General features: G+C 64.8%; 52 protein-coding genes and 1 tRNA gene (1 of these 53 running past the window's edge). 19 read left to right on the top strand and 34 right to left on the bottom strand.

Annotated features, from left to right (window positions below; all coding sequences use genetic code 11):
- Positions 1-309, bottom strand: the start of a protein-coding gene (locus tag E4K65_RS28560; RefSeq protein WP_135176967.1) for a sugar ABC transporter substrate-binding protein. The gene continues 711 nt to the left of window position 1, outside the view; 309 of the gene's 1,020 nt are visible here — the first part of the coding sequence; it begins with the start codon at positions 307-309; its stop codon lies beyond the left edge, outside the window.
- A gap of 220 nt (positions 310-529) precedes the next feature.
- Here E4K65_RS28560 and E4K65_RS28555 point away from each other — a divergent pair, with 220 nt between their 5' ends.
- The 4 genes from E4K65_RS28555 (at position 530) to edd (ending at position 6,251) form a co-directional block, all read left to right on the top strand.
- Positions 530-1,765, top strand: coding sequence for an ROK family transcriptional regulator (locus E4K65_RS28555; RefSeq protein ID WP_135176966.1), 1,236 nt, complete (start codon positions 530-532; stop codon positions 1,763-1,765).
- Between the two features lie 181 nt (positions 1,766-1,946).
- The gene (locus E4K65_RS28550) at positions 1,947-2,843 is read left to right on the top strand and encodes a carbohydrate kinase family protein (RefSeq protein ID WP_235885766.1); all 897 of its coding nucleotides are present in this window, start codon (positions 1,947-1,949) and stop codon (positions 2,841-2,843) included.
- A 50-nt stretch (positions 2,844-2,893) separates the two neighbouring features.
- The gene (gene zwf / locus E4K65_RS28545; protein WP_135177058.1) at positions 2,894-4,372 is read left to right on the top strand and encodes a glucose-6-phosphate dehydrogenase; all 1,479 of its coding nucleotides are present in this window, start codon (positions 2,894-2,896) and stop codon (positions 4,370-4,372) included.
- 49 nt (positions 4,373-4,421) lie between these two features.
- A complete protein-coding gene (edd, locus tag E4K65_RS28540; protein WP_135176964.1) occupies positions 4,422-6,251 on the top strand; it encodes a phosphogluconate dehydratase in 1,830 nt (609 codons plus the stop codon).
- Between the two features lie 144 nt (positions 6,252-6,395).
- On the opposite strand, the gene E4K65_RS28535 is transcribed toward edd, so the two are convergent.
- The 4 genes from E4K65_RS28535 to E4K65_RS28520 form a co-directional block, all read right to left on the bottom strand.
- The gene (locus tag E4K65_RS28535; RefSeq protein WP_135176963.1) at positions 6,396-7,250 is read right to left on the bottom strand and encodes a carbohydrate ABC transporter permease; all 855 of its coding nucleotides are present in this window, start codon (positions 7,248-7,250) and stop codon (positions 6,396-6,398) included.
- The gene (locus E4K65_RS28530; RefSeq protein ID WP_027547705.1) at positions 7,247-8,134 is read right to left on the bottom strand and encodes a carbohydrate ABC transporter permease; all 888 of its coding nucleotides are present in this window, start codon (positions 8,132-8,134) and stop codon (positions 7,247-7,249) included. Before E4K65_RS28530 ends, E4K65_RS28535 begins: the two co-directional genes overlap by 4 nt.
- A 63-nt stretch (positions 8,135-8,197) precedes the next feature.
- Positions 8,198-9,541 carry an extracellular solute-binding protein gene (locus tag E4K65_RS28525; protein ID WP_135176962.1) on the bottom strand — a complete coding sequence of 448 codons (1,344 nt, stop codon included), beginning with the start codon at positions 9,539-9,541 and terminating at the stop codon, positions 8,198-8,200.
- Between the two features lie 112 nt (positions 9,542-9,653).
- Positions 9,654-10,691, bottom strand: coding sequence for a LacI family DNA-binding transcriptional regulator (locus E4K65_RS28520; protein ID WP_135176961.1), 1,038 nt, complete (start codon positions 10,689-10,691; stop codon positions 9,654-9,656).
- A gap of 132 nt (positions 10,692-10,823) precedes the next feature.
- Between E4K65_RS28520 and E4K65_RS28515 the strand changes: the two genes are divergently transcribed.
- Genes E4K65_RS28515 through E4K65_RS28500 form a run of 4 tightly spaced genes read left to right on the top strand, consistent with a single transcriptional unit; the run spans position 10,824 to position 14,807 of the window.
- Positions 10,824-11,606, top strand: a complete 783-nt coding sequence (locus E4K65_RS28515; RefSeq protein ID WP_235885757.1) for a glucosamine-6-phosphate deaminase — start codon at positions 10,824-10,826, stop codon at positions 11,604-11,606.
- Entirely contained in the window at positions 11,603-12,757 is a 1,155-nt protein-coding gene (locus E4K65_RS28510) for an N-acetylglucosamine-6-phosphate deacetylase (RefSeq protein WP_135176960.1), read from the top strand. Before E4K65_RS28515 ends, E4K65_RS28510 begins: the two co-directional genes overlap by 4 nt.
- Positions 12,758-12,760: 3 nt before the next feature.
- Positions 12,761-13,810 (top strand): Gfo/Idh/MocA family protein, encoded by a 1,050-nt coding sequence (locus tag E4K65_RS28505; protein WP_135176959.1) that lies wholly within the window; start codon positions 12,761-12,763, stop codon positions 13,808-13,810.
- Positions 13,797-14,807 (top strand): Gfo/Idh/MocA family protein, encoded by a 1,011-nt coding sequence (locus tag E4K65_RS28500; RefSeq protein ID WP_135176958.1) that lies wholly within the window; start codon positions 13,797-13,799, stop codon positions 14,805-14,807. Before E4K65_RS28505 ends, E4K65_RS28500 begins: the two co-directional genes overlap by 14 nt.
- Here E4K65_RS28500 and E4K65_RS28495 read toward each other — a convergent pair.
- The 6 genes from E4K65_RS28495 to E4K65_RS28465 all read right to left on the bottom strand — a co-directional run bounded on the left by E4K65_RS28495 (position 14,762) and on the right by E4K65_RS28465 (position 19,900).
- A complete protein-coding gene (locus tag E4K65_RS28495) occupies positions 14,762-15,004 on the bottom strand; it encodes a hypothetical protein (protein ID WP_135176957.1) in 243 nt (80 codons plus the stop codon). The two genes, E4K65_RS28500 and E4K65_RS28495, sit on opposite strands and share 46 nt — an antisense overlap.
- Positions 15,005-15,096: 92 nt before the next feature.
- Positions 15,097-15,172 (bottom strand) — tRNA-Lys (locus E4K65_RS28490).
- A gap of 168 nt (positions 15,173-15,340) precedes the next feature.
- Positions 15,341-15,937 (bottom strand): Spy/CpxP family protein refolding chaperone, encoded by a 597-nt coding sequence (locus E4K65_RS28485; RefSeq protein WP_135176956.1) that lies wholly within the window; start codon positions 15,935-15,937, stop codon positions 15,341-15,343.
- Positions 15,938-16,131: 194 nt separating this feature from the next.
- Positions 16,132-17,133, bottom strand: coding sequence for a TRAP transporter substrate-binding protein (locus tag E4K65_RS28480; protein WP_135176955.1), 1,002 nt, complete (start codon positions 17,131-17,133; stop codon positions 16,132-16,134).
- Positions 17,134-17,355: 222 nt separating this feature from the next.
- Entirely contained in the window at positions 17,356-18,918 is a 1,563-nt protein-coding gene (locus E4K65_RS28475) for a 2-isopropylmalate synthase (RefSeq protein ID WP_135176954.1), read from the bottom strand.
- A 718-nt stretch (positions 18,919-19,636) separates the two neighbouring features.
- Positions 19,637-19,900 carry a hypothetical protein gene (locus E4K65_RS28465; protein WP_135177056.1) on the bottom strand — a complete coding sequence of 88 codons (264 nt, stop codon included), beginning with the start codon at positions 19,898-19,900 and terminating at the stop codon, positions 19,637-19,639.
- A gap of 277 nt (positions 19,901-20,177) precedes the next feature.
- On the opposite strand from E4K65_RS28465, the gene E4K65_RS28460 reads away from it, so the two are divergent.
- The 3 genes from E4K65_RS28460 (at position 20,178) to E4K65_RS28450 (ending at position 24,226) form a co-directional block, all read left to right on the top strand.
- Entirely contained in the window at positions 20,178-21,410 is a 1,233-nt protein-coding gene (locus E4K65_RS28460; RefSeq protein WP_135176953.1) for an SMP-30/gluconolactonase/LRE family protein, read from the top strand.
- Positions 21,411-21,542: 132 nt separating this feature from the next.
- Complete coding sequence (locus tag E4K65_RS28455) at positions 21,543-22,664, top strand: D-alanine--D-alanine ligase family protein (RefSeq protein ID WP_135176952.1); 1,122 nt, start codon at positions 21,543-21,545, stop codon at positions 22,662-22,664.
- Between the two features lie 251 nt (positions 22,665-22,915).
- Positions 22,916-24,226: an ABC transporter substrate-binding protein gene (locus E4K65_RS28450; RefSeq protein WP_135176951.1), complete on the top strand. Its 1,311-nt coding sequence runs from the start codon at positions 22,916-22,918 to the stop codon at positions 24,224-24,226.
- A 189-nt stretch (positions 24,227-24,415) separates the two neighbouring features.
- On the opposite strand, the gene E4K65_RS28445 is transcribed toward E4K65_RS28450, so the two are convergent.
- The 9 genes from E4K65_RS28445 to E4K65_RS28405 form a co-directional block, all read right to left on the bottom strand.
- A complete protein-coding gene (locus E4K65_RS28445; protein WP_135176950.1) occupies positions 24,416-25,585 on the bottom strand; it encodes a Gfo/Idh/MocA family protein in 1,170 nt (389 codons plus the stop codon).
- 48 nt (positions 25,586-25,633) lie between these two features.
- Positions 25,634-25,930, bottom strand: coding sequence for a septal ring lytic transglycosylase RlpA family protein (locus E4K65_RS28440; protein ID WP_027547860.1), 297 nt, complete (start codon positions 25,928-25,930; stop codon positions 25,634-25,636).
- 104 nt (positions 25,931-26,034) lie between these two features.
- Positions 26,035-26,880 carry a CmcJ/NvfI family oxidoreductase gene (locus E4K65_RS28435; RefSeq protein ID WP_135176949.1) on the bottom strand — a complete coding sequence of 282 codons (846 nt, stop codon included), beginning with the start codon at positions 26,878-26,880 and terminating at the stop codon, positions 26,035-26,037.
- 352 nt (positions 26,881-27,232) lie between these two features.
- Positions 27,233-28,171: an ABC transporter substrate-binding protein gene (locus E4K65_RS28430; protein ID WP_135176948.1), complete on the bottom strand. Its 939-nt coding sequence runs from the start codon at positions 28,169-28,171 to the stop codon at positions 27,233-27,235.
- Positions 28,168-29,268, bottom strand: coding sequence for an LLM class flavin-dependent oxidoreductase (locus E4K65_RS28425; protein ID WP_135176947.1), 1,101 nt, complete (start codon positions 29,266-29,268; stop codon positions 28,168-28,170). The genes E4K65_RS28430 and E4K65_RS28425 overlap by 4 nt, the downstream gene beginning before the upstream one ends.
- Before the next feature lie 30 nt (positions 29,269-29,298).
- The gene (locus tag E4K65_RS28420; protein WP_135176946.1) at positions 29,299-30,471 is read right to left on the bottom strand and encodes an acyl-CoA dehydrogenase family protein; all 1,173 of its coding nucleotides are present in this window, start codon (positions 30,469-30,471) and stop codon (positions 29,299-29,301) included.
- On the bottom strand, positions 30,465-31,253 hold the full coding sequence (locus E4K65_RS28415) for an ABC transporter ATP-binding protein (RefSeq protein WP_135176945.1): 789 nt from the start codon (positions 31,251-31,253) through the stop codon (positions 30,465-30,467). Before E4K65_RS28415 ends, E4K65_RS28420 begins: the two co-directional genes overlap by 7 nt.
- Entirely contained in the window at positions 31,247-32,269 is a 1,023-nt protein-coding gene (locus tag E4K65_RS28410) for an ABC transporter permease (RefSeq protein WP_135176944.1), read from the bottom strand. Before E4K65_RS28410 ends, E4K65_RS28415 begins: the two co-directional genes overlap by 7 nt.
- Complete coding sequence (locus tag E4K65_RS28405; RefSeq protein ID WP_135176943.1) at positions 32,247-33,347, bottom strand: ABC transporter substrate-binding protein; 1,101 nt, start codon at positions 33,345-33,347, stop codon at positions 32,247-32,249. The genes E4K65_RS28410 and E4K65_RS28405 overlap by 23 nt, the downstream gene beginning before the upstream one ends.
- Before the next feature lie 478 nt (positions 33,348-33,825).
- Between E4K65_RS28405 and E4K65_RS28400 the strand changes: the two genes are divergently transcribed.
- Complete coding sequence (locus E4K65_RS28400; RefSeq protein ID WP_135176942.1) at positions 33,826-34,812, top strand: ABC transporter substrate-binding protein; 987 nt, start codon at positions 33,826-33,828, stop codon at positions 34,810-34,812.
- 116 nt (positions 34,813-34,928) lie between these two features.
- Here the strand turns inward: E4K65_RS28400 and E4K65_RS28395 are convergent, their stop codons facing one another.
- Positions 34,929-35,339 carry a hypothetical protein gene (locus tag E4K65_RS28395; RefSeq protein ID WP_135176941.1) on the bottom strand — a complete coding sequence of 137 codons (411 nt, stop codon included), beginning with the start codon at positions 35,337-35,339 and terminating at the stop codon, positions 34,929-34,931.
- A gap of 336 nt (positions 35,340-35,675) precedes the next feature.
- Here E4K65_RS28395 and glgC point away from each other — a divergent pair, with 336 nt between their 5' ends.
- From glgC to E4K65_RS28380, 3 genes are read left to right on the top strand one after another with little or no spacing between them, the layout of a single operon-like run.
- Positions 35,676-36,938: a glucose-1-phosphate adenylyltransferase gene (gene glgC, locus E4K65_RS28390; protein ID WP_027547870.1), complete on the top strand. Its 1,263-nt coding sequence runs from the start codon at positions 35,676-35,678 to the stop codon at positions 36,936-36,938.
- Positions 36,935-38,392, top strand: a complete 1,458-nt coding sequence (glgA, locus tag E4K65_RS28385) for a glycogen synthase GlgA (protein ID WP_135176940.1) — start codon at positions 36,935-36,937, stop codon at positions 38,390-38,392. Before glgC ends, glgA begins: the two co-directional genes overlap by 4 nt.
- A gap of 45 nt (positions 38,393-38,437) precedes the next feature.
- Positions 38,438-38,698: a SemiSWEET transporter gene (locus E4K65_RS28380; protein WP_135176939.1), complete on the top strand. Its 261-nt coding sequence runs from the start codon at positions 38,438-38,440 to the stop codon at positions 38,696-38,698.
- A gap of 25 nt (positions 38,699-38,723) precedes the next feature.
- Here the strand turns inward: E4K65_RS28380 and E4K65_RS28375 are convergent, their stop codons facing one another.
- Positions 38,724-39,431, bottom strand: coding sequence for a Crp/Fnr family transcriptional regulator (locus tag E4K65_RS28375; RefSeq protein ID WP_135176938.1), 708 nt, complete (start codon positions 39,429-39,431; stop codon positions 38,724-38,726).
- A 197-nt stretch (positions 39,432-39,628) separates the two neighbouring features.
- Complete coding sequence (locus E4K65_RS28370) at positions 39,629-40,432, bottom strand: DODA-type extradiol aromatic ring-opening family dioxygenase (protein ID WP_135176937.1); 804 nt, start codon at positions 40,430-40,432, stop codon at positions 39,629-39,631.
- A gap of 158 nt (positions 40,433-40,590) precedes the next feature.
- Here E4K65_RS28370 and E4K65_RS28365 point away from each other — a divergent pair, with 158 nt between their 5' ends.
- Positions 40,591-40,770, top strand: coding sequence for a hypothetical protein (locus E4K65_RS28365; protein ID WP_135176936.1), 180 nt, complete (start codon positions 40,591-40,593; stop codon positions 40,768-40,770).
- Positions 40,771-40,777: 7 nt separating this feature from the next.
- On the opposite strand, the gene E4K65_RS28360 is transcribed toward E4K65_RS28365, so the two are convergent.
- Positions 40,778-42,259 (bottom strand): carboxylesterase/lipase family protein, encoded by a 1,482-nt coding sequence (locus E4K65_RS28360; RefSeq protein WP_135176935.1) that lies wholly within the window; start codon positions 42,257-42,259, stop codon positions 40,778-40,780.
- A gap of 146 nt (positions 42,260-42,405) precedes the next feature.
- Positions 42,406-42,654, bottom strand: a complete 249-nt coding sequence (locus tag E4K65_RS28355; protein WP_135176934.1) for a hypothetical protein — start codon at positions 42,652-42,654, stop codon at positions 42,406-42,408.
- Between the two features lie 188 nt (positions 42,655-42,842).
- Here E4K65_RS28355 and E4K65_RS28350 point away from each other — a divergent pair, with 188 nt between their 5' ends.
- The 3 genes from E4K65_RS28350 to E4K65_RS47635 all read left to right on the top strand — a co-directional run bounded on the left by E4K65_RS28350 (position 42,843) and on the right by E4K65_RS47635 (position 46,360).
- A complete protein-coding gene (locus tag E4K65_RS28350) occupies positions 42,843-45,533 on the top strand; it encodes a flavin-containing monooxygenase (protein ID WP_135176933.1) in 2,691 nt (896 codons plus the stop codon).
- 133 nt (positions 45,534-45,666) lie between these two features.
- Entirely contained in the window at positions 45,667-45,939 is a 273-nt protein-coding gene (locus E4K65_RS28345) for a hypothetical protein (RefSeq protein ID WP_135176932.1), read from the top strand.
- A 115-nt stretch (positions 45,940-46,054) separates the two neighbouring features.
- Entirely contained in the window at positions 46,055-46,360 is a 306-nt protein-coding gene (locus E4K65_RS47635) for a hypothetical protein (RefSeq protein WP_027547880.1), read from the top strand.
- Between the two features lie 70 nt (positions 46,361-46,430).
- On the opposite strand, the gene E4K65_RS47630 is transcribed toward E4K65_RS47635, so the two are convergent.
- From E4K65_RS47630 to E4K65_RS28305, 9 genes are all read right to left on the bottom strand, one after another.
- Complete coding sequence (locus E4K65_RS47630) at positions 46,431-46,586, bottom strand: hypothetical protein (RefSeq protein WP_167771231.1); 156 nt, start codon at positions 46,584-46,586, stop codon at positions 46,431-46,433.
- 102 nt (positions 46,587-46,688) lie between these two features.
- Entirely contained in the window at positions 46,689-47,204 is a 516-nt protein-coding gene (locus E4K65_RS28335; RefSeq protein ID WP_135176931.1) for a septal ring lytic transglycosylase RlpA family protein, read from the bottom strand.
- 153 nt (positions 47,205-47,357) lie between these two features.
- The gene (locus E4K65_RS47625) at positions 47,358-47,522 is read right to left on the bottom strand and encodes a hypothetical protein (RefSeq protein WP_167771230.1); all 165 of its coding nucleotides are present in this window, start codon (positions 47,520-47,522) and stop codon (positions 47,358-47,360) included.
- Between the two features lie 28 nt (positions 47,523-47,550).
- Positions 47,551-48,801, bottom strand: a complete 1,251-nt coding sequence (locus E4K65_RS28330; protein ID WP_135176930.1) for a DUF1501 domain-containing protein — start codon at positions 48,799-48,801, stop codon at positions 47,551-47,553.
- Positions 48,802-48,803: 2 nt separating this feature from the next.
- On the bottom strand, positions 48,804-50,267 hold the full coding sequence (locus tag E4K65_RS28325) for a DUF1800 domain-containing protein (protein ID WP_135176929.1): 1,464 nt from the start codon (positions 50,265-50,267) through the stop codon (positions 48,804-48,806).
- Between the two features lie 165 nt (positions 50,268-50,432).
- Positions 50,433-52,952, bottom strand: coding sequence for a M56 family metallopeptidase (locus E4K65_RS28320; RefSeq protein WP_135176928.1), 2,520 nt, complete (start codon positions 52,950-52,952; stop codon positions 50,433-50,435).
- On the bottom strand, positions 52,949-53,341 hold the full coding sequence (locus E4K65_RS28315; protein WP_027547885.1) for a BlaI/MecI/CopY family transcriptional regulator: 393 nt from the start codon (positions 53,339-53,341) through the stop codon (positions 52,949-52,951). The genes E4K65_RS28320 and E4K65_RS28315 overlap by 4 nt, the downstream gene beginning before the upstream one ends.
- 281 nt (positions 53,342-53,622) lie before the next feature.
- On the bottom strand, positions 53,623-55,254 hold the full coding sequence (locus E4K65_RS28310) for an NAD-dependent malic enzyme (RefSeq protein ID WP_135177055.1): 1,632 nt from the start codon (positions 55,252-55,254) through the stop codon (positions 53,623-53,625).
- 164 nt (positions 55,255-55,418) lie between these two features.
- Positions 55,419-56,417: Bug family tripartite tricarboxylate transporter substrate binding protein (locus E4K65_RS28305; RefSeq protein WP_135176927.1), on the bottom strand; the 999-nt coding region annotated here is incomplete at its 5' end.

The following is a 56,417-nucleotide window of genomic DNA, read 5'->3' as shown; positions in this document are numbered from 1 at the left end:
CTTCTCGACAGCCGGAACGATGGCGCGGGAGTCGTTCGGTGTGATCAGGATGCCTTTGGCACCGGCGGCGATCAGGTTCTCAATGGCCGCCACCTGGCTCTCGTTGTCGCCGTCGACCTTTCCGGCAAACGAGCGCAGCTCGACGTCATTCGCCTTCGCTGCCTCGTCGGCGCCGGCCTTCATCTTCACGAAGAACGGATTGGTGTTGGTCTTGGTGATGAGACCCACGATCGGTTTGTCGGCAGCGAAACTGCCGGTGGTGCCCAGAGCAAGCGCGAACGCTGTGAACAGTCCAAGTGAATGACGCATCTATTCCCTCTCCGTTGGACGTTTTTGTTGGCCTGCGCGGTTTCGACCGCGTGTAGCTGCCCATCCTAAGGAGCTGCGAACGGCCCTGTCAATAAATAAATCATCCCGATTTATTAATTGACGCAGCTCTCGACTGCGTCCATTGTAGCGTGCCAACTGCCGGGGAATGGCCAACAGAACTGTCGCGACGACAGATTCCCGGAGTTTGGCGGAGCCGAGGATGGAAGAAACAGCACCGCTTGCGGGCGCACCGGTGGCTTTGCCCGGCGACAGCCGCGGCACCACCCAGACGGGCGTGAGACTGTACAACGAGCGCCTGATCCTTTCCCTCATTCGGCGCCATCGCAGTCTCGGCAAGGTCGAGATCGCACGCCTCACCGGCCTTTCGACTCAAACCACGACCGTGATCATCAATCGGCTGGAAGCCGATGGGCTGCTGCTTGCGGGCGAACCGCAGCGAGGCCGCATCGGCCAACCCTCCGTCCCCTATTCGCTCAATCCGGACGGCGCTTTCGGTCTCGGGCTCATGATCGGCCGGCGCAGTTCCGATCTGGTCTTGATGGACTTCACCGCCGGCATCCGAGCCAGGCGACGCATGATCTATTCCTTCCCGGCGCCCGAAGAGATCATGGCATTTGCGGAACGCGAGATGCCGGGCCTTGTCGCCGAACTGCCAGAAGCCCAGCACGGCAGGATCAGCGGCATTGGCGTCGCAATGCCATTTGAATTGTGGAACTGGGAAGCCGATCTGCAGACACCACCCGGCGCGCTCGACAAGTGGCGTGACTTCAACGTTGCCGCTGAACTGTCGCGCCGCTTCGCCCCTTGGCCGGTCCGTGTGTGCAACGACGCGACTTCGGCATGTGCGGCCGAACTCACCTTCGCTGCCGGCGCGGCGTACCGGGATTTCGCCTACTTCTACATCGGCGCCTTCATCGGCGGCGGCATCGTTCTGAATGGCAGCCTGTTCCCGGGTCGCAGCGGCAATGCCGGCGCGCTCGGGTCCATGCCGATCATGCGACGGGAGGAAAACGGTGAGACAAGCCTTCAGCAGTTGATCCGCACCGCCTCCATCTATCAGTTGGAGCGCCGAGTGATCGCCGCCGGTCAACGCGGCACCGACATCTGGCTCTCACCGGACGATTGGTCGAGTTTTGCGGATCCGCTCGAAGCGTGGATTGCTGCGGCAGCGGAGGCCCTGGCGCAGGCAGTCGCTGCATTACTCGCCGTGATCGACTTTGAAGCCGTCATCATCGACGGGGCCTTTCCGGTCGATGTGCGCCGCCGTCTCGTCGAGCGCACAAACGAACATTGGGCCCGCATGGACCGACAGGGCCTCACCGACGCTGCGGTGGTGGAAGGCTCAATCGGCCGTGATGCACGCGCAATCGGCGGCGCGGCCTTGCCGTTGCTCGCGGCGTTCGCCCGCGATTACGACGTCCTCTTCAAGGATTGAGCATGGTCAACGACATGGCTCTCCGCTTCGAGCGCAGCAACGTGCCTGGCGCGGATCCCGTTTCCCGCAAGTGCCCAACCGCCCAGAGGCTTGTCGTGATGAACCAGGGTGACGCATCGTGATTCTTGTCTGTGGCGAAGCCCTGATCGATCTGTTTGTGAGGGTGCCCGGCGGGCCGGAAATGTCGACCCATGCCGTTGCCGGTGGCTCTCCCTTCAATGTCGCTGTTGGCCTTGCTCGCCTCGGTGTTCGAACGGCCTTCCTGAGCGGCATCTCGCGCGATCATTTCGGCGCGTTCCTCGCGGACCGCCTCGCTCGCGAAGGTGTGGACGGTCGTTTTCTCGTGCGCATCGATCGGCCTTCCCCTATTTCGATCGTGGCGACCGCCGATGACGGCCAGCCGAACTACACTTTCCATGGCGAAGGTGCAGCAGATCGCTCGCTCCTGCCCGCTCATCTGCCCGGCGCGTTGCCCGACGACATCAGGGCTTTGACCTTCGGCTCCTATTCCATGGCCGTCGAGCCGGTCGGCACCACGTTTGCCGCACTCGCCCAACGCGAACATGGGCGCCGCGTCATCAGCGTTGATCCGAACGTCCGTTCGACTGTCGTCGGCGACATGAAAAGCTGGGTCGTCGCCGCGGAACGCTTCTACCGGACGGCTACAATGATCAAGGCGAGTGACGAGGACGTTCGCCTTGCGTGGGGTGGTCGCGTCTCAATTGCCGATGCAGCCGCCTACTGGCAAAAGTGCGGCGCGCGGCTGGTCGTGGTGACCGAGGGAGCGAAGGGGGCAACCGCCTTCTGCGCCACTGGAAGCGTATCGGTCCCCGGTCGCTCAGTGGTCGTGCGCGACACCGTGGGCGCCGGCGACACATTCCACGCCGCGCTGCTTGCGCAGCTTGCCAAAACCGGGCGGCTCCATCCCGACGCCATCGCGGCGCTCGACGAGGCGGCAATCCGCGAACTGCTCACTTACGGGATGGCCGCCGCCGCCGTCACGGTTTCACGCGATGGCGCCGACCTGCCGACCACCGCCGATATCGATGGGAGCACGCAGCCATGCTTGACAGAGTGACGGACGCAATGCGGCACATCAGCAGGGATCGAATTGAGCAAGGCTCCGGTCTGACCAGCCGCGTCATCCCGGTGGCTCCCTTCGTCCTGACGGTTTTCGGCGCGACCGGCGATCTCGCGCGCCGCAAGCTGTTGCCGGCGCTGTTTCGGCGCGATTTTGCGGGCCAACTGCCGGATGAAGCAGCCATTCTCGGCGTCGCGCGCGGCGCGATGTCGCGGGATGATTTCCTCGCTCTGATGCGCGCGTCTATCGTGAAGCATGTGCCTGAATCGGAAACGACGGGACCCGAACTCGATCGCTTCCTGGCCCGCATCTCCTACATGGCTGCCGATGCAGAAGGCGAGAACGGTTGGACCGAACTCGCAGCCGCCCTGTCGGCCTACGCCGACCGCGTTCAGGTCCATTATCTGGCGACGGCCCCGCATCTATTCGGACCGATCTGCGAAAGGCTGGGGCACTACGGTCTTTCGAAAGGCGATTCCCGCATCGTTATCGAGAAGCCGATCGGCAAGGATCTCGAATCCGCAATCCGGTTCAATCAGACCGTCGGCATGATTTTTCCGGAGGAACGCGTCTACCGGATCGATCACTATCTCGGCAAGGAGACGGTGCAGAATTTGATGGCACTACGGTTCGCCAACGCATTGTTCGAACCGCTATGGAATGCCGCCCACATCGACCATGTGCAGATTACGGTCGCCGAATCCATCGGCGTGGAGGAACGCGGCACGTACTACGACAAGTCCGGCGCCCTGCGCGACATGGTTCAGAATCACCTTCTACAACTGCTCTGTCTGGTGGCGATGGAGCCGCCACATTCGCTCGAAGCCGACGCCGTACGCGACGAGAAGCTCAAGATCCTGAAATCGCTCGAGCGCATCGATGAGACAAACGCGGCATTCCTGACCGTGCCGGGTCAATACCGCGCCGGCGCATGCAGCGGCGTTGCGGTTCCGGGTTATGCGGACGAGATCGACAATCGCCAGAGCTCGACCGAAACCTTCGTCGCGCTCAAGGTCGCCGTTGCGAACTGGCGCTGGACCGGCGTTCCCTTTTACCTGCGCACGGGAAAGCGACTGCAGCAGCGCAGTTCCGAGATCGTCGTGACCTTCAGGAAAGTTCCGCATTCGATCTTCAATTCGGATTGCGGAAAGGCTTTGCAGACGCGGCTCGTGATCCGCCTGCAGCCGGACGAGGGAATCAAGCTCTGGCTGATGATCAAGGAGCCTGGATCGGGCGGCATGCGGTTGCAGTATGTCCCCCTCGACATGAGCTTTGCGGAAGCGTTCGACGTCTCGGTGCCTGACGCTTACGAACGGCTGCTGATGGATGTGGTCCGCGGAAACGCCACCTTGTTCATGCGACGGGACGAAGTGGAAGCGGCATGGCGCTGGATCGATCCGATCCGTCAGGCATGGAGCCAGATGAATGATCTCCCGCGTCCCTACGTCGCCGGCAGCTGGGGCCCCTCCGCTGCCGTCGCACTGATCGAACGCGACGGCCGGACATGGATGGAGGACGGTCCGTGACCACGGAGCAGCGCATCGCCGATGCTCAGTCCGCAACCAGGAGGCTTGTATGACCATCGAAGCAAGGATCAACGCGCGGGTCGCCGAAGTAACGGATCGCATCGCTCGGCGCAGTCACGACAGCCGAGCACGCTATCTCGACCGCATTGCGAACGCGGCGAGCACGCCAGTGCGGCGACGACTGGGATGCGCCAACCAGGCTCATGCCTTCGCGGCTTGCGGGGGGCGCGACAAGCAGCTGATGCAGGATGGCCACGTCCCCAGTCTCGGAATTGTCACGGCCTACAACGACATGCTCTCGGCCCACCAGCCCTACGAGCGTTTCCCTGAACTCATCCGGCAGAGCGCACGCGCAGCCGGTGGTGTTGCCCAGGTCGCCGGCGGCGTTCCGGCGATGTGCGACGGTATCACGCAAGGCGAAGCTGGAATGGAGCTCTCGCTGTTCTCGCGCGAGGTCATCGCCTTGTCCACCGCGGTCGCGCTGTCGCATCAGACCTTCGACGCCGCGGTGTTTCTCGGCATATGCGACAAGATCGTGCCAGGTCTCGTCATCGGCGCGCTCTCGTTCGGGCATTTGCCTGCGGTCTTCATTCCATCCGGTCCGATGACTTCGGGCCTTGCCAACGACGCGAAAGTGAAAATCCGGCAGGCTTACGCGGAGGGAAAGCTTGGTCGCGAGGCTTTGCTGGAAGCGGAGGCGAAGGCCTACCATGGCGCGGGGACCTGTACCTTTTACGGGACCGCAAATACCAACCAGATGCTGATGGAGATCATGGGCCTGCAGCTGCCGGGCGCATCATTCGTGAACCCGAACACACCTTTGCGCGATGCGCTGACTGTCGCAGCGACCGAGCGAGCATTGGACATCACCTCGCTCGGCAATCAATACATCCCGATTGGCCGCGTGCTCGACGAGCGCGCATTCGTCAACGGCATAGTGGGCCTGCACGCCACCGGCGGCTCGACCAATCTGACGCTGCATCTGGTTGCCATGGCTGCGGCGGCCGGCCTCACCCTGACCTGGGACGACTTCGCCGACCTCGCCCGGGTGACGCCGCTGATCGCGCGGATCTATCCCAACGGCTCAGCAGACGTGAACCATTTTCATGCCGCCGGCGGAATGAGCTTCTTGATCCGGGAATTGCTTGCTGCGGGGCTCCTGCACCGCGACGTCCTGACCGTTTGCGGCGACGGGCTCGATGCGTACTTGCAGGAGCCGCTGCTCGATGCCGAGGGCAAGCTGACCTGGCGCGACGGACCGGCTGGAACCGGCGATCCAACCGTGCTTCGCGGCACCGCTGACCCGTTCCAGACGGCCGGCGGCCTTCAGGTTCTGACGGGCAATCTCGGGCGCGCGGTCGTCAAGACGTCTGCGGTCGCACCGCAACGCCATGTCATCGAAGCCCCGGCTCGCGTCTTCGATTGCCAGGACGAACTGCAGCGGAGCTTCGCCGCGGGTGAGCTCACGGGTGATATGATCGCGGTGATACGCTTCCAGGGTCCAAAGGCGAACGGCATGCCGGAGCTGCACAAGCTGATGCCGCTCCTTGGCGTGCTTCAGGATCGCGGACTGAAAGTCGCGCTTGTCACAGATGGGCGGCTTTCAGGCGCCTCGGGTAAGGTGCCTGCAGCCATTCACGTCACTCCTGAAGCAGCGGATGGCGGTACGATTGCGCGGATCCGTGATGGCGACGTCATTCGGCTCGACGCCGTCACCGGTCGGCTTGACGTACTCGTCACCCCGAGCGAGTTGGCCGCGCGAGCCTGTGCGCAAGCCGATCTCTCCACGATGCATGTCGGGATCGGCCGTGAACTCTTCGGCTTCTTCCGCGAGCGCGTCAGTTGCGCGGATCGCGGCGCAAGCGTTTTTGTAGCGTAGGTGCAAGAAGGCAGGCTCAGCGAGCCCGCTGATGACGAGACGTATGATTTGCTGGAAAAATCAGCGTCCATTCCGACAACTGAGCCCCCAAGCCAGCATTGAAATCGCAACGGGTTCTCTCTTCGTCGGAATGCTGCCGAGGCGTCACTCTTTCAGACCGCTCGCGGCCACGCCACGCACGAAATTTCGACGCATCAGCGAGAAGAAAAGCGCACTCGGAACCAGAGCCAGAGCGGCGGCCGCGCTGAGACGGCCGATATCCACGGTGAAACCGGTCTGAAACAATGCCAGCCCAACCTCGAGCGTATAGGTCTCCTTGTTGGTCATGACGACGAGCGGCCACGCGAATGCGGTCCAGGCCTGGAAGAACGCCAGCACGGCGAGAGCGCCCAACGGGCCACGCATCAGCGGCAGCACGATCCGCAGGAAGATCCAGCCCTCTCCGGCGCCATCCACTCGCGCGGCCTCCAGGAGCTCGTCGGGGATCGACGTCATCACGTATTGCCGCACCAGGAAGATGCCAAAGCTCATAATGAGATAGCCGACCAGAAGCCCGGGCCAGGTGTTCAACAGTCCGGCAGACTGGACGTTGAGGTAGAGCGGGATCATGTAGACTTCGAAGGGAACGACCGCCGTCGCAATGATGATGCCGAAGATGACCGGCACCCCCGGCAGATCAAACTTGCCGAGCACATAGCCTGCTATCGCCGACGTGCTGACGATGCTCGCGGTCGAGAGCGTTGCGAAGATGAGCGAGTTGCCGATCCAGCGAAACAGCGGCGTTTCGCGCAGGACGCTGACGATGTTGTCCAGCGTCGGCTGGTGCGGAATGATGGTCGGCGGCCAGGCCAGCAGTTCCGGCGGCGTCTTGAACGCGTTGCTGATCAGGAAGACCAGCGGCAACAGCATCATCAGGCTGACGGCGCAGAGAACAGCGTCGATCACGAGGCCGACGGCACGGTGCTGACCAACGACGGACGGACGATCGGGCTCGCTCATGCCCGGCTCCGATCGCGGAACAGCCTGAACTGGGCGCCGGTCAGGATGAGGACGATGACGAGCAACACGACGGCTTCTGCGGCGGCGTAGCCGACCCGGTAGTTGCGAAAGCTGTTTTCGAGCATGTCGAGGACGAGGACACGAACGAGGTGTCCCGGCGCACCCTGCACATCGGATGCCAGCACGAAGGCCTGCGCATAGATATTGTAGGACGAGATCAGCGTAATGACCGATACGTACAACATGACCGGCTTCAACAGCGGCACCGCGATGTAGCGAAAGGCCTGAAGTGACGAGGCGCCGTCGAGGCGCGCGGCCTCGTAGAGCGCATCCGGAACGTTCTTCAGTCCGACAAGGAAGATCAGGACGGCATAACCGATCGCCTGCCAGGAACAGAGAACAATCAGGCACACCAGTGACAGGATGGGGTCGAACAACCACGACTGGGCCGGGATTCCGACCAGTCCGATCAAGGCGTTGAGCGGTCCGAGCCGGGCGTCGAAAATCCATTTCCAGGCCATCGCCGCCGGAACCAGCGAGACGACGTGCGGCAGGAAAACCGAGGCTTCATAAATGCCGCTGCGCCGCAGCCCCTGCCGGCTGTTGATCAGCGTTGCGAGCGCAAGCGCAACGGGAATGGTGATCGCCACGACGCTGAAGGCGATGATTGTTGTATTGAATATCGCTTCGAGAAACAGCGAGTCGCTCGCCAACTCGATGAAGTTGGCGAATCCGACGAATGGCTTGCGCCGCGAGATGATATTCCATTGGAAGAGGCTGAGCCGCAACGTCTCGATGATCGGATAGACGCGGACACAGCCGTAGAGCCCGAGGACCGGAAGAAGCGCAAGAACTGGAAACAGCCATTTTGGCGTGGTGCGCATCGATCCTCCAGCAAGCGCCAGTCAGCGGCTGGCGCCTGGATTGGGTCGCCCCTGTCGGAAGCTCTAGGGTTTGGCCAGCAGGTCTTCCCGGGCGAGGATCTTGTCGCTTTCACCAGCCGCAGACTTCAGGAACGCATCGATCGTAGCGTCGTTGCCCGCCAGCGACTTGTCGGTGAAGGCCTTCTCCAGCCGTGCCGCAAGCCTGGTGAGGATTTCGCTCGCCGGGCTGATCGCCGGCACGGTGAAGAAGACGTGGTCGGCCGGAACGTTGACGAATGCGCCGAGCTGCGGGACTTTCTTGAGGACCGCGGAGTAGTCGAGGCCCTTGCGGTTGGGGACCCAGGCCGTGTTCTCGAGCAGCCAGAGCAGATTTTCCGGCTCATTCGCCTTTTGAACGAAATCCCAGGCGATCTGACTCTTGGGTCCCTTGTTCGGCACATAGAGGTCGACCGGGACCATCAGCGTGCCCTTCGGTAACGGGGCGGTGGCGTATTTGAGGTTGGGCGCCTTCTTGGCGACGTCGCCAATCACCCAGGATTCCCGGATGAACATCGCGGTCTGGCCGAGTTCGAAGGCTTCCGCATCCGCCTTCATCTCGGGCGTCACCGTCCGGTAAACCACGACGTTGTCGAGATACTGCTTGAGCGCGGCGCGGCCGGCCTCGCTTGCATAGGCGGCGCGCCACTTTCCGCCCTTCTCCTGCAACAGCGTCCCGCCATGGTTATAGAGGATGGTCCAGTACTTCTCCGCGATGCCCGAGCCGCCGCCGCTGAGACGCAAGCTCCATCCGCTCACCGTCGGCACGCCGGACGCATCGCGCTGCGCAAGCTTCTGCGCATAAGCGGTATAGTCGGCCATGGTCTTGGGCGGGCCGTCGAGGCCGGCCTTGGCGAACATCTCGGTGTTGTAGTACAGCGCGCCCTGCCCCTGGAACAACGGCACACCGAAGATCTTGCCGTCGTACATGGCGGTCTTCACACGCGTCATGTCGTAATTGGCTTTGACGAAATCGACGATCGACGCCGGCGGCTCCGGAATGACGCCAGCCTCGAGATACCTCGCTGCCTCGACCTCCATCTCGATGACGTCCCCGGCCGCGCCGGATGGCAGCGACAGCGCCAGCCGCTTCTCGTGCTCACGCAGGGCAATGGCCTCGACGCTGATTTCGAGATCCGGATATTTGCTCTTCAGCTGGTCGCCGACGCGCTTGTAAAACGGGGCAAGGTCGGGCCAACCACTCCATATCGTCAGCTTCTCCGCCGACGCGGGCGAAGCAAACACGGGGGCAGCGACAACCAGCGCCAGCGACAGCGCTGCCGACATCCATGACCGACGATCCGGCGTCGCCGGGCGAATTCTGTTCTCGGGGAGCGTCATGTAGCCGAACCTGCCGACGGGTCTCATCATGAAGGTCACTCTCGCATCCGGAATTGAGCAAATCCTGCGAAAAAGCTCGCATGCAACCGGTTGCGTGTCAATTGCGATCCATTGCCGCTTTCTGAGGCCGTTGACTAAATCGTCAGCGGCTTCTCCGCTTCACCGGAGCCGGGCCGGTGCTGGCGCGAATGACAAGATGGGAATTCAGCTTGTGGCGGATCTCGCCCGACACGCCGCCCTTCATCTGGCTGAGCAGGAGACCGACCGCGACATCGCCCGCATCGGCGCAGCGCGCCGACACGGTGGTGAGCGGCGGATAGGTGGTTTCACCGAGGACATCGTCGCAGCCGACGACACTGAACGATTTCGGCACCTCGACGTCGAGCGCCGCGAGCCCGGCCAACAGACCCTGAGCGACAAGATCGTCGAACGCGATCGCCGCGGTGACGCCGCTGGCGACGATCTGGGTGGCCGCTAGCCGGCCCGTGTCGTAGGATGGCGGGCGCGCGGGAACGGCAATCACCTTGAGCCCGCGCTTCTCCGCTTCACGCCGGACGGCGTTGCGCCGCTGCTGGTTGGACCACGATGTCGTCGGGCCGCTGACATAGGCGATGTGCCGGTGCCCCAGCTCGGCAAGATGCGCGATCGCAGCAGCGACGCCCGGCGCCGTGTCGATCAGGACCCGCGTAATGCCTTCGATATCGCGATTGATGAGCACCAGCGGCCGGCGCATCGCATGGCGGCGGATATGCTCTTCGTCCAGGCGGGACGAGGCGAGGACGAGCCCTTCCACCTGGCCGATGAAGCGGCCGACCAGCAATTCCTCACGCGCGGGATCCTCGTCCGAGTTGCCGAGGAAAACGCACAGCCCCGCCTGGTCGGCGCGAAGTTGCGCGGCCCTGATCAGCGGCGGAAAGAACGGGTTCGCGACATCCGAGACAATGAGAGCGACATTGCCATGGCGCCCGGTCGACAGTGCGCGGGCGACCTGATTTGGCACGTAGCCGAGCTTGTCGGCGACCGCCTTGACACGCCGGACGGTCTCCTTGGTCAGCATCTCGGGCCGCGAAAAGGCGCGCGATACGGTCGCACGGGAGACCCCGGAAGCCTTCGCCACCTGACTGATCGTCGGCACGACCGATGGACGCCCCTCCCCGCCGCTATCAGGATCGCGCTTCACCGCGGGCCGCCTCCTCTGCATCGCATCCAGCTACACATGCCTCGGTCGGGCCCGGGGTGCAAGCTTGACATGCAACCGGTTGCATCACATTCTCTCCGCTTGGGGTGACGGGCAGGCCCGACAGAACCATGGATGAGCATGACGGCTTCGGTTACTCCCTCGATCGCGACATCTAAGACGCGGGATGCGATGGGCCGTGCGGCTGCTGCGGATGTCGGTGTGGCGCTGCGCGACCGCCTCGCGCGACAGAGCACGGCGCGGATGATATTTGCCGCGGCGCCGAGCCAGGCAGAGATGCTGGATGCCCTTGCACGCGAGCGCGATATCGACTGGCGGCGCGTCACAGCCTTCCACATGGACGAATATATCGGTCTTCCTTCGGGCGCGCCGGAGCGCTTCGGGGCCTGGCTGACGCGTCACCTCTTCTCGCGTGTCGCCTTCGGCACCGTTCACTTGATCGGACAAGAACCGGATCCGGACCGGGAAGCGGCGCGCTATGCGGCCCTTCTTGCAGAGGCCCCGATCGACATCATCTGCCTCGGCATCGGCGTCAATGGTCACCTCGCCTTCAATGACCCGCCGGTCGCCGACCTGCACGATACGAAACAGGTCAAGGTCGTCGAACTCGACGCGATCTGCCGACAGCAGCAGGTCGACGATGGATGTTTCCCGACCCTGGGGCACGTCCCGACACATGCGATCACGCTGACGATTCCGCGGCTGCTGGACGCCGGCCAGCTGTTTTGCGTCGTGCCTGGCGCATCCAAGCGCACCGCCGTCGAGCGATCGCTGTACGGCCCGATCGGAACGGCCTGCCCGGCGAGCGCGCTCCGCACGCATCCGCGATGCGCGCTGTATCTCGACCCGGATTCCACGCCGCCGCAGCTCTCACCGCAAACACCGGCACGCGCATGACGGATCCGGCAACACGCGTCTGGGGCCGCGATCCGGAGACTGGACAGAATCGCACCATCGTCATTCGGGATGGCCGGATCTCGGACATCCTTGCTGGCGGACACGATGACGGGCTGTGGCTGTCGCTCGGCCTGTTCGATCTACAATTGAACGGCTTTGGCGGCTACGATCTCAATGCCCGCCCTGATCCCCAGACGGTCCGCGATCTCGTCTCGGCCGTCCACAGAAGCGGCGTGTCGCGCTTTGCCCCGACGCTGATCACGGCATCGCACGATGCGATCATCGACGCGCTACAGGCCATTGCGCAGGCACGCGACAGCGATCCGCTCATCAAGCATGCGATGCCGTTCGTCCATCTTGAAGGACCGCATATCGCGCCGGAGGACGGTCCACGCGGCGCGCATCCGGCCGAACATGTGAGGCCGCCGAGCCTCGACGAGTTCGACGCGTGGCAAGCCGCCAGCGGCAACCTCATCGGCCTCGCGACGATGTCGCCGCACTGGCCAGAAACAGAAGCATATGTACGTGGCCTTCGGACGCGCGGTGTTCGCGTTGCGCTTGGCCATGCCAATGCGACGCCGGATCAGATCTCCGCTGCTGTTGCCGCAGGCGCAATGTTGTCGACGCATCTTGGCAATGGCATCGCAGCCACGCTGCCGCGACATCCCAACCCGATCTGGTCTCAACTGGCCGAAGACAGGCTGTGGGCGAGCTTCATCGCCGATGGCCATCACCTCCCTCCTGAGACCTTCAAAGCCATGCTGCGTGCAAAGGGACTGGAGCGATCGATCCTGGTGTCGGACGCCGCCGCGCTCGCGGGGTGCACGCCAGGAATCTATGACGCGCCGATCGGCGGCAAGGTCGAACTGAAGGCGAACGGCCGGCTGGAAGTCGTCGGCACATCCTTCTTGGCGGGCGCGGCCGTCAGCCTCAAGTTCGGAATAGCCATGGCCAGGCGCATGGCCGGATTGACCCTGGCAGAGGCGCTGAGGCTCGCAACCATCAATCCGCGCCTGCTGTTCAACCTTCCCGCGCTGACGGTGGGAGCACCGGCCGATCTGCTGCGATTCCGTCTCGGCGAGGATGGCTCTCTTGTGCCTGAGACGGTTTACGTCGCGGGCCGGCCTTACCCGCTCCCCCCTGAGGAATGAGACATGAACTGGCTTCGCATCGGGTTGATCGGCCCAGGGGCAATCGGTGAAACGCACGCGCGGGCGATACGAGCGCTCGACGAAACCGTCTTGTCGGCGATCGCCGGCGGCACGCCCGAGCAGATTGCAGCGTGCACGAACGGCGAACCTGTTCCGACATTCGCGACCACCGAGGCGATGCTCGCAAGTGCCGAGATCGACGCGGTCGTGGTCTGCACCCCGAGCGGCGCGCATCATGACGTCGCGCTTGCTGCGATCAAGGCCGGACGGCACGTGCTCGTCGAAAAGCCGCTCTGCGTCGATCCGGCCGAGGCCGCATCGCTGGTCCGCGCGGCCGCGCGCTCGCAACTGACGTGCGGCGTTGTTTCGCAGCGCCGTCTCGAACCGCAACACCAGGCGATCAAGGCTCTGCTCGACGCAGGTCATCTCGGACAGGCGCGCCTGATCGAGACGGCGATCCATTGGTACCGCTCCGACGCATACTACGCGGAGAAGCCGTGGCGCAGAGAAGCGGAGCACGGCGGAGGCTCGCTGTTCAATCAGGGCGTTCACAATCTCGACCTGATGCTTTGGTTGTTCGGGACTGTGGACAGTGTTCAGGGCAAGATGGCAACGCTCGGGCACACACACGCCGTCGAGGACACGACAGCGGCGCTGCTCTCCTTCGCGTCCGGCGCGCTCGGCGTGATCGTGACGAGCACGGCACTGCCTCCGGGACGGCCGGCCATGCTTCGGCTGTTCACGGACCGCGGCAGTTGCGAACTCGGAAACGACAGCATCGTCCGCTGGGATTTTCCCGGCGTCGCGGAGCCGCCAAGTGCGGCCGGGGTTGGCAGCGCCGCCAGCGATCCCAGGGCCATCGGGATCGAAGGACATATCGCGCAATGGCGCGACTTCGCTCAAGCCGTCCGGGAGCGACGGTCACCCGCGAGCTCGTTCAGGGACGGATTCGAAGCTGCGAGATTGGTCGACGCCATCTATCGATCGGCCTCGGAAGGTCGGTCCATCAGCCGCAACGAAATCGCAGCTGAGGTCATTCATGCCGACGAGTAACTCCGAGACGCTCGACATCGCCATCATTGGCGCGGCCCACCCACACGTCGAATATGTACTTTCGGAGATTGCGAACCGAACCGACGTCAAGGTCGTGGCCATCGCCGATCATGACGCGGCGCGACGCGCCGAGCTCGAACGACGCACGATGGCGCCCGGCTACGCCGATCCACATGCGCTTTTGGACGCGCATCAGGTTCGAGCCGCAGCGGTCTTCACCGAATTCGGCCTTCGCGCTCCGATCGTGGCCGAACTCTTGCGCCGCGGCATCTTCGCGATCGCCGACAAGCCGATGGCGGTGACCCTGCCCCAGCTCGCAGCAATCGAGGAAACTCTCGCCGGGCGCAATTTGCTGACGCTTCTGCTGGAGAAACGCTTTTATCCGGTCACCCTCGCGCTCCGCTCGATCATCGACAGCGGCGAACTTGGAGACGTCGTATCCATCACCGCAACCGGGCCGCACAAGCTCGTCCCGAGCCGTCGTCCCGCGTGGATGTTCGAACCATCGACCTATGGCGGCATCCTCGCCGACCTCACGGTTCACGACATCGATCTCGCACTTTGGCTGACGGGATATACCAGCGGTACGGTCAGCGGCTGGATATCACCGATCGCGGCTGCCGGCACGACGGACTTTCCCGCGCTGGGGCGCGCCATCCTCGCCTGCGACGGCGGCCCGCAATTCGCGATCGAAGTCGACTGGATCCAGCCCGAAGCTTCGCCACGGCATGGCGACTATGCCATGCGGATCTCCGGGACAAAGGGGCGCGCAGACGTTCTATTCGCTGAAAACAAATTGCTCGTCGAGACGGCGACGAGACCCCTGCGCGAAGTCGACCTGCCCGCGGGCGTCTCGCCTGCCGGCTTCGTCTTCGATCATCTCGCCCGTGGCGAGACCTTGCAAATTCCAGCAAATGAAGCCCTGCGGGCCACGCGCATCGCGATACTCGCTCAGGAGAGTGCGGCAAATGGCGGCAAGCCGATGCGATGGAGTTGAGATTCCTCGCGGGCAGGCAGAAATACCACCCAGCTTATGAGTTCCCAGGCGGAATGCGCCAGCGCGTCGAACCTGTCGATCTCGTCGATGCGGATGTAGTGCTGGCCGGCGTCGTTCCAGATCTCAACGCAATAGTCGCGCTCTTTGACGAGACAGCGCCAACAAGAACATCCGCAAACATCGTCGAGACGTCGCACCGTGCGACGTCCGACCACGAAAAGCGTCGCACGAGACGCGCTTTGTTCCAGGGCCCGAAGTGGAAAAACCCTGCGCTAGCGGGGCTTTGGGATGGTGGGCGCACCAGGGCTCGAACCTGGGACCCGCTGATTAAGAGTCAGCTGCTCTACCAACTGAGCTATGCGCCCGAAAGGCGATAAGTGCCTTGCGAGGCCGGTCGTTTAGCAAAGCGATCCGGGTCTGGCAAGCGATGCGACGAATGTTTTCCAAGGCTTCGTCGATAAGCCCTGAAATGCGAAAAGCCGCCGGATTCCAGCGGCTTCGCCAAGCTTAATCCCGGGAAAATCCGGGGTGGCTCAGAGCCGGCCCTCGCGATCCCGGTCCGGGCCGCCGTCACGGTCGAAACGGTCGCCATGGAAGCGGTCCATGCCACGCTCCATCATGCGGTCCATCCCGCGTTCCATGAAATGACGGTGCGGGCCGTCCTCGCCGCCGCCGAACGGGCCGCGGTGACGGGTCAGTGCGGCGAGGCGCCGCTTCTGGCCCTCGTCCAGGGTCTTGTAGAGGGGATCGGCGGCATCGGCGATCTTCTTCAGGGCCGCGGAGGAAGCCCCCATGTCCTCGGCCTGCTGGCGCAGGCGGGCGACCGGATCCTCCGGCTTGTCGGCGGCCCCAGGGGCGGCATTCATGCGCGCATTGGCGCGGTCGATGCGCAGCTTGGCGAACTCGCGCACGGCGGCCTCGACCGGCGGCCACAGCTTCTCCTGGTCGGCGTTGAGCTTCAGCCCGGCATGGACGGCGGCGATCCGCGCGTCGACGAAGGCGGCGCGGTCCTCGGGGTTCATGCGGACGTGGCGGAAGTGCTCCATCCACGGGCGGTGAAATTGGGCATAGACCGCGCCCGAGCCGGCGATGCTGAGCACGGCGATGGCGGCGATGGTGAACTTCCTCATCCGAACCTCCTCTGGAAGGATGCCCTGAAGATGGGCGCCGCGCGCCTCGCGCGCAACTTACAACTTGGACAGGAAGGGCGTCCTGACGAAGATGTAACGCCTGATTTTACCTCCAGCCGCAACCGGAAATCATTCGCAACAAAAAGGGCTTCCGCGCCTGGCACGGAAGCCCCTTCATTCATGCATCGTTTGGGTCAGTTGGTCGTGCTCTTCGATTCCTTCAGGAATTCGTCGATCAGCGGCTGGCCGACGCGGCTGGCGGCATCCTTGTAGACCGGCTCCATCGCCTTGCGCATCGCCTCGTCCTGCTCCGGCGTGAGCTTGATGATCTCGCTCTTGCCGCCCTTCTTGATCTCGGCCAGCGCGTCGTCGTTCTCCTTCTGCGACTGCGCGTTGTTGAAGTCGGTCGCCTCCTTCATCGCCTTCGACAGCTGCTCGCGAATGTCGGCCGGCAGATCGTCCCAGAACTTCTTGTTCACGATCACGACGTAGCCGATGTAGCCGTGATTGGTCTCGGTGATGTACTTCTGCACCTCGTGCATCTTCTGGGTATAGATGTTCGACCAGGTGTTCTCCTGACCGTCGACCACGCCGGTCTGCAGCGCCTGGTAGACTTCGCCGAACGCCATCACCTGCGGCAGCGAGCCGAGCGTCTTGAACTGGGCCTGCAGCACGCGCGAGGACTGGATGCGGAACTTGACGCCCTGGTAATCGGCTGGCGTCACCAGCTTCTTGTTGGCGCTCATCTGCTTGAAGCCGTTATCCCAATAGGCAAGGCCGGTGATGCCCTTGGAGTCCAAAAGCTTGAGCAGACGGAGGCCGAGCGGGCCTTCCGTCACTTTCCGCAGCGTCTTCAGGTCGGGAAGGATGTAGGGCAGATCGAACACCTCGAACTCGCGGATGCCGAGCGGGCCGAATTTCGAATTCGACGGCGCCAGCATCTGCACGCTGCCGAGCTGGAGCGCCTCGAGCTCTTCCTTGTCCTTGTAGAGCGTCGAGTTCGGATAGACCTCGACCTTGACCTTGCCGCCGGTGTACTTCTCGGCGAGCTCCTTGAATTTTTCCGACGCCTTGCCCTTCGGCGTGTCGGTGGCGACGACGTGGCTGAACTTGATGATAACAGGCGATTGGGCCGATGCCGGCCCGGTCAGCGCCAAAGCCGCTATCGATGCCGCAGCCCAAATGAGTTTCCGCATGCTTCCTCCAGTACGTTTTTGTGGGGCACGGACCGCCGGCCCCAAGCCTTAAATTCTTGGGAGGCAGCTTTATAGAGAAGCAGGCTGAGGCGCCATTGCCCCTTAGCAGGGGTCTCCTTGCAAAAATGCTGTATCCGGGCGGAAACAGCCGCGGCGGCGATCAACGAAAAACGCGGTGCCAAGGGCACCGCGTTTCCGCCGTTTCATCCGGAGCGTGAACGTTCAGCTCGCCGCGGCCGTCGTAACCGTGTCGCGCTGGCGCTTCATGACGATCTTGTTGAGCGCACCGAGATAGGCCTTGGCCGAGGCCACCAGCGTATCGGGATCGGCCGCGCGCGCCGTCATCGAGCGACCGTCATGCGACAGCCGCACCGAGACTTCGGCTTGAGCATCGGTGCCTTCGGTGACGGCATGGACCTGGTACAGCTCGAGCTTGGCCTCGTGCGGCACCAGGCGCTTGATGCAGTTGAACACCGCGTCCACCGGACCGTTGCCCTCGGCCTCCTCGATCTTGATCTGGCCGTCGACGTCGAGCTTCATGGTCGCGCGCTGCGGGCCATGGGTGCCGGCGATCACGGTCAGCGAGGTCAGCTTGATGCGGTCGTGCGACGCCGCCATCTCCTCGTCGACCAGCGCCTCGATGTCCTCGTCGTAGATGTCCTTCTTGCGGTCGGCGAGCGCCTTCATCCGCGTGAACGCATCTTCCAGCTGGTTGGGGCCGAGCTTGTAGCCCATCTCCTCCAGCTTGTGCACGAAGGCATGGCGGCCGGAGTGCTTGCCGAGCACCAGCGAGGACTGCTTCAGGCCGACCATCTCGGGCCGCATGATCTCGTAGGTGGAGGCGTCCTTCAGCACGCCATCCTGGTGGATTCCGCTCTCATGCGCGAAGGCGTTCCGGCCGACGATGGCCTTGTTGTACTGCACCGGGAACGAGGTCGCCGCCGACACCACCTTCGAGGCGCGGGTGAGCTGCGTGGTGTCGATCTTGTTCCACCACGGAAACACGTCGTTGCGGACGTTGATGGCCATCACGACTTCCTCGAGCGAAGCGTTGCCGGCCCGCTCGCCGATGCCGTTGACGGTGCATTCGATCTGGCGCGCACCGCCGGCGATGCCGGCCAGTGAGTTCGCCACGGCCATGCCGAGGTCGTTATGGCAGTGCACGGAGAACACTGCCTTGTCCGAGTTCGGCACGCGCTCGATCAGCGTCTTCATGAAGCGGGTGTATTCGTCCGGCGTGGTGTAGCCGACGGTGTCCGGGATGTTCACCGTAGTGGCACCGGCCTTGATCACGGCCTCGACGATGCGGCAGAGGTAGTCCATCTCGCTGCGGGTGGCATCTTCGGCCGACCATTCGACGTCGTCGATCTGGTTGCGGGCGCGGGTGACATTGGCAATCGAGAGCTCCATCACCTGCTCGGGCGTCATGTTCAGCTTGACACGCATGTGCAGCGGCGAAGTCGCGATCACGGTGTGGACGCGGCCGCGCCTGGCGAATTTCACCGCTTCGGCGCAGCGGTCGATGTCCTTTGGATTGGCACGCGACAGGCCGGCGATGACGGCGTTCTTGGAGCGGCGGGCGATCTCGCTGACCGCCTGGAAGTCGCCTTCGGAGGTGATCGGGAAGCCGGCTTCGATGACGTCGACGCCCATATCATCCAGCAGCTCGGCGACCTCGAGCTTTTCCTCGAAGGTCATGGTGGCGCCGGGGCACTGCTCGCCGTCGCGCAGCGTGGTGTCGAAAATGATGACGCGGTCCTTGTCGGACTTGTTCACGGGGGCCATTGCAAATTTCCTTTTGAGCTTTTGCGCCGTTCAATGCTGGGCGCTTGAGGTGTCCGGTGATCTCGACCAACCCCTGAGCGCCCAGGCGCGTGGCGCCCAGCCGGCCCTCAGGGGCAAGTAAGAAGAAGCCCGCCAAGAAGGTGGGTGGGCAGCAGCGCGGCCGGGATCGTGGCGGCGGCCAGAGCCACCTCCCCCGAAATCCCATCGATTTGGCCGCGAATCAGCATTGCCAGACCCTTTTGAGCCCTCAAATCCTCGGTCAAAACCGTTGACGGTTGGTTGCCGGGAGGCCCAATGCGGTTGTTTCTAGACGAGAAACAGGCGCAACTGCAACGCCAAAAGATGGTCAGTGGAACTGACCTACCATTGGACGCGAGCTTGCTCCCGGCTATTGGGAAAAGCGAAACGAAGCCACGTCATTGGTGTCGTCCTGGCGAACGCCAGGACCCATAGCGCGAGGTCCGTCCGTTGAGACCGATTGCAGTACAAGACGAGCCTTCGCCAAACCACTCCCTGGGGTAATCCTGGCGTTCGCCAGGACGACGATGGGAGACATTTGCGCACAATTGCTTCAACGCCGTCATTGCGAGCGCAGCGAAGCAATCCCGAGCCTTTCCGCCATGACGGTCTGGATTGCTTCGCTGCGCTCGCAATTGTCGATGTTCGCTAATTCCCTGATTGGATCGCGGTGGTCTTGGTAGCGGTGAAGGCCTTGAAGCTATCCCGTGCGGCGGGCGCGGGCTCGGCTTTCCCAGCGGTCCAGCATCTGACCGAGCTCGCCGGTGGCGGTCGGCACCGCCTTGCCGGTTTTTGCGATCTCGTTGGTGTTGGCCGGCGCGTTGGCGTGGAGCCAATCCGGCTCGGTATAATCCCGCCAGCGGCGCGCCTCCGCCCGGCGTTTGCGGGAGACGTAGACGCGGGTGAAATAGCCGGCCACGAATGCGATCGCGAGCAGCATGACCAGTATGACGACAGCTAACACCATGAGTTCCGGCCTCTTTCCCCCGAGGAATGTTCTGCCAGCATCGCGCGCGAGGTCAAGGCTTGACAGGCCGTAAAACCGGTCCCGGTTAGCGGCGCACGGGCAGGACGAAATTGTCGGCTCGGACTTTGCACAGCCGCAATGCGGCGATGTTGCGGCGTTCGCGACATCGCACGGAGGATGCGAACCTGCCCCTCGCAACCGGACGCGGACCGGACTAACCTCCGACCCGCTCGGCCGGATCAACCGGCCAGCCGAACATGACCGGGAGGACGCGATGACACGCCAGGAGACTCGTGACCACGAGCAGCGTGACCAGGATGCTGCGCTTTCGCGACGGACACTTGTCCGGGGGCTTGCGCTCGGTGCCGCCGCCACGATGGCCGGCCCCGCGCTGGCCCAGACCGGACCGGCCGCTCCGCCGACGACGATCACCACCCCGCCGCGCGATTTCGGCCCCAACGGCGCGCCGACCACGTATTTCTGGGACCCCGACATCATCGCAGTCGATCCGTCCTTCAACGACCTGGCGCAGCCCAACACCGCGATCAAGCGCCTTCACACCGGCCTGTTGTGGGCCGAGGGCCCGGCGTGGAGCGCACAGGGCCGTTACCTCCTGTGGAGCGACATTCCCAACAACCGGCAGATGCGCTGGACCGAGGACGATGGCCGCGTCAGCGTGTTCCGCTCGCCGTCCAACAACTCCAACGGCAATTCGTTCGACTTCCAGGGCCGTCAGCTCTCCTGCGAACATTTGACCCGGCGGGTGACGCGCTACGAGCATGACGGCACCGCCACCGTGCTCTGCGACAACTACAACGGCAAGAAGCTGAACTCACCAAACGACATCGCGGCGCATCCCGACGGCAGCTACTGGTTCACGGATCCGCCCTATGGCGGCCAGTTGTACGAAGGCGAACCCGATGTCGCCGGCGGCGCGAGCAATTCGGGCGGCAAGCTCAATCCGCGGATCGGACAACCGGCCGGCTTCACACCGGGCAAGCGCGAGCTGCCGACCAACTGCTATCGCATCGATCCCTCAGGCCGCATCGACCTCGTTGTCACCGAGGAGCAGGTGCCGGATCCGAACGGCCTGTGCTTCTCGCCCGACTTCAAGAAGCTCTATGTCGTCTCGACCGGCAAGGGACCGGGCGACACCGGCCCCGGCGGCAAGGACCAGATCTTCGTGTTCGACGTCGGCACGGACAACAAGCTCTCCAACCTCAAGAAGTTCAGCGATTGCGTGATCGACGGCGTGAAGTGCGGGCCGGACGGCGTGCGCTGCGACGTCAATGGCAATGTCTGGGCCTCCAGCAATGCCGGCCGCGCCGTCGGCTATAGCGGCGTGACGGTGTGGTCGCCGGAGGGCAAGCTGCTCGGCCGCATCCGCCTGCCGGAAGTGTGCGGCAACGTCTGCTTCGGCGGCCCCAAGCGCAACCGCCTGTTCATGGCCGCGAGCCAGTCGCTCTACGCCGTGTATACGGCGACGCAGGGCGCGGGGCCGGGTTGAACGGCACAAGCCTTTGAATTGCACCACGGCGCCGGCGTGCCTCGCCGGCGCCGAATTGTTTTTGGTCGCCTTGTCGATGCTTGAACCGGGCAACAGAGGTGACTTCCGGAGAGAGCGCGTGATAATTGAACCATGGCAGACAAAATTCGCGTCGTCGTTCTCTATGGCGGCAGGTCCGGTGAGCACGAGGTCTCGCTGAAATCGGCGGCCTCCGTGCTGGGGCATCTCGACCGCACCCGCTTCGAGGTGATCCCGGTCTCCATCGACAAGACAGGCCAGTGGCAATGGAACGACCTTCGGACGCTCGATCAGGCGCACGCGGCGGCCTTGCCGATCCTGCCCGATGCGCCGGAGATGCGGCTCGCCAGAGGACCTGATGGACGCGGCGTCCTCATGCCGATCACGCAAGGCGCCGCCGACCCGATCGAGATCGACGTCGTCTTTCCGGTCATCCACGGGCCGCTTTGCGAGGACGGCACCGTGCAGGGCCTGCTGGAATTGGCCGACGTCGCCTATGTGGGATCGGGCGTTCTCGCCTCCGCGGTCAGCATGGACAAGGATGTCGCCAAGCGGCTCGCCGAATTCGCCGGCATTCCGGTCGCGCCCTATAGCGTGCTCACCCGCAAGGCCTACGTTCAGGACCGCAACTCATCGCTTGCGAAGGCGGTCGAAGGCTTGAGCCTCCCGGTCTTCGTCAAGCCGTGCAACATGGGCTCCAGTGTCGGCATCCACAAGGTCAAGACGCCGGATGCGCTCGGAGCGGCGCTCGATGATGCGTTTCGGTATGACGTCAAGGTGCTGGTCGAACAGGGCATCGACGCGCGCGAGATCGAGGTCGCGGTGCTCGAGGGCGACACGCTGTTCGCGAGCGTCGCCAGCGAGCTGAACCCCAACGCCCATCACGAGTTCTATTCGTACGAGGCAAAATATCTCGACCCCGATGGCGCGCGGGTTGACCTTCCGGCCAAGCTCGACGCAGCACAGATGGAGCGCGTCCGGTCACTGGCCACCCGGGTGTTCGCGGCGCTCGAATGCAGCGGCTTCGCCCGCGTCGACTTCTTCCTCGACCGGAAATCCGGCGAGTTCTGCTTCAACGAGATCAACACCCTGCCCGGTTTCACGTCGATCAGCATGTATCCGAAGATGATGGAAGCCTCGGGCGTACCGTATGGCGAGCTGCTGACGCGCCTCGTCAATCTGGCGCTGGACCGGCACCGGCAGCGGCAGACCCTGGAACGGGGCTACGCGAGCTAGTCGATCTCCGGTCGCTCCATGCCGTGCACACGGCCGCGCAAGGCGCGCGGGGCCGGGTTGAAGTAACACAGCGCGATCATGCCCATCGCTCCGCAGCGAGCGGTGTGGGCTTTGTCTTGTCTTTCGCAGATGCGTTGTGCGGCGGCGCACCGCGTATCGACCTTGGGCGATGTTGACTTTCCGCCGTCCCGCTCCCCATACTTCGCAAAAAGATAACAACCAATCAAAAGACGGTCTTGAGGGAGGATAGGATGCCGACTTCACGCAGGCAGCTGCTGAAGAGCTCGGCGGCTGCTGCCGCCGCACTCAGCCTCGATTGGACACGGGCCCAGGCGCAAGCCGAGACGTTGCGCATCGGCCTGATCTACGACCTCACCGGCCCGTTCGCCGCCGGCGGCTCGGTCGCCTCGTCAATCGGGGCGCAGATCGCGATCGATCTCGTCAACGAGAAAGGCGGTGTCGGCGGCAAGACCAAGATTGCTCCAGTCGCCGCGGATTCCCAGAGCAAGCCCGACGTTGCGATCAACGAGGCCGAACGCCTGATCAGCCAGGAGAAGATCGACATCCTCAACGGCGTCTATGCGAGCTCGCATGCGGTGCCACTCGCGGCGAAGGTCGAGCAGCAGAAGAAGATCCTCTGGATCACGACCGCGGTCTCGACCGCCGTGTTCAAGGACAAGAACCTGCAATACGTGTTTCGCGCGCAGATCCATTCGGATCAGTACGGCCAGGCTTTTGCCGGTTTCCTCGCCGAGCATGCGAAAGCAAAACTCGGAATGGATCCCAAGGAGGTCAAGGTCGCACTGATCCATGAGGACGGCCCCTACGGTGTTGGCGTCGCCGCCGCCGACGAGGCCTATGCCAAGGAGGCCGGCATCCAGGTGGTGCTGCGCGAGGGTTATTCGGCCTCGGCGCCCGATCTCTCGGTGCTGGTGACCAAGATCAAGCGCGCCAAGGCCGACGTGATTTCGCATGCCGGCTATAACCCCGACATCACCCTGTTCCTGCGCCAGGCCCGCGAGAGCGGTCTGCGCTTCAAGATGCTGTTCGGCGCCGGCGCCGGCTACAGCCAGCTCGACAAGCTGCGCGCCACTTTTGGTCCCGACATCGACAATTTCTGCAACATCGATCCGGTACCGGCGCAGCTGCTCGATCCGGCAAAGCTCGCACCGGGTATCGGCGATCTGACCAACGCCATGGTCGCGCGCTACAAGGCCAAGACCGGCGCCACCGACGTGCCGCCGCACTGCTCGATGGGCTTCAACCAGACCTGGGTGCTGCTCAACAACGTGCTGCCGGTCGCCAAGGAAAAGTACGGCAGCTTCGAGCCCGAGGCGATCCGCAAGGCCGCGCTCGACGTCGACATCCCCGCCGGCGGCACCATCCAGGGCTATGGCGTGAAATTCTTCCCGCCGGGCACGCCACTCTCCGGCCAGAACGAACGCTCGACACCGGTGGTGATGCAGAACGCCGGCGAGCACATCTCGGTGGTGTGGCCGACGAACATCCGCACGCAGGACCCGGTGTTTCCGCTGCCGAAGGGCTCGACTTACGGGACGTGAGGCGACGACGGTGCACCCTCTCCCCCTGTGGGAGAGGGTGGCTTCGCAAAGCGAAGCCGGGTGAGGGTTCTATCCGCGAGTCCAACTCTTAGCGAGCGCGCGGAGAGAACCCCTCATCCGGCGCTTCGCGCCACCTTCTCCCACAGGGGGAGAAGGGATCGCAGCGTGCCTGTGGTCTCTTCAGCCGCCCTACAACACCACCCGCCGCCCCTCTTCCGCGGCCCAATACCCGGCGTAGTTCACCTTGATCGTCTCGTAGGCCAGGGCGAGGTCCGACAGCGGCTGCCGGCCGGTCGCGGCGCATTCCATGAAGTCCTGGATCTCCTGCAAATACCCGCGCGTCCACTCCTCCTCGAGGCAGACATATTGCCAGCCGGTTTTGCGGTCGACCTTTTCGGTGATGTAGACGTTTGCGAGCTTCTCCTCAGAGGTCTGGTAGCTCATCAGATGCGTGTTCGGCGTGATGTTGGCGAACAGCGAGCCGCCGGTCGTGTAGGTCTCGACCAGATTGCGCACGCCGCCCATGATCATGTCGCCGGAAAACACGGTGGCCTTGGTGCCGTCGGAGAATGTCGCCGTCAGCGTGCCCCAGTCCTCGACATCGACGGGGGTGGCCTTGATGTAGGTGCGCTCCTCCGGCTTCAGGCTGGCTGTGACGTTGCCGACGTCGCCGGTGACGCTGGCGACGCGGATGGTTTCGCCGCGCGCTTTGGCTTCAACCTGTTTCAGATAGAGCACGGCGGAGAGCGGGTGGCAGCCCATGCGGATCAGCGAGCCGCCGCCGGTCATCGCCCATTGCGCGGCATGCGCCGCGTGCGAGCCGGAATGGCTCTCCTCGCCCTTCATGAACAGGATCTTGTCCCTGGTCGCCTTGATGATCTCCGCGGTCTTGGTCACCGCGGGCGCGTAGATCCAGTCCTCGGCATACATGAAGAGTTTTCCGGTGCGCTCGATCGCGGCGCGCATTGCGTCCATCTCCTCGAGCACGCGCTCATACATCAGCGCCTTCGGCACGTGCTTGCCGATTGGCTGCTGGTCGCCCTCGCGGCCGAAATAACCGGCAAAGGGCTTCTCGCAGATCACGTGCTTGCCGGCCTGCATGCTGGCAACGATCATGCCGGCGTGGAGATTGGGCGGGGTGCAGATGTCGATGACGTCGAGCTCGCGGTCGGCGATCAGCTCGGCGAAGCTGCGATAGACGCGCGGAATTGCGTGGCGGCCGGCGAATGCGACGACATGGTCGCCGCGCGCGGCCACCGCCGCGACCTCGACGTCCACGCCATAGACGCGCCGGAACGCGTACATATGCAGCTCCGACACGAAGCCGCAGCCGACGAGTCCCACCCTGATCCTGGCCATAGCGCCCCCTCACCCATGCTTGGGCGGCACTATAGCGCGCTAGGAGGCCTATTCCACCGAGACGCGCACCACGCCGGCGCTCATCATGCCGAGCGCGCGGGCTGCGGGCACCGAGAGATCGACGATACGGCCGCGGATGAAGGGGCCGCGATCATTGACGCGGCACTGGATCGAGCGGCTGCCGTAGGACACCCTCAGCACGGTGCCAAATGGGCGCGTGCGGTGGGCACAGGTCAGCTCGGAACCTTTGCCTTTTCCGTACCCGTAATATGAGGCAAGTCCGCTTTCGGCATGCGCCAGAGAAAATGTGGCAAGGCAAAATAATAAAGTGGTCAACGCTCGCACGGCACCGCTCCCCGGTTGGCCCTGCCCGTGCTGCAAACGTCGCCTTGTTCCCCGAAGTTCCAGGAACACTGCCGGGGTCACCCCGGCAGTGCGATCACACATTGTTACTGTTTGTGGAACACCAACGTGCGCAGCTCGATGCTCTCACGCGGCGGCGCATCGGCGGGCGTGGTCGGATCGACGAAGGCGGTGTGGGGCCCGAAGCGGGTGCGGCCGTCGGTCGCCGAGTCGTAGCACTTGAGCAGCAACGCCTCGTCCGGCGTCATCTCCGGGAAATAAAACCAGCGATGGTTCGGATTGTATTTCACCGAATAGGTCTCGCCGCGGCGGTTGGGATAGATCAGGTCGGAGGCGATGAGATCCTCCGGCGCGACCGTGGTGCCGTCGGCCATCGCGAGCGGCGAGTCGCGCAAGGGACCGCGGATCGGCCGCCACAGATTGATCACCTGCACGCGCCCCTTCAGCAGCTCGTCGGCCTCGTCAGGCAGATGCTCGCGCACGCGGTTGGCGCCGGAGACGGCGGTCTGGTCGACATGGACGCGCGTCGCCGGCTGGCGCGGGCCACCATCGCGAATATCGGCAGCGCCTGCGACGCGCTTGCGCACGGTATGGTCGAAAATGAAAACGCGATCGGCCTTCAGCGTCGCCCGCAAGAAGGCCTCGACGGCGGGATAGTAGACCGCCCTCAGCTCCGCGTCGTCGTAGAAGTCCTTCACCTGGGTTGGATGGCGCACCAGCGCAAAGCCTTCGCGATCGAGCGAGATATTGCTCGCGATCAGCCGCGCGTCGAAGATCGGCACCTGATGCGGCTCCGGCAGCGACGTGCTCTTCGGCTCGCCCGGCGGCGGATCGAACGCGTAGGTGCGCGGTTTGCCCGGTGTCGGCGCAAGGTAGTTGAGTTCGGCGGTGACGAAGGGAAGCGATTCGATTTTTGTTTCTTGCAGGCCCATGGCCGGTCTCCCGATGTGGTCGTCGGATTGATTTTTGGCGGGGTGCGTGCGGCTGCAAGGGAGGTGATGCAAATAGCAATGGGGGTGTTGTTGAGCGGAGGGAACGCAGAACGAATCTGTCGAGAACGGCGGTCGCTCTGGCTACGTTCTTCTCGCTTCACGGATGCTTGAAGGGTTCGTCAGCCCTCGCGCCCCGCCGCCGTCATTCCGGGGCGCCCGCAGGGCGAGCCCGGAATCCATCGGGCCGCAAACTTTGTAGATCAATGGATTCCGGGCTCGCGACTTCGTCGCGCCCCGGAATGACGCCGGTGCAGCGTTTCACGCTGCAGCGCGTCCGGGACACGAACGCTGCCTACAGCCCCGCCTTGGCGAGCGCGTCCGCAAAGGAGCGGTCGACGATCTCGGCCGCATCGAGCTTCTGCTTGATCAGGCCCCAGCGGAAATAGAGGTCGATCGTGCCCTGCTCGTCCACGACCACGCCGTCATCGATCGGCGCGATGCGGATCTTTGCGCGCGACAGCCAGTTCAGCGGCACGCCGGTCGGGATGTTCATCAGCCTGCCCCAGGTCGCGGCATAGCTATCGACGTTGTTCAGCGACCAGGCCCGCGCGGCGGTCAGGCGGCGGATGAAGTCGGTCAACTCGGCGCGCTTGTCGCGGATGGCGTCGGGCCGCGCCACCTGGAAGCTCAGGCCCGGCGTCAGGCCTTCCGAGGTGATGATGCGGCGCGATTTGAACAGCACCTCCTCCTGGCTGACATAGGGCTCCCAGGTCGACCACGCATCGACCGAGCCTTGCGTGTAGGCGATCTTGGCATCCGATGGCGCCAGGAACGCGATCTGCACGTCGGACGCAGCCCAGCCGTTCTTTTCCAGCGCGGCGAGGATCAACTGATGGCCGATCGAGCCGCGGCCGGTCGCGATCTTCTTGCCGCGCAGGTCGGCGAAACTCTTGATCGGTGAGGTCTCGGGCACGAGGATGGCGAGCCCCTCGCGCGTCTGCCGGATCGCGGCGATCGCCTTCACCGGTGCACCGGAGGCGGCGGCGAAGGTGAAGGGCGCATCGCCAACGAGCCCGGTCTCGATCGCACCGGCGCTGAGCGCCTCGAGCAGCGGTGCGGCCGCCGGAAACTCCTTCCACTCGATCTTGTAGGGGACGTCCTTGAGCACGCCTGCCGCTTCCATCACGGCCTGCGCATTGCCCTTCTGGTCTCCGACGCGGAGCGTGGTCTGCGCCGCCGCCAGTTCCAACGAACCGAACAGCAGCGCGCCGGCCAGCATGAGACGGATCATTCCGCGGCCTCGCCGCGAACGGCCCGGCGCTTGGCGACGAGTTGGCGCGTCAGCGGGATCAGCTCGCGGCCGTATTCGATGGCATCGGGAAGCGGATCGAAGCCGCGGATCAGGAAGTGGCTGACGCCGAGGTCGTAGTAGTCGCCGAAGACCTCGGCGACCTGCTCGGGGGTGCCGACCAGTGCCGTGGTGTTGCTGTTGGCGCCGGTGAGCTTTGCGATCTCGGTCCAGAGCCGCTTGTCGATCCGGCTGCCCTGGTCGGCGAGCGCGAGCAGGCGCCGCGCGCCGGCCGTGGCATGGCCGTCGGCCGGCTTGCGGTAGCCGGTCTTGTCCTGAAGCGCGGTGGCCCGCGCCAGGATCTCCTCCGCCTTTTCCCAGGCCTGCTTTTCGGTGGGCGCAATGATCGGCCGCACCGAGAGGCTGAAGCGCGGCGTCGGCCGCCCCTGCCTGACGGCGGCGTTGTGAACGCGGGAGGTGACGTCGCGCACCTGCGCATAGGACTCACCCCACAGCGCAAAAGTGTCGGCATGCTTGCCGGCGACATCGATCGCGGCGTCGGAGCCGCCGCCGACGAAGGTGTAGATGCCACCCTTCTGCAGCGGCTTCACCTGCGAAAAGCCGTTCTCGACGTTGTAGTACTTGCCGCTGTAGTTGAACGGCTTCTCGCTGGTCCATTCCAGCCGCACCACATCGAGGAATTCGCCAGTGCGAGCGTAACGCTCGTCCTTGTCGTCGAGCGTGTTGCCGTCCTGCCTGAGCTCGGCCGCATTGCCACCGGTGATGACGTGCAGCGAGACGCGGCCACCATAGAATTGGTCAAGCGTCGCGAGCTGGCGCGCCAGCAGCGTCGGGGCGGTGAAGCCTGGACGCTGCGCGATCATGACCTTGAGCGATTTGGTGATGGTTAGGACATGCTGGGCGACCTGCAACGCATCCGGCGTCGTCGAATGGAACGCCAGCAGCGCACGATCGAAACCGGCAAGCTCGTGCGCCTTCGCCACTGTCTCGATATAGGCCGGATCGAGCACCGGACCCTGGCGCACGATGGTCTCGGAAGCGTTGCTGTTAGCGATGAAGCCGATGAACTCGATCGACATGATCGTCTCCCTGATTGTTTTGCGGAAAGGCTAGAGGCCCAATGCGGCGCGGCCGAGGCCGATGCGCGTGGAATCGTCCTGCGGCGTGTGCACGCGACCGCACAGCACGTCGCGATAGTGCCGCTCCAGCGGATTGGCGCGGGAGAGGCCGTGATTGCCGGTGAGCGACAGCGCATCCTCGACGGCGGCCACCGCATTGTTGGTGACGGTGAGCTTGATCACGTTGGACTCGGCCGCCGAAAGCTCGACACCGTCGTCGAAGTCGCCAGCAAAGCAGGCGATCAGCCGCGCATTAACCGCGAGCCGAGCCTCGATGGCGCCGAGGATCTCCTGCGCGCGGGCTAAGGTCGCAAGCGGCGCGCCGAGACTGGCGGGAACGCGTTGCTTCAGGAACGAGATCAGCCAGTCGCGCGCGGCGCGGGCGACACCGTCATAGATCGCGGCAACGAAGATGGTGTGGACGGTCGCCTGCGTGACGTCGGGCGCACGCCAATCCGCCGGCTTGCGAACATCGACCTCGGCATCGAGCGGGATCACGACGTCGTCGAAAATGACGTCGTGGCTGCCGCTGGCACGCAGACCGTGATGATCCCAGGTCTCGACGATCCTGGCGCCCGGCAGTCCTGCCGGCACCAGGAACTGTCCGACCCGCGGCTCGGCCTCGTCGGTCCGGGCCCAGACCAGATACCATTTCAGGATCGGCGACCCCGTCGAATAGATCTTGTGGCCGGTCAGGCGCCAGCCCGTCTCGGTCCGCCGCGCGATCGTCGCCGGCAGGCCGCCGCGCGCGGGCGAGCCGAGTTCGGGCTCGACGCGCAGCGCATTGACGAGCGCGACGCCTTCGACGGTCTCGCGCGCAAGCTTGCGCGACAGCCGCGCCGGCCAGGTCGGGCTGCGCGCCATGACGAGATGGTTGATGTAGTGCATCGACAGCACCAGCGCGGTCGACGGATCGGCCTTGCCGACGATGCCGATGACGCGCGCGGCGTAGCGTGCGCCGGCGCCGGCCCCGCCATGAGCTGCCGGAACCGTCAGCGACAGCAGGCCGGCCTCGGAGAGCTCGCGAAAATTCTCGAACGGAAAGCTGCCGGTGCGGTCGTGCTCGGCCGCGCGCGCGGCAAAGGCTTCAGCGAGCTCCTCGGCGCGTACAATGTAGTCGGGCTCTCTACGAGCCGTGCGGCCTTTGGCTATGGAGGTCACCACGTGGCATCCAATCCCAGAAGGCCGAGGATCTGGCGGCGCAGGTCGGCCAGATACGGATCGCCGCGATGACGCGGATAGCGCCGGTCGACGCGGATGTCGGCCTTCACGCGTGCGGGGCGATCGCTGAAGACGATGACGCGGTTGGCGAGCACCAGGGCCTCCTCGGCATCATGTGTCACCAGCAGCGTGGTGAACCCCTTGCGCTGCCACAGCGAGACGAGCTCGGCCTGCATGGTGATGCGGGTGAGCGAATCGAGTTTTCCCAGCGGCTCGTCGAGGATCAGGATTTTGGGATCGTTGACCAGCGCACGCGCCAAGGCGACGCGCTGCGCCATGCCGCCGGAGAGCTGGTGCGGATAGGCGTTGCGAAACGACGACAGCCCGACGAGATCGAGCGCATCGTCCACGCGCTGCCGCTGGCTCTTGAGGATGCCCTGGGCCTCGAGGCCCAGGGCGACGTTGTCCCAGACCGACCGCCAGGGAAACAGGGTCGGATCCTGGAACACGACCACGCGGGAGGGATGCGGCCGGGTGATGCGGGCCTCGTCCTCACGCAGCGTCCCTGCCTTGGGCTTGTCGAGGCCCGCGACGAGGCGCAGCAAGGTCGACTTGCCGCAGCCGGACGGACCGAGCAGCGCGACAAACTCGCCGGGCTCGACCGCGATGCTGACGTCGCTGAGCACCGGCAGCTCGGCACCGTCGATGTCGAAGGCGTGGCTGACCTGCTCGATGTCGAGCGCGGCGCCAGTGGCGACTTCGGCCAGCGCGACTGTGGCTACCATTTCACGGTCCCCTTCTGCCAGACCAGCAGGCGGTCGCGGATCGCGAACAGCAGCGTGATCGCGCCGGAGCAGAGCAGCGACATCACGATCAGCGCTGCGTACATGTTGGCGTAAGCGGCCCAGCCCTGCGCCCATTGCAGGTACCAGCCGAGGCCGGCCTTGACGCCGATCATCTCGGCGACGACCAGCACCGCGAAGGACGAGCCGAGCCCCATGAACAGGCCGACGAAGACATGCGGGAGAGCCGCGGGGATCGCGACCTTCAGCACCAGGAAGGACGGCTTTGCGCCCAGCGTGCGCGCGACGTCGTAATAGGCGTTGCTGACGCTCGCGACGCCCGACCAGGTCAGCACGGTGACGGGGAAGCCGGTCGCGAGCGCGATCAGGAAGGTCGAGGCACTCCAGCTCGACGGGAAGGTGAAGAAGGCAATCGGCAGCCAGGCGGTCGCCGGCAGCGGGCCGATGAAGCGCAGCACCGGATGCACCCAATAGCCAACCGCGCGCGACCAGCCGATCGAGACGCCGGTCAGGAAGCCGACCGTGGCGCCGATCAGATAACCGCCGAGCTGGAGCTTGACCGAGGCGAACACGCTGTCGAGCAGCTTGGGCAGGTCGTCGGTGTAGACCTCGATGATCGACTGCGGCGGTGGAAAGAACGGCAGCGGCAACCAGGCGAACTTTGCGGTGGCGACTTCCCACAAGGTCAGGAAGGCACCGAGCGCGACGAGCCAGGGCGCACGCTGGTGCAACGCCTTCCCCGCCGAGCCGAGATAGTCGGCACCGACGGTGCCGAACAGCGCGACGGCCGCGATGACGAAGGCGGCAATGCCGAGCGAATGCGTGCGCGACCAGTCGCCGACATCGTCCCACCACAGGCAGGACAGGCCGAAGGCGATCCAGGCGACGCTGGCGAGAACGCCGACGCCGGATTCCCGGAGCCAGGTCGCAAGCAGCGGTGCGCGCGAGAGGCGCGGCGCGCCGGAGGCGAGGCCGTCAGACAGCGAATACGTCGACATAGATGCGCTCCGCGAATTTGGCTGTATCGGTGCTCTGCTTGAAGACCTGCACGCTCTTGAGGTCGTCGGCATAGGCCTTGAGCTCGCGCTTCAGCACCTCGCCGACCGGATGATGGTGGTGGGTGTGGTAGCGCACCATGCCCTCGATATCGGCGAGCGTCGCCGTCTTCGGCGCGTAGGGCTGGAACGACTTCGCCGTGACGGACGGATTTTGCGAGGTGAACATCGCGGCATCGAGCAGCGCCTGCGTGATGGCGCGCGCGACCTGCGGCTCCTCGCGCACCAGGCTGCCGCGCAGGCCGAGGATGCAGCAGCTCTTGTCGCGATATTCGCCGTCGAGATTGGAAGCAACCTCCTTGTACTGGCTGTCCTTGAGCCAGAGATAGCCAAGCGGATCAGACGACAGGAAGGCCTGCACCTCGCCCTTCTCGACCGCGACGTTGAGAAGGTTGCCGGGATAGGCGCGCCAGTCGACGTCCTTGACCGGATCGATGCCGAGCCGGGCGAGCTGGATCGAGAAGAAGTTCTTGTCGGGACCGGCGAGATCGCCGACCGCGACGATCTTGCCCTTGAGATCGGCGAGCTTGGCGACCCCGGAATCGGTGCGCGTCAGCACGCGCATGCAGCCGCCATGGGTGCCGGCGGCGATCTTGACGTCAAAGCCCTGCTCCAGCGGCTTCAGCCAGCGCAGCGCCATGCCGAGGCCGGCATCGCTCTTGCCGGTCGCGATCGCCTCGAGCAGTTGGTCTGTCGAGCCGGAATAGTTGACGAGATCGACGTCGAGATTGTGTTTCTGGAAGAAGCCGTGCTCGATGGCGACCGGGACCGGCGCGAGGCACACCGCGCCGGCGTTCCACGACAGTTTCAGCTTGCGCGGCCCGCCGGTGAGCGCTGGGCTATCTGCCGCCGTCCGGCACAGCGGGAACTCCGAGAGGTCGACACCGGGCGCGATCGCCTGTGGCGCAAAGGCCTGCGCGCCGAGGGCACCCAGCGGCGCTGCGAAAGCAGCAGCGAGCCCCGCCTGGAGCAGGTGACGTCGATCGAGGCTCGATCCGCCGCGCTTGTTGTTCTTGTTCATCGGCCCCTTGCTCCTGCGCTGGCACGGCTCCGCCATTCGCGCAACGCTTCACGTTGCGCATATTCCGTGCGGAGCTGCGTTGAGAGAATATCTTTTCGGCGGCGCTTCCCGTGCCGCGTTGATGCGATGCGCAAATCATGCGGCGCGCCTGGCCCATCGTCAATGAAATGGAATTTCGAATGTGGCGCGAGGCAAAGTCATTCTCTCCACCGGCGCGTGCAGGAACGATGAAACGATTTCCGTCGATGCATCGGTTGACAGAGAGCCCTTGCGACTCCCTCCCCTGCTTCATTCTTGCGCAGCATCGGCCGCGCACGCCGCACGTTCTCGAAAACAACGCTTCACTGAAACGTCGTTGCCTGGCGCAGGCGCAATACGGACGGTGATTTCATTGACTGCACGTCGCGCGCTCATAGACTTGATCGTCCCGCTGCATCGTTCGCTCACGCGCCGTGAGCAAACCAACAAGACAGATCACATGAGCATCAACTCCTCCTCTCTCGATCATTCGATCACGCGCCGACTTGCGGCCTCGCTGTTGGCCGCCGCCATCACCTTGTCGACGGCGGCCGCATCGCTCGCGGCCGACGCCGTCGTGCTGCGCGTCGGCGACCAGAAGGGCGGCAATCGCTCGCTGCTGGAGATCTCCGGCTACGCGAAGGACCTGCCCTACAAGATCGAATGGTCGGAATTCCCGGCTGCAGCTCCAATTCTCGAAGCGCTCAACGCCGGCGCGCTCGACGTCGGCTACACCGGCGATCTCTCCTTCCTGTCGGTCTATGCGGCGGGTGCGCCGATCAAGGCGATCGGCGGCACGCGCTCGGATGCGAAGACGCAGGCGATCCTCGTGCGCCAGGATTCGCCGATCAGATCGGCGGCCGACCTCAGGGGCAAGCGCCTCGCCGGCACGCGCGGCGGCTGGGGCCAGTTCCTGATCGACGCGACGCTGGAGAAGGCGCAGATCAAGCTGGAGGACGCGACCTTCGCGCCGCTCGGTCCCGTGGATGCCAAGATCGCGCTGGTCGCCGGCTCGATCGACGCCTGGGCGGTGTGGGAGCCCTACGTCTCCTTCGCGACGCTGAAGGACAAGGCCCGCGTGATCGCCGACGGCGAAGGCCTGACACCGACCATCACCTTCATCGTCGCTTCCGACAATGCCATCGCCATCAAGCGCGCGGCCGTGCACGACCTCGTGCAGCGGTTGAACAAGGCACGGCTGTGGTCGCTGGATCATGTTGCCGAATACGCCAGGAGCACGGCCGAGCTGACCAGGCTGCCGGAGGACGTGCTGCTGTCGGCCTACACCGCGCAGCGCACCAGCCCGATCGTGATCGACGAGAACGTGGTGAAGGAGATCCAGGCAGCTTCGGACCGCTCGACGCGCTACGGCATCCTGCCGAAGAAGCTCGACGTCAACCAGGCCGTCGACCGCAGCTTCACCGCCGCGGCCGCGGGATCGAACTAGGCGGAGACGGCGGGATGCACAGGCTTCGCCTCAAGGCCGGCCCGCTGCATCTCGCCGCGATCGTGCTCGCGCATTTCGCCTGCATGAGCCTGATCGTGTGGCTCTCGCTCTAGCCCTCACCAATAGGCGCGGTAGTACGGCCGGTAGTAACCGTAGTAGGGCCGATAGTACCGACGATAGCCGTAATAGCGGGGATAGGCTGGCCCGTAGCCGTAATAGGCCGGCGCATAACCATAGCCATATCCCGGATAACCATAGCCACCGTAATACGGGCCGCCGCCATAATAGCCGTAGCCGTAAGGCGCGCTGCTGGCGATGGCGCCGCCGATGATCGCACCGGCCGCGAGGCCGCCGAGACCCCATCCCCAGCCGCCGCCACGCCAGTGCACCTGCGTGACGTCGTCGCCGGCCGCTGCCTTCATGGCCGCGACGTTGGTCGGCAGCGGGGCTGCCGCCACCTGCTCGATATGGCTGGCGATGACCACGCCCGCCAGCGAACAGGCAATTGCCGTTGTCCAGATCCTCATCGTCTTGCTCCTTGTCTGACGTTTCATTTGGAAAAGGAACACTCACCATGATCGGGCATCCCGGCGCCAAGTCAAAGCCTCGATTTTGCGTGCGGCGCACAAGAGAGCCCGTGCATGCCTCAAATATGATCAGCGGGGCGCCGGGAGGCGGCACGTGGCGCGACGACGCCGACGGCCGATGACCACGGCAAAGCATTAAGCTTCCCGCGCGTTCGCAACCAACAACCTCCTTCCCGATTTACTATTCGTACCGTTACTATCGGTTCCAATGGGTGCGCGGCCGAGAGGCATCTCGCGAGGGCTCCGGCTTGCGCCAGAGAAGAGTGGGAGGATGACATGAGTGCCGTCGGAAATGAGCCGCTCGCCCGTCAGGCGCTGGCGTTCGTCCTGGCTGGCGGACGCGGCAGCCGGCTTCTGGAGCTGACCGACCGGCGCGCCAAGCCCGCGGTCTATTTCGGCGGCAAGTCCCGCATCATCGATTTCGCGCTGTCGAACGCGGTGAACTCGGGCATCCGCCGCATCGCGGTCGCCACCCAGTACAAGGCGCACAGCCTGATCCGGCATCTTCAGATGGGCTGGAACTTCTTCCGCCCGGAGCGCAACGAGAGCTTTGACATCCTGCCCGCGAGCCAGCGTGTCTCCGAGAACATGTGGTATGTCGGCACGGCGGACGCGATCTACCAGAACATCGACATCATCGAGTCGCACAACGCCCGCTTCATCGTCGTGCTCGCCGGCGACCACATTTACAAGATGGACTACGAGGTGATGCTGCGCCAGCACGTCGACAGCGGCGCTGACGTCACCGTCGGCTGCCTCGAAATGCCGCGCGCCGAATCCTCCGGCTTCGGCATCATGCATATCGACGAGAACGGCTGGATCCAGGAATTCCTGGAAAAGCCGAAAGATCCGCCGCCGATGCCGGGCAAGCCGGACGTCTCGCTCGCCAGCATGGGCATCTACGTGTTCGATGCGAAATTCCTGTTCGATCAGCTCAAACGCGACGCCGAGGATCCGAAGTCCAACCACGATTTCGGCAAGGACATCATTCCCTACATCGTCAAGAACGGCCGCGCGATCGCGCACCAGTTTTCCAGCTCCTGCGTCCGTTCCGGCAGCGATCCCCGCTCCTATTGGCGCGACGTCGGCACGGTCGACGCCTATTGGGCGGCCAATATCGACCTTACCGACGTGGTGCCGGAGCTCGACCTGTTCGACCGGGCCTGGCCGATCTGGTCCTACTCGGAGATCACGCCGCCCGCCAAGTTCGTCCATGACGAGGAGAGCCGGCGCGGCCAGGCCGTCAGCTCGCTGGTCTCGGGCGGCTGCATCATCTCCGGCGCCTCGCTGCGCCGTTCACTGCTGTTCACCGGCGTGCGCATCAACTCCTACGCCAATGTCGAGAACGCCGTGATCATGCCCTATGTGAATGTCGGGCGCGGCGCGCGGCTTAAGAATGTCGTGATCGACCGCGGCGTCGAGATCCCCGAGGGGCTCGTCATCGGCGAGGATCCCGAACTCGATGCAAAGCGCTTCCGCACCACCGAGCAGGGCATTTCCCTCATCACCCAGCCGATGATCGACAGGCTCAATACATGATGCCTGTTCGCGTCCTCGCGGTCGCCTCTGAAGTCTATCCCATCGTCAAGACCGGCGGCCTCGCGGATGTCGCCGGTGCGCTGCCGATTGCCCTGAAGGCGCATGCTGTCGAGATGCGCACCCTGATGCCGGGCTATCCCGAAGTGATGCGGCTGGTCTCCGGCGCGGAGGAAATCCGGCGCTGGCCGGACTATTTCGGCGGGCCGGGCCGGCTGCTCGCCGGCGCGCATGACGGGCTCGACCTGTTCGTGCTCGACGTGCCGCATCTCTATGCGCGGCCGGGCAACCCTTATGTCACGGCCGAAGGTGTCGACTGGCCGGACAACGGCGTGCGCTTTGCGGCGCTGTCGCGCGTGGCGGCCGACATCGGCCACGGCCTCGTGCCGGCCTTCGTGCCCGACATCGTACACGCCCATGACTGGCAGGCCGGGCTCGCGCCGGCCTATCTGCACTACGACAATCGGCCGCGGCCCGGCACCGTGATGACGATCCACAACATGGCCTATCAGGGCAAGTTCGCTCCCGAGCTGATCAGTGCGATCGGCCTGCCGTGGAGCTCCCTCGACGTCAACGGCCTCGAATATTTCGGCGGCATCAGCTTCCTGAAGGCCGGCCTGCAATTCGCCGATCGCATCACGACGGTGTCGCCGACCTATGCGCGGGAGATCCAGAGTGACGAGGGCGGCATGGGGCTCGGCGGCCTCTTGCGCGCACGCGCGGGCGCATTGAGCGGAATCCTCAACGGCATCGACATCGCAGTGTGGAATCCGCAGGCCGATTCGCACATCGCCTATCGCTTCAGTGCGGAAGATCTCGCATTCCGGGCTGCGAACAAGGCGGTGCTTCAGCAACAATTCAATCTCGATTCCGCGGACGAAGCCCCCCTGCTCGGCGTCATCAGCCGGCTGTCTTGGCAGAAAGGGCTCGATCTCCTGCTCGAGGCCATTCCGACCATTTTGGGCGAAGGCATGCAGCTCGCACTGCTCGGCAGCGGCGACCGCGATCTTCAGGACCGCTATCAGGCGGCGGCGCGCGCCAATCCCGGCCGGATCGGGGTCGTGATCGGCTACGACGAGATCCTCGCTCATCTGATCCAGGCGGGCTCGGACGCGCTCATCGTGCCGTCGCGATTCGAGCCGTGCGGCCTGACCCAGCTCTGCGCGCTGCGCTATGGCGCCGTGCCGATCGTCTCCCGCGTCGGCGGTCTCGAGGATACCATCGTCGACATCGGCGAAGCCGATGCGTCCGGCCGCGATGCCACCGGCTTCAAGTTCGCACCCGTCACGGCGGATGCCCTCGCCGGCACGCTACGCAAGGCCAACACGGCCTTCCACGACAAGCTGACCTGGCGGCGCCTGCAACGAAACGGCCTTGCGACCGACGTCTCCTGGCGCAACCGCGCCGGGGACTATGCTGCGCTGTATCGGAGCCTGATCGAATCACGCCGCGCCTAGCACGTACCGGCTGAGGGCGCGCCGAATCCATGTTATAGGATCGGCATGGACCCGTTCTTGATCAAGCTGCTCGGCTTTGCCGCAGCCACCTGCACCACCGTCGCCTACGCGCCGCAATTCATCAAGCTCTGGAAGACCCGCTCGACCGAGGATATCTCGCTCGGCATGTTTCTGGTCATGGTGCTGGGCCTGGCGCTCTGGCTCGCCTACGGCCTGCTCAGCGGCGACGCCCCGCTGATCGCCTCGAACGCCGTCACCATGCTGCTCGCCGGCGGCATTCTGGTGATGAAGCTGAGATACGGGTGAGCTTGCTCGCTCCGCGGATCGTTCTTCAGTCGGAAAAACGAAGCCGCTTGTATTGCAGCTTCACCGCACGGTAGCATTCGCAGGTGGCCTTGTTGAGCTCGGCGGCGTTGACGATCTCGATGTGACCGCGGCTGAATCGAATGACGTTCGCTTCCTGGAGAGCATGGGCGACGAACGAGACGCTGTTCCGGCGAACCCCGATCATCTCGGCCATCAATTCCTGCGTGAGCTTGAAGCGGTCGCTGCCGGATAGATCCCGAACACGCAAGAGCCATCGCGCCAATCTCGCCTCGACGGTGTGGGATGCATTGCAGCCCACGGATTGCTGGGCCTGAACGAACAGGGCCTGACTGTGACGCGTCAGGCCATCCCGGAACTCGACACTCTGCTGCGCGAGAGCGCGAAGGCGGGCAGCTTCGACCTGCAGAGCCATACCCGGCACCAACACGACCGCGTGAACCAGTGCGACGGGCTCTCCCAATACGCCAAAAGTACCCAAGATGCCGTCAGGGCCGACCAACGCCACTTCGATCCGTTCTCCCGCTTCAAGTTCGACAACGAGAGACACGACGGCGGTCAGCGGAAAATGAGCCCACGCAACGGTTTGGCCAAGCTCGATCACCGAAGCCCCCTCCAGAAGCTCGACGGCCTTGAGATGCGGGCGCATGGCCGCGAAGTCGGCTGGCCTCAGCGACTTGAGAAAAGCGTTCCGGAATGGATCCGCAGACACCATCTAATTCTTCGGGAAAATCGCATATCAATAGACACAACCATAGCGCGAAAATGAATCGAGCGAAACGGACAGAAATGCCCGCATGAGCAATTTGGCGTGTGCATGAGCCGTTTTCTGCCGACGGCGCGATGCCCCTACTCAACTATCTCGAGGGACAATCTGGAACTTTCCGCCGATTTCACTTGCAGACGCGCGATTCAAGGCTGGCCGCCGAACATGTACGACGCCATCGCGACGTTTGCGACCTCGTCGACGAAGACGCGGTGGCCGACGTCGCTGCCGGCGGCGCCGGCCGCAACCATCAGCGGCAGCAGATGGTCCTCGCGCGGATGCGCCAGGCGCGCGCTCGGCGCGTTCTCCCAATCGACCAGCATCGCGTTGCGGCGCGCCGCATCAGGCGCGCTGATCGCCTCGTTGAGATAGGCCTCGAAATCGTAGGAGACCGGCTTGGACTCCGGCCGGTTGAAGCCGCGCATGTTGTGATAGGTGAGCCCGCTGCCGACGATCAGAATGCCTTCGTCCCGGAGCGAGGCGATCGCCTGCCCGACCTTGATGTGCTCGGCCGCATCGTAGGTCGATTTCAGCGACAAGAGTACGATCGGCATGTCGGCGTTCGGATACATCAGGCCGAGCGGCACGAAGGTGCCGTGATCAAAACCCTGATTGGCATCTTCGCGGCAATCGAGGCCGGCACGCGCGAGCAGCGCCTTCACCTCTGCGGCAAGCTCGGGCTTGCCCGGCGCCGGATATTTGAGGTGATAGGTATGCTCGGGGAAACCGTAATAGTCGTACACCATCGGCGGATGCGCCGAGGTCGACACGGTGAAGGCGTCGGCCTCCCAATGTCCGGTGATGACGAGCACGGCCTTTGGTCTTTCGGGGAGAAGCTGCGGCAGCCGCCCGAACTCCTCGGCGGTCCTGGCATATTGCACGCGCCGGTCCTCCATGAACGGCCAGGGGCCGCCGCCATGGGACAGGAACAGGGTCGGAAATCGCGTCATGGGCGAAAGCTCGTCTCGTTGACAACATGCGCGTGCGAACTGGCCGCACGATCGGCGGCGAGCATAGGCAAACCCCTATGGTTAGCAAGCCGTTAACGATTTGCCTTTCAAAATCCCCGCCATGGCCGAAGGAGTCGGCCAGAAGACGAGGACGTGAGATGAAGAAGTTTGCGCTGGGGGACGTCGTCAACAGTGACAAGGGCCGCCGCGGCGTCGTTCGCGCCGCCTTCAAGTCGCGGGAAGGCCAGCAGTTCTATGCCGTCGAGAAGGACGGCGCGATGGACTATCTGGAGGAAGACCGGCTGAGCCCGGCGCCGCGCGTCGAGCTCGCGGCCTAAGTCCAGCTCATTTTCTACTCTCACTTGCGAGCCGGTCGAGACGCTCCGCGAAGGGATCGTCTCCGCTCGCAATGCGATCATTCGTGATCAGCAGCAGGCGATCGCCGCCTGCCGCCGCGTCCCAGCGTGGCAGGTCAGGCCCGTTGGGATCGCCGCTCCTGGCGAAGTTGATCCAGTAGCTGCGCATGCGGCTTGCGAGCTCGCGATCGCGCCGCGAGAAGATGCCGGCACCGGGCACGCCTTCCACGCCGAAGATGAACTGCAATTCCCGCCCGTGACCGCCCTCCGGATTGGTGCGCCGGGCCTCCGGCACGTAGGCGAAACGATAGCGGAAGGTCAGCGCACCGCTTGCGGCGTGCAGACGAGCCAGCAGTCTCACCGGCTCGGAGAAGACCTTGTCGGTATAAAACCTTGCCGCAAGGTCCGAAGCTCTGGCGAGGTCGGGATAGAGCTTGGGCAGGTCATCGCTGGTGATGCCAGACGATGCAAGCGCCTCCGCGATGTCAGGTTCGCTGTCGAAATCCGTCTCGTCATCGTTGGAGCCGATGATCAGGGGAATCCGCCCTTCATGCCCGGCCGCAAAACCTGCGGCGATATCTTCCGTCACGAGGCGTCCATCGATCGTTGGCGCAAAGCCGTGCGGGAATTTCGCGAGCAGCTTCGTTTCGGCGGCAAGCAGCCGTATGGCCTGGATCGTACGCGCGTTGATCTCCTTGCCATCAGGGCCGAGCGTCGCGACGAATTGCCGGCCCCAGGCCTCCGCCTCCTGCCGCGCGCGCAGGCGCGCCCGGCCGGGCACCGATTGCAGGATGGCCTTTTGAAACAGATCACGCACCTCGTTGCATAGCATCAACAGCGCGATCGACGTCGCGCCCGCGCCACTGCCGAACAGGGTGACGTTCCCGGGATCGCCGCCGAACGCTGCGATGTTGTCGTGGACCCAATGCAACGCCGCGATCTGGTCCATCAGTCCGTAGTTTCCGGAGCCGCCTTCCGACAGCGCCGGATGCGCGAGCCAGCCGAGCGCGCCGAGACGGAAATTCACGGTCACCACGATCAGGCCGGCCTGCGCGAGTTTCGCGCCGTCGAACATCGGATCGTTCGCAGTGCCGCCGACGAAGGCACCGTCATGAATGAACACCATCACCGGCAGCGGGCCATCGACGCCGAAGGGACGGAACACGTTGAGCGTGAGGCAATCTTCGCTCGCCTTCGGCAGCGACGGCTGGAGGCAGGGCGCGCCGTACTCATAAGCGGTGCGCATCTCGGAGCTCTCGGCCGTTGCCTCCGGCGGGCGCCAGCGCAGCGGGCCGACCGGCGGCGCTGCATAAGCGAGCCCCTTGAAGAAGGCCACCTCGCCTTCGACGCCGCCGAGCATCTGGCCCTCGCGCGTCAGCGCGAACGGAAACTGTCCGACCTGCTGGGCCATGGCCGAACCGGCGAGGCAAAGGAATCCGGAAACCACTGTGAGCGCAAGCAGGGACCGCATCTTTGGGGGATCTCAATGCGCGGAGAAGCTCCCCGGAAGGTTACGTCTACGACTGACGGAGAAGCAAGCTCCGGCCTTGCTTCTCCTCGTAAGAGCGGGGCGAGGGAGCGCGCCGCGGCCAGAGCCCAACTTCATCGCAACAGCGGCTAGCCGCCCTTGCCGACGAGCTCCGCCAGCGCGCGCCGCGCGACGATGCCGAGCTCACCAAGAGTGGAGTGTCCCGCTTGCGCCGCCTCGATCAGGCGCTCGGCGATGAATCTGCGGCTGTCGTGATCGCCGCCGTGCGGCAATTGGCGGCACGTCTCCTCCAGGACGACGTCCATGTTCGCTTTCGTCCGCTCACTCAACTCTGTCATGTCGCCCGGTCGGTACGCGTGGCTTGTAACCGCAAGCATACACAGGCGGATCGTGCCTGATTAGACCGGTAAATCACGGCGATTGTGCATCGCGGTGCGTGCATTGAGGTAAGCTTCGCGCGGTCACGATGACGCCGCAAACAGCTACCGAAGATTGCACTTGTTCTAATGACAAGCCCGGCCTGTGGCGATAGCGTGCCGGCAAAACAAAAGCACGGGAGGAATGGATGCCTGACGCAATGGTTGCTGCGCGTGCCTCTGACGCGGCGCGTGGAACACCCCGGCAGGTCGACGTTGCCGTGGTCGGCGCCGGATTTTCCGGCCTTTATCTTCTCCATCGCCTGCGCAAGGCCGGCTTCACGACCGTCGCCCTCGAAGAGGCCGGCGATGTCGGCGGCACCTGGTACTGGAACCGCTACCCCGGTGCGCGCTGCGACATCCAGACCATCGATTACAGCTACACTTTCGATCCGGAACTCGAGGCGGCCTGGACCTGGTCGGAGAAATACGCGACCCAGCCCGAGATACTGCGCTATCTCGGCTTCGTCGCTGACCGGTATGAGCTGCGCCGCGACATCCGCTTCGGGACCAAGGTCACCGAAGCGAGTTGGGACGAGGCGGCTGAGCGCTGGCAGCTCACCACCGACAATGGCGCGCCGGTCTCCTGCCGCCATTACATCATGGCAACCGGCTGCCTCTCCGCGCCAAAGCCGCCGGAGATCGACGGCGTCAAGGATTTCAAGGGCGAGGTCTATTTCACCGGCCGCTGGCCGCATGACGGCGTCAATCTCGCGGGAAAGCGCGTCGCCGTGATCGGCACGGGCTCGTCGGGCATCCAGTCGATCCCGCTGATCGCCGAACAGGCCGCGCATCTGACCGTATTCCAGCGCACGCCGAATTTCGCGCTGCCGGCGCACAACGGTCCCGCGCCCTCCGACCGGATGAGCCTGCTGCAAGGCGACCGCGCGGCCTATCGCGAGCAGGCGCGCCAATCGATGGCCGGCGTGCCCTATCCGCAGCAGACGGCCGTGAGCTGGCAATTGAGCGATGCCGAGCGCCGCGCGCGGTTCGAGGAGGCGTGGGGCAAGGGCGATCTCGTCTATATCCTGACGCAACTCTGGGCCGACCAGGCGGTCGATGTCGACGGCAACAGGCTGATCTGCGATCTCATCCGCGAGAAGATCAGCGCCGTCGTGAAGGATCCCGAGACGGCGGCGGCACTGATGCCGCACGACCATCCGTTCGGTGCGAAACGCCCCTGCCTCGACACCAACTATTACGCGACCTACAACCGGTCGAACGTCACGCTGGTCAATCTGCGCCAGGAGCCGATCAAGGCGATCACCGCAGCCGGCATCACCACGGCCAGGCGCAGCGTCGACGTCGACGTCATCGTGTTCGCGACCGGCTTCGACGCCATGACCGGCGCGATCCGCGCGGTGCATCCGATCACCGGGCGCGGCGGCAAGTCGCTGTCGGGTGTCTGGGCACAGGGGCCACAGACCTATCTCGGGCTCACGGTCGAGGGCTTCCCGAACTTCTTCATGATCACCGGTCCCGGCAGCCCCTCGGTGCTGTCGAACATGGCGGTGTCGATCGAGCAGCATGTCGACTGGGTCGTCGACCGCCTTGCCGCGCTGCGCGATGCCGGCTTCACCACGATCGAGCCGACCGAGGCGGCGCAGGCCGGCTGGAACAGGCACATGGCCGACTGCTCGACGCTGACGCTGCACCGGCTCGCCAACACCTGGTACACGGGCGCGAACGTGCCCGGAAAGGTGCAGGGCGTGATGCCCTATACCGGTGGTGTCGGCCCCTATCGCAGCATCTGCGACGAGGTCGTCAGCCGCGGCATGCTCGGCTTCAGGCTCACGGGCCCCAATGTCGCCGCGCAGTGCAATGACGGCAAGGTGGTGCGGCTGCAACCGGATGTGCGGCTGGTGCTGAACCTGCTGGCAACGCTGAACCTGCCGCCGATCGAATCGATGGGCGCGCTCGGCGCCCGCGCCTTCGTCAACGAGTTCAACAAGGGCCGCCCGGCGGGACGGCCGATCGGCGATGTCGTGGACGGCACGCTGCCGGGCACCGACGGCCCGCTTCCCTATCGTGTCTACAAGCCCGCAGCGCCCGGGCCGCATCCGGTCGTGGTCTATTTCCACGGCGGCGGCTGGGTGCTCGGCGACGAGCAGTCGGACGATCCGTTCTGCCGCGACATGGTGCGCCGGACCGGGATGATGTTCGTCAGCGTCGGCTACCGCCATGCGCCGGAGCATCGCTTCCCGACCGCGGCTGAGGACGGCTATGCGGCGACGCGCTGGATCGCCGAGCACGCCGCCGAGCTCGGCGGCAAGCCGGGCCCGGTGCTGGTCGCCGGCTGGAGCGCCGGCGGCAACATCGCCGCCGTCACCTGCCAGCTCGCGCGCGACCGCGGCGGGCCTGACATTGCCGGCCAGCTCCTGGTGTGCCCGGTCACCGACTGCGATTTCGATCGTCCCTCCTACAACGACAATGCGACCGGCTACTTCCTGACGCGCTCGCTGATGGACTGGTTCTGGGACCTCTACTGCTCGCCGGCCGACCGCATTGACCCGCGCGTCTCGCCGCTCCGCGGCAAGGTCGCGGGCCTGCCGCCCGCCTTCGTCGTCACCTGCGAGTTCGACCCGCTGCGCGACGAGGGCATCGCCTATGCCGAAGCGATGGCCGCTGCCGGCGTGCCGGTCCAGCAGCTCAAGGCGCGCGGCCATTTCCACTCGTCCTTCACGATGGTGGACGTGGTGATCACCGGCGCGCCGGGCCGGGTGCAGATGGCCGAGGCCCTGCGGCGCTTTGCCGGGCTTCCGCCGGAGGTCAGCCTCGGCGACGAGCACAGCCACGGTCACACCAGCCCGGGGCACACGATCGCAGCGGCCGCAAGTTGACTACAATAAGGCAGCCGGGAACCTTTCCCCGACTGCCGCGTTGTGTGCTCATAGCATTGAGATGCAGCGTTTGGATGTAGGCCCCGGCGCGCAGATTTGCGTGCTGGGGTTCTTTTTTGCGTGAGGCCGGGCGATGGGGGACGTGGTTGCGGATTCAAAGGTCGATTTCGGCGCACTTGCGGCGCTGTATAAATGGCCGTCACTTGCCAACCAGCGCCGGCCGGACCGCGAGTCCTACCAGGTGAGCGAGGGCACGCTCGACGAATGCATCTCGGCGTTCATGCAAAAGCCGGCGGCGACCAGGCATCTCTATGAGATTCGCACGGCGGCGCAGCCGCCGCTGGTCACGGATATCCTCTCGCCCGAGCACATCATCGAGCTCTCGCGCTTGAGAGAATTTCTCTGATTGTGTGCAGACGCCAAAGCTGCACGTGCACGACAAGCTTCATCCACACCCATAGGAACCTTCTTCCGGTTTTTCCCGTTAACGGGGATCGGAAGCCAAGGCGTGAGTGTCCAAGATGCTTAGAGCTGACGTGCCATCTCCGGTCGTGCCCTACGGCGCAGACCAGACCCTGTTCGTGGTGATCGACCGCCGCGACGAGGCCACTGAAATCCGCATCGAGCGGAACGATCTCGAAGTCACGATCAATGAGCTCGTCGCCGGCTGCTTCAACGATCCGATCAAGGTGATCTCGTTCAACACGCTCGAGCACTGGGTGAAGGATATCTCGCCCGAAATCGCCGCCGAAATCCGGGCGCGCTGTGACATCGACCGCATCACGCTCCCCGACTATCTCAGCGATTTCGTCGAGAGCCACACCTGACCGCGCATCGTTGTCGTCGACGCGCTGCAAATCGCAGGCAAAGCCCCGCTCTCGCGGCGTTCGTGGTGGATTAAGCGCGACGATACTTGCCGGCGATGACGTCGATCTCGCGGCGGCGTTCGTCGGCGAAGGCCAAGAGCTTTTCGATCGTCAGCGTATCCGTGATCCGTTTGGCGAGCCGCTCGGCACGCGCGGCCTGATCTTCGAGATACTGGATCGTATTCAAGCGTCCGCCTCCCCAAAAGCCCTGAATTGTTGGGCATCCATGGTGCGTGAGAAGCGGCTAACAGGCGGTTAAGCGGCGGCGCCTTGCAGCGACGAAGCGGCCTTACCGCACGACGTCGAGCCTGACATTGGCGAGGCCCTTGTCCACCATGCCGAGCGCCTCGGCCGCGGACGGCGAGATATCGACCACGCGCCCGCGAACGTAGGGTCCGCGATCGTTGACCCTGACGGTCACGAAGCGGCCGGAGGAAACATCGGTGACGCGCAGCTTCGTGCCGAACGGCAGGCTGGGATGGGCTGCGGTCAGCTCGTTCTTGTCGAACCTCTCGCCGCTCGCAGTCTCCGTATCCGAATAGAAGCTGGCGACGCCATGCGAGGCAGTTCGCTTTGCATCACCGTCGGGGATGCGCGCCCGGCTGATCGGCCGTGGATGCAGCGCGGCCACGCGATGCGGCCGCTCGACAGTCGCCTGCCGGTTGGTGCCAAGATCGGCCTTCTGGCGGCCGACCGGAGATTGTGCGCAGGCCGCGAGCGAGGCCGCGCCAATGATGGCGAGCAGCAACCGGAACGAAGTTGCGGGGGAAATCCGGGCACTTTCGGCACGTGCAAAGCGAGACATGATACGCCCCTCCGAACGCCTCAAGTTTCGGCGGGCAATGAGGGCAGAACCTTGTCGGAAGAAAAGCGGGCCTGAGGCCGGGGTTTTTTCGCAACCCGCTGTGACGATTCCACCACACCGGCGTGTCCTGAATCGGGACAAATCTGCGAAATATCAGCCTGATACGATGCGCCAGACCATCGGGCGCGGTTCCGGTTGAGCATCGCTCGCCTCGGCGCCCCCGTTCAGCAGCCGCGCCAGCTCAAGCCGATAGAGCCTTCGCCAGCCGGTTTTCAGGCTGGCGAGAAAGTCGAGCTCCCGTTGTGTCAGTGTGCCCATGAACCCGATCCGGTTTCGAGAGGCGCCGTCAGCCGACGAGGCCTGGCATCGGTCTGACGTCTGCGCTGCCGGGGAAGACCGTCTCGGCGAGCACCTTCTCCTCCACGCGCAGATGATCCCTGAGCAGACCCTTCAGCACGGCGCGCAAGTCGGTGGTCGGCTTGAGATCGCGGTCCTCGAACAGCTGCGCCGGCTTCAGGCCCGGCCAGTCCGCGATCACGCGGCCACCGGCGAGCCCGCCACCGATGAGGAAGGCGACCGTGCCCGTACCGTGGTCGGTGCCCTGCGTGCCGTTGATGCGGGCGGTGCGGCCGAACTCGGTGACGACCACGACCACCGTCTCGCGCCAGGCGTCGCCCATGTTGGTCTCGATCGCGGCGAAGGCGCCGTCGAGCGCGCCGAGCAGATTGTAGAGCTGGCCCGAGGCCGCGCCTTCGGCGATGTGCGTGTCCCATCCGACGAAGCCCATGGCGCCGACGCGCGGGCCGTCGGGCTTTGCAAGATAGCGCGCGGCGGTGCCGGCCGCTTCGGCGAAATAGGCGCGGACGCGTGCGATGCCGGGAGGCGCCAGCGTCGGATCGTCCGACATCGGATCGCCGGTCCCCACCGCTCCGTCGAGCGAGGCGAGCTTCATGCGCGCCTGAAGTACGCTCGCAAGCTTCGGGTCGGTGTGCTGGTAGAGATCGAGCAGGCGATTCTGCGTGTCCTGGCTTGCCGGCAAGAGTTTCTGCGGCACCCATGTCATGACCGGCGCCGAGCCGCGCACCACCAGCGGCGTCACCGAGCCGATGCCGAGCGCGCGACTGCCGCGCGGATCGACGCGGCCGCCGGATTCCAGCGCGAGCAGCGCGCGGTTGAGCCATCCCGATGCGGTCGCGCCGGGTCTGGTGAACCCGCTCTCGAGCACGTCCTGGCCGTCGAAATGCGAACGCTCGCGATAGGGCGTCGCAGTGGCGTGGACGATCGAGGCCTTGCCGCTCTTGTAGAGCCTGTGCAGGTTCGGCATCGCCGGATTGAGCGCGAAGAAGGCATCGAGCGGCAGCGCCGGCGACTTGCCGTCCAGCACCAGCGCGCGATCGCCGCGCAAGGAGATCCAGTCGGCATCGCCGACCGGCGCGACCGCACCGAGACCATCGAGTGCGCCGCGCAGGACGATGACGAGCAGGCGCGGATCGCGCCCTTCGGCGCGCGCGATACGCGGCATCTGACTCCAGGCGAACAGGGTGCCGGAGCCGATCAGAAGCTCGCGCCGCGTGGGCAAATGATTGTCCGAGCCCATGGTCACCTCCTCTGGAAATCCGCCGACATGAACAGCAGCGCGAGCGCCTGCTGCCGGCTTTCGGCGCGGCCAACCGCCTGCTTCACCTCGGGCGCGATCTCGGATCCGAAGACGTCTTCGATGATGACTTGCGGATCGGCCATGCCGGTGATGCGTTCGGCAAAATAATTGGCGACGTCGAGCCGCCGACCGACCCCGTCGATCCAGCTCGCCTCGTCGTCCGGATAGCCCTTCGGCGCCGGCGGGCGCCACAGCGCCTCGCCGAGAAGTTCCTGGCCGCCGGTGTAGCGGACAGGATCGACGCTCGTGATGCCGGTTGCGCGGACCATGCCGACCACCCATTCGCCGGGACGCTTCAGTTTTAACGCCGGCCCGCGCCAGGCCTCGTCCGACGACACCATGGCGATCGCGACCTGCTTGAGATCGCCCTCGGTGTCGCGAAAGGTCTTCGCCATCTGCGCGACCAGCGCCGGCGGCGGCTCGTCGGCGACGAAATGGCGCGCGAGCTTCGTTGCGACATGGGTCGCCGTCGCCGCATGCGCGGCGAGATCGCGCAGCACGGCGCGGCCCTGCTCTGCGTCCTCCTGCTCATAGCGCTTGCCGAGCACCGTCTGTGCGCCGGGTTCGTGCAGCCGCGGATTGAAGGTGAACGCGCCGCCGTGCTCGGGATTGTCGCCAGGCGGAACGAGCGTCCATCCCGTCATGACATTGGCAAAGCTGATCACGTCGTCCTGGGTGTAGCCGGTGCGCACACCTAGCGTGTGCAGCTCCATGATCTCGCGGGCGATGTTCTCGTTGAGGCCGCGGCTGCGGTTGATGCCGGCGGTCGAGTTCGCGCCCATCGAGGCGAGATTGTCGAGATAGAACAGCATCGCCGGATGGCCCTCGACGGCCAGCAGGAGATCGACGAAGCGGCCGAGTGTGTTGGCGCGAACGGCTTCACGCTCATAGGCGCCGGACATGCTCTGGATCTTGTTGGCCGAAACGCAGAAATGGTTGGACCAGAACCACACCAGCCGCTCGGCGAAGCCGATGTCGGCTGCGAGCGCAGCTTCGGTGCGCAGCTTGGCTTCCTGCAGATAGATCGGACGCCCGGGATCGGGAATGGCCTCGGCCGCTTGTTTGGCCGCCATCTCGGCGGCGTCCTTGTCGGCACTCTGGCCCTGTGCCTGTCCTTGCGTCTGATCTTCGGACATGACGGGCGCCGCAGCCATCTGCTGCTTCTTGGCCTGCTGCTGCGCCTGTTTGGCGCGGGCCGTGCGCCGCGCATTGGCGTCGGCCACGGTGCGGTACGCCTTTGCGCTGCTGGGAAGGGCGGCCGCGGCGGTCAGCACCAGCGGCCTGTCGAGTTCGGCGATCAGCGCGCCGCGCGGGTCGGTGCCGACGGCGGCGATCGATCCCGGTCGCGGCCCCATGCCGAAGCGATGAAGCGCCAGCACAGAATCGGCCTTTGCGGAATTGCTCATGGCGAACGCCCAATTCTTTCGCGCCTGCCGGTGGCGCCTTGCTAGGCTACGATCCGTAATGCTACGTAACGTAGCATTGGCGGTACGGGCCGACAAGCGGAGATTGAGGCACTGCCATCAAGAACTCGGAGCCGCCGGTCTGACGGACGGGCGGCTCCAACAATCCTAGAAGTTGGGCCCGAGCGCGATCTTGGTGATCGTGCCGTTCCTGACGCCGATGCGCCACTCCGCCGAGCCGTTCGCGAACTGGGCGATGTAGATGTCGCTGTCGAGCGCGGTGACGCCGCGGAACGAGACCGCACGCAGCGCCCCGAGTCGTGCCAGGATCGCCTGGTCGAACGGAAGCTGCTGCCGGGTGATGTCGGCGACTTCCGACGTCATGTGCTCGTAATCCGGCTGGCCCTTGCCGACGCCCTCGATATAACGGCGCAACATCTCCTCGCCGTTGGCGATCGGAACGGCGCGGCGCGCGGCACGTCCCGGCTTTGCACCGATGTTCGAAGCCTCGACGTTGTGGAAGCGCGTCTGCCGCCCCGGCATCAAGACTTCGAGGCACCGCCCCGACTTGTCGGCGATCACCCAGGGATTGTTGACGGTGGTCGTCGCCGCCCAGGACATGTTGGGCCTGACGACGCTCTGCGACTTGCGATTGCCGTCGGCATCGAGATTGAAGACGCGGATGTCGTCGCCCATCTCGTTGTAGACCATGATCCGGATCGGCGAAGTGCCGGCGTGGCCGCGCACATTCGCCTCCTCCGCGCAAGGCACGATGCCCCCGAGCTCGTCATTGCCGTCGGCGCGGAAGATGACGTCGCCGGCCTTGCCGTCGGGCTCGAGCAGCAGGCGGAATTCCGCCGTGCCGTTCTCGAACTTGGCGCCATAGATGTCGTAGCCGCCAGGCCCGACGCCGCGGAAGAACAGCGACTCCACCGGGCCGAGAGCGACGAACGTCGCGTGCAATTCGTCGACCTGACGGTGGACCTTGGCAGCGAGCGGCGCGCTCATCCGATCGTAATTCGGCGTGCCGTGGCGCAAATCCTCGATCCCGCGCAGGATCATCTCCTTGCCGCCGGCGACCGGGACCTGCTCGCGGAAGCGATCCGGCACTTCCGCGACACGGCGCGCGAAGTCGGCCTCGATCGCCTGCGCCACAGCCGCATCGATCCGCGGCGCGAGACGGGCGCCGAACACCGCGTTCTGGACCAGCACGCGCGAGACCTTGGCCTGGTCGTCACGCAGGAAGACCAGGAGATTGTCGCCATGGATCGAGAAGACGTCGGCACCTTCGGCGAGGAGCGCCGCCCGACCCTGCACGGTTTCCTGCACCTGGAGCCGATCCCCGTCGCGGCGCACGGTGAGCACGCGGTTCGGCGCGACCCTGTACCAGCCGACATACTGGTCGAGCGATACGGAATCGGTGGCCGCCGTCGGCACCTCGGCGACGCGACGTGCGCGAATGTCGCGGCCGTTCATGCGCAGCATCAGCTCCGCGGAGCGGCGCTCCGCGTCGAGCGGAAACGTGATCTCGCCGGACGAGGCGGCGTAGGAGGCGGTGCCGTCATTGCCCACCGCCAGGCGCAATTTGCGCTGCCCGGTGAGCTGGCCATAGAGTTCGTCGCCCTCGCGGAAGATGGCGAACACCGAGGCCGGGCCCATGGCGTAGAAATTGACGAAGGGGCGGTAGTGCTGGGCCGGCACGTCACCAAGACCCGCCGCGACGGGCGCGGGATCCGGCGTGCGATAGGCGATCATGCCGGCGGACACGACCACGACCGGAACGATCGCGGCCGCGATCCACAGCCGCTTGCGCCAGCCGACCGCGACGGGCATCGCGGCAGCCGCAATGATGCGCTCGATGCGGGCGCGCACGGTGGAGGCCCGCGCCATCGCGAGCTCCATCGGCCGCGGCTTCACGCCGGTTGCGACATCGAGCAGGATTTCGGCATAGGACAGCCGGTCGTCGATCACCGCGATCGCCTGGGCATCGCTGATGATCTCGGCAAGCTCGGCAAGGCGCGCAAGCTGCCACCACGAGAACGGGCTGAACCAGAACACCGCGCGGTTGAGGGACGCGAGCAGGAGGACGTAGAAATCGCGGTTGGCGACATGCGCGCCTTCATGGGCGAGCACCGCGAGGCGCTTCTTCGCATCCCAGCCGGCAAATTGCGGCGGCACCAGAATGGTCGAGCCGAAGGTGACGGGGCCGCCGACGTCGCGGCTGACGCGCACGTCGGCGTCGATCAGCTGCACACCCTTCACCGGCTTCGCCGCGCGCGCCAGGCGCCAGGTCAGGCCGAGGCCGATCGCGAGACGCAGCAGCAACAGGCTGGCGACGCCGGCATAGACCACCGTGGCCACCAGCCACCAGTCTATCGACGCGACGCTTTTCACCGGCGGCGCAATGGCCGCACCGGGCGCAATCGGCAACGCCGGCTGCGGCGTCTCCAGCATCGAAATGTCGGCCGGCCACAATTCGTCCGGCACCGGCACGGACAAGGGCAGCCGGTCGATGGTGAGCGTCGGCCAATGCATCACGAATGGCATCGCGAGCGAGGCCAGCAGCACGACGACCCACGCCGTCATGTGAACGTGCGGATTGCGCACGCGAAACAGGTTGAGACCGAACCAGACGACGCCTCCCAGCACGAAGGAGCGCAGCGCCGCCTCAGCCAGAGTTGCGATCATTCTTTCTTCACTCCCCTCGCCTTCTTCGCCTTGGCCACCTGGTCGGCCAGCGTGCGCAATTGCTGCTGGTCGAGCATCGCATTGTCCACCATGCCGACGAGGACCTCTTCCATCGAGCCGTTGCAGAACCAGTCGACGATGCGCTGCACCGCCTTGGCGGCAACCCGCGAGCGCTCTTCGGCCGCGTGGTAGACATAGGTGCGTCCGTCCACGGTGTGGTGAGCATAGCCCTTTTCCTCGAGCCGGCGCAGCACCGTGCGGACGGTGGATTCCTTCAGACGCCGCGACAGCCGCTCGCGCACGACCTCGGCCGTAACGGGACCATGGGCCCAAACCAATTGCATGACCTCGTGCTCGAGGTCGCCCAGTTCGGGCATACGATCGTCCATGGCATCTGACCTTGCGGATTGAGTTCTTCTTGTAACGCTACAGAGCGTCGCATATAGGGCCGCGCCGCGCAACGGCGTTTCCACCTGAAATGGTATCGCCGTGCTGACCTAACCGGCGGCCAGGCTGGGCGAGAGCATGAGAGGCCGTCATGCCCGGGCTTGTCCCGGGCATCCACGTTCTTCGTCCCGCGCGGTAAGGTGTGGATGGCCGGGACATAGGCGAGCGGGAAGCGACGCCGTCCTTCGGACGGCTATGCCCGGCCATGACGACGTGGAAGCATTCAGTACTTCGGCTCGTACATCTGCGACTGGACCAGGCCCTTGACGTCGTTGGGCGCCGGACCGTCGGCGAGCCCGCGCTGATAGGCGACATCCGCGACAGCGACCGCAATGCGGGCCGAGACCTCGCGGATGCGGGGCAGCGCCGGATAGAGACTTCCCTGCGCGAGGTCGTCCTTGCCGACGCAATCGGCCAGCGTGTGGGCGGCCGCCATGAACATCTCGTCCGTCACCAGCCGCGAGCGGCTGGCGATGACACCAAGCCCGACGCCGGGGAAGATGTAGGAGTTGTTGCCCTGGCGCGGCACGAAGGTGCGGCCGTTGAGTTTGACGGGATCATAAGGGCTGCCGCAGGCGAACAGCGCGCGGCCCTCGGTATAGCGATAGGCATCCTCCGCCGAGCATTCGGCCTTCGAGGTCGGGTTCGACAGCGCGAACACGATCGGCTGCTCGTTGAGCTCGGCCATCGCCTTGAGCACCTCGGGCGTGAAGGCGCCGCCGACCGCGGCAACGCCGATGATCGCCGTCGGCTTCAGCGTCTTGATCGCGGTGAGGAAGTCGGCGATCGGCGCCTGATCGGTATGGGCATAGCGGAGCTTGTGACCGGAGAGGCCTTCACGGCCGCTGACGACGAGACCGCGGGAATCCACCAGCCAGTTGCGCCGCAGCGCTTCCGCTTCCGACGCGCCCTCCGCCATCATGGCGGAAACCACGAGATCGGCGATGCCGGTCGCCGCCTCGCCCGCGCCGAGGAACAGGATGCGCTGGTCCCTGAGCTTGCCGCCGTTGAGACGCAGCGCCGAGAACAGACCCGCAAGCGCCACCGCCGCGGTGCCCTGGATGTCGTCGTTGAAGACGCAGGCCTCATCGCGATATTTGTGCAGCAGCTTGAACGCTGAGTGATTGGCAAAGTCCTCGAACTGGATCAGCACGCCGGGAAAAGTCTTTCGCGCGGCGACCATGAACTCATCGACGAAGCTGTCATAGGCCTCGCCCGTGAGCCGGCGCTCGCGCAGACCGAGATAATAGGGATCGTTGAGCAGTTCTTCGTTGTTGGTGCCGACGTCGAGCACAACAGGCAGGCAATGCTCGGGATGCACGCCGGCGCAGGCCGAATAGAGCGAGAGCTTTCCGACCGGAATGCCCATGCCGTTGGCGCCGAGATCGCCGAGACCAAGGATGCGCTCGCCGTCGGTCACGACGATGAGCTTTGCGGGATTGGGCCAGTTCTTCAGGATGTCCGCGATCTGGCCGCGATCGTGCGAGGAGATGAACATGCCGCGCGGCCGCTGGTAGATCAGGCCGTATTTCTGGCAGGCGAGCCCGACGGTCGGCGTGTAGATGATCGGCTGGATCTCGTCGATATTGTCGACGACGACGCGGAAGAACAGCGCCTCGTTGCGGTCATGCAGCGCGTTCAACGCGACGAATTTTTCCAGGTCGGTCGGCAGCGTGCGCAGATTGACGAGCACACGCTCGACCTGGGTCTCCATCGTCAGCACGCAAGGCGGCAACAGGCCGCGCAGGCCGAGCGTGGTGCGCTCCGCTTCGGTGAAGGCGGTGCCCTTGTTGAGCAAGGGATCGCGCAGCAGCGTCATGCCATGCGATTGATCGGACGATGTCGGCTGGGCCACGACCCGGGCAGGTCTATTCACGAATTCCCCCAAGGAGTTTCTTATTGAACCACAGGCATTGTCGGCCACCGCTCCCCCGAGATCAAGGACGTAGCACCCCGCGCATCGATTGTGATCTCGCACCGCAGCGAGGTTTGCGAACGACAAAGGTTAACGCTGCGAGGCTATTCCGGCTTGATATCGGCGGCCTTCACGATCGGCCACCATTTCTCGGTCTCGGCCTTCTGGAAGGCGGCGAGCGCCGCAGGCGATTGCTGGTCCGGCGGCGGAATCTCCTGCCCCAATTCGCCGAAGCGCTGCTTGACCGAGGGATCAGCGAGCACGGCGGCGATGGCCGCGTTGAGCCTTGTGACGATGTCCTTCGGCGTGTTCTTCGGTGCCCAGATGCCGTGCCAGTAGGAGATGTAGAGGCCGGGCAGCCCCGCCTCGTCGACGGTCGGGATGTCGGGTGCGGATGCAAGCCTTGTCGGCGAGGTCACGGCAAACGCCTTGATCGCACCATTCTTGTATTGCGGCAGCGAGTTCGAGGCCTGGTCGAACATGATGTCGATCTGGCCGGCCACGAGATCGATCATGGCGGGCCCTGCGCCGCGATAGGGCACGAACTGGAAGTCGGTGCCGGTCTTCGCCTTGAAGAAGACGCCGGCGACATGGGCGCCGGTGCCGGCGCCGGCCGTCCCGGCGGTGGCCTTGCCGGGGTTGGCCTTCAGCCACGCGATCATCTCTTTCAGACTGTTTGCCTCGAGCGACTTCCTGCCGACGATGAGCTGCGTCCCCGTCGCAATCGTCGCGACCGGCTCGAAATCGGCGATGACGTCGTAGGGCAGCTTGAAGATCGCACCATTGAGCACATGCGTGCCCCAATGGCCGATGGTGATCGTCGTGCCGTCAGGGGTTGCGCGCGCGACGCGGGCGCCGGCGATGCTGCCGGAGGCGCCCGCGACGTTCTCGACCACCACCGTCGTGTGCAGCTCGGCAGCGATCCGTTCGGACAGGATTCGCGCCAGCGTGTCGGTCGGCCCGCCCGCCGCAAACGGCACCACGAGCGTAATGGGGCGCGATGGAAACGGCTGGGCGCCTGCCGGCGCGGTCCCTGCCGCGCATCCGACCAACACGCCAATGACGATCAGATGACCGCGTAGTCCGCCCCACAGCCCCCGCAT

The organism is Bradyrhizobium niftali (assembly GCF_004571025.1).
In the GTDB taxonomy this organism is placed as follows: Bacteria; Pseudomonadota; Alphaproteobacteria; order Rhizobiales; family Xanthobacteraceae; genus Bradyrhizobium; species Bradyrhizobium niftali.
Note: the sequence above shows the minus strand (reverse complement) of the source record. Positions and strands in the feature narration are given on the sequence as shown.

Coding starts and splice junctions, on each gene's coding strand:
- E4K65_RS28555 (WP_135176966.1), top strand. CDS start 530: ATGGAAGAAACAGCACCGCTTGCGGGCGCACCGGTGGCTTTGCCCGGC.
- E4K65_RS28550 (WP_235885766.1), top strand. CDS start 1,947: ATGTCGACCCATGCCGTTGCCGGTGGCTCTCCCTTCAATGTCGCTGTT.
- edd (WP_135176964.1), top strand. CDS start 4,422: ATGACCATCGAAGCAAGGATCAACGCGCGGGTCGCCGAAGTAACGGAT.
- E4K65_RS28535 (WP_135176963.1), bottom strand. CDS start 7,250: ATGAGCGAGCCCGATCGTCCGTCCGTCGTTGGTCAGCACCGTGCCGTC.
- E4K65_RS28530 (WP_027547705.1), bottom strand. CDS start 8,134: ATGCGCACCACGCCAAAATGGCTGTTTCCAGTTCTTGCGCTTCTTCCG.
- E4K65_RS28525 (WP_135176962.1), bottom strand. CDS start 9,541: ATGATGAGACCCGTCGGCAGGTTCGGCTACATGACGCTCCCCGAGAAC.
- E4K65_RS28515 (WP_235885757.1), top strand. CDS start 10,824: ATGAGCATGACGGCTTCGGTTACTCCCTCGATCGCGACATCTAAGACG.
- E4K65_RS28510 (WP_135176960.1), top strand. CDS start 11,603: ATGACGGATCCGGCAACACGCGTCTGGGGCCGCGATCCGGAGACTGGA.
- E4K65_RS28505 (WP_135176959.1), top strand. CDS start 12,761: ATGAACTGGCTTCGCATCGGGTTGATCGGCCCAGGGGCAATCGGTGAA.
- E4K65_RS28500 (WP_135176958.1), top strand. CDS start 13,797: ATGCCGACGAGTAACTCCGAGACGCTCGACATCGCCATCATTGGCGCG.
- E4K65_RS28485 (WP_135176956.1), bottom strand. CDS start 15,937: ATGAGGAAGTTCACCATCGCCGCCATCGCCGTGCTCAGCATCGCCGGC.
- E4K65_RS28480 (WP_135176955.1), bottom strand. CDS start 17,133: ATGCGGAAACTCATTTGGGCTGCGGCATCGATAGCGGCTTTGGCGCTG.
- E4K65_RS28475 (WP_135176954.1), bottom strand. CDS start 18,918: ATGGCCCCCGTGAACAAGTCCGACAAGGACCGCGTCATCATTTTCGAC.
- E4K65_RS28460 (WP_135176953.1), top strand. CDS start 20,178: ATGACACGCCAGGAGACTCGTGACCACGAGCAGCGTGACCAGGATGCT.
- E4K65_RS28455 (WP_135176952.1), top strand. CDS start 21,543: ATGGCAGACAAAATTCGCGTCGTCGTTCTCTATGGCGGCAGGTCCGGT.
- E4K65_RS28450 (WP_135176951.1), top strand. CDS start 22,916: ATGCCGACTTCACGCAGGCAGCTGCTGAAGAGCTCGGCGGCTGCTGCC.
- E4K65_RS28445 (WP_135176950.1), bottom strand. CDS start 25,585: ATGGCCAGGATCAGGGTGGGACTCGTCGGCTGCGGCTTCGTGTCGGAG.
- E4K65_RS28435 (WP_135176949.1), bottom strand. CDS start 26,880: ATGGGCCTGCAAGAAACAAAAATCGAATCGCTTCCCTTCGTCACCGCC.
- E4K65_RS28430 (WP_135176948.1), bottom strand. CDS start 28,171: ATGATCCGTCTCATGCTGGCCGGCGCGCTGCTGTTCGGTTCGTTGGAA.
- E4K65_RS28425 (WP_135176947.1), bottom strand. CDS start 29,268: ATGTCGATCGAGTTCATCGGCTTCATCGCTAACAGCAACGCTTCCGAG.
- E4K65_RS28415 (WP_135176945.1), bottom strand. CDS start 31,253: ATGGTAGCCACAGTCGCGCTGGCCGAAGTCGCCACTGGCGCCGCGCTC.
- E4K65_RS28410 (WP_135176944.1), bottom strand. CDS start 32,269: ATGTCGACGTATTCGCTGTCTGACGGCCTCGCCTCCGGCGCGCCGCGC.
- E4K65_RS28405 (WP_135176943.1), bottom strand. CDS start 33,347: ATGAACAAGAACAACAAGCGCGGCGGATCGAGCCTCGATCGACGTCAC.
- E4K65_RS28400 (WP_135176942.1), top strand. CDS start 33,826: ATGAGCATCAACTCCTCCTCTCTCGATCATTCGATCACGCGCCGACTT.
- E4K65_RS28395 (WP_135176941.1), bottom strand. CDS start 35,339: ATGAGGATCTGGACAACGGCAATTGCCTGTTCGCTGGCGGGCGTGGTC.
- glgC (WP_027547870.1), top strand. CDS start 35,676: ATGAGTGCCGTCGGAAATGAGCCGCTCGCCCGTCAGGCGCTGGCGTTC.
- glgA (WP_135176940.1), top strand. CDS start 36,935: ATGATGCCTGTTCGCGTCCTCGCGGTCGCCTCTGAAGTCTATCCCATC.
- E4K65_RS28380 (WP_135176939.1), top strand. CDS start 38,438: ATGGACCCGTTCTTGATCAAGCTGCTCGGCTTTGCCGCAGCCACCTGC.
- E4K65_RS28375 (WP_135176938.1), bottom strand. CDS start 39,431: ATGGTGTCTGCGGATCCATTCCGGAACGCTTTTCTCAAGTCGCTGAGG.
- E4K65_RS28370 (WP_135176937.1), bottom strand. CDS start 40,432: ATGACGCGATTTCCGACCCTGTTCCTGTCCCATGGCGGCGGCCCCTGG.
- E4K65_RS28365 (WP_135176936.1), top strand. CDS start 40,591: ATGAAGAAGTTTGCGCTGGGGGACGTCGTCAACAGTGACAAGGGCCGC.
- E4K65_RS28360 (WP_135176935.1), bottom strand. CDS start 42,259: ATGCGGTCCCTGCTTGCGCTCACAGTGGTTTCCGGATTCCTTTGCCTC.
- E4K65_RS28355 (WP_135176934.1), bottom strand. CDS start 42,654: ATGCTTGCGGTTACAAGCCACGCGTACCGACCGGGCGACATGACAGAG.
- E4K65_RS28350 (WP_135176933.1), top strand. CDS start 42,843: ATGCCTGACGCAATGGTTGCTGCGCGTGCCTCTGACGCGGCGCGTGGA.
- E4K65_RS28345 (WP_135176932.1), top strand. CDS start 45,667: ATGGGGGACGTGGTTGCGGATTCAAAGGTCGATTTCGGCGCACTTGCG.
- E4K65_RS47635 (WP_027547880.1), top strand. CDS start 46,055: ATGCTTAGAGCTGACGTGCCATCTCCGGTCGTGCCCTACGGCGCAGAC.
- E4K65_RS28335 (WP_135176931.1), bottom strand. CDS start 47,204: ATGTCTCGCTTTGCACGTGCCGAAAGTGCCCGGATTTCCCCCGCAACT.
- E4K65_RS47625 (WP_167771230.1), bottom strand. CDS start 47,522: ATGGGCACACTGACACAACGGGAGCTCGACTTTCTCGCCAGCCTGAAA.
- E4K65_RS28330 (WP_135176930.1), bottom strand. CDS start 48,801: ATGGGCTCGGACAATCATTTGCCCACGCGGCGCGAGCTTCTGATCGGC.
- E4K65_RS28325 (WP_135176929.1), bottom strand. CDS start 50,267: ATGAGCAATTCCGCAAAGGCCGATTCTGTGCTGGCGCTTCATCGCTTC.
- E4K65_RS28320 (WP_135176928.1), bottom strand. CDS start 52,952: ATGATCGCAACTCTGGCTGAGGCGGCGCTGCGCTCCTTCGTGCTGGGA.
- E4K65_RS28315 (WP_027547885.1), bottom strand. CDS start 53,341: ATGGACGATCGTATGCCCGAACTGGGCGACCTCGAGCACGAGGTCATG.